Origin of the sequence: Sinorhizobium sp. 8-89 (genome assembly GCF_030124325.1) — a bacterium.
GTDB lineage: Bacteria > Pseudomonadota > Alphaproteobacteria > Rhizobiales > Rhizobiaceae > Sinorhizobium.
In genome coordinates this window covers 57,672-112,263 of record NZ_JASKLR010000003.1, presented here as the reverse complement: position 1 = coordinate 112,263, position 54,592 = coordinate 57,672, and the positions used below count along the sequence as shown (strand labels likewise).

The 54,592-nt window shown below is 61.7% G+C and carries 57 protein-coding genes and 1 pseudogene (2 of these 58 only partly in view); 23 read left to right on the top strand and 35 right to left on the bottom strand.

Translation table 11 applies throughout. The features are described 5' to 3' along the window. Positions 1-184: the 5' portion of a hypothetical protein gene (locus QN219_RS07860; protein ID WP_283999046.1), read on the bottom strand. 254 nt of this gene lie to the left of the window's left edge; only the first 184 of its 438 coding nucleotides appear in the window; the start codon lies at positions 182-184; its stop codon lies beyond the left edge, outside the window. A 98-nt stretch (positions 185-282) separates the two neighbouring features. Here QN219_RS07860 and hemP point away from each other — a divergent pair, with 98 nt between their 5' ends. The 7 genes from hemP (at position 283) to QN219_RS07825 (ending at position 5,554) form a co-directional block, all read left to right on the top strand. Then, positions 283-549 carry a hemin uptake protein HemP gene (gene hemP / locus QN219_RS07855; RefSeq protein WP_405052106.1) on the top strand — a complete coding sequence of 89 codons (267 nt, stop codon included), beginning with the start codon at positions 283-285 and terminating at the stop codon, positions 547-549. 10 nt (positions 550-559) lie between these two features. Then, positions 560-1,621, top strand: coding sequence for a hemin-degrading factor (locus QN219_RS07850; protein ID WP_283999045.1), 1,062 nt, complete (start codon positions 560-562; stop codon positions 1,619-1,621). A gap of 9 nt (positions 1,622-1,630) precedes the next feature. Continuing rightward, a complete protein-coding gene (locus tag QN219_RS07845; RefSeq protein WP_283999043.1) occupies positions 1,631-2,581 on the top strand; it encodes a hemin ABC transporter substrate-binding protein in 951 nt (316 codons plus the stop codon). Next, complete coding sequence (locus QN219_RS07840; protein WP_283999042.1) at positions 2,568-3,692, top strand: iron ABC transporter permease; 1,125 nt, start codon at positions 2,568-2,570, stop codon at positions 3,690-3,692. The genes QN219_RS07845 and QN219_RS07840 overlap by 14 nt, the downstream gene beginning before the upstream one ends. 9 nt (positions 3,693-3,701) lie before the next feature. Next, positions 3,702-4,493, top strand: a complete 792-nt coding sequence (locus QN219_RS07835; protein ID WP_283999041.1) for a heme ABC transporter ATP-binding protein — start codon at positions 3,702-3,704, stop codon at positions 4,491-4,493. 186 nt (positions 4,494-4,679) lie between these two features. After that, positions 4,680-5,042, top strand: a complete 363-nt coding sequence (locus QN219_RS07830) for a hypothetical protein (RefSeq protein WP_283999040.1) — start codon at positions 4,680-4,682, stop codon at positions 5,040-5,042. Between the two features lie 80 nt (positions 5,043-5,122). Then, entirely contained in the window at positions 5,123-5,554 is a 432-nt protein-coding gene (locus tag QN219_RS07825; RefSeq protein WP_283999039.1) for a hypothetical protein, read from the top strand. Between the two features lie 133 nt (positions 5,555-5,687). On the opposite strand, the gene QN219_RS07820 is transcribed toward QN219_RS07825, so the two are convergent. From QN219_RS07820 to QN219_RS07810, 3 genes are all read right to left on the bottom strand, one after another. Beyond that, the gene (locus QN219_RS07820; RefSeq protein WP_283999038.1) at positions 5,688-7,190 is read right to left on the bottom strand and encodes a sensor histidine kinase; all 1,503 of its coding nucleotides are present in this window, start codon (positions 7,188-7,190) and stop codon (positions 5,688-5,690) included. Between the two features lie 254 nt (positions 7,191-7,444). Further along, a complete protein-coding gene (locus QN219_RS07815; RefSeq protein ID WP_283999037.1) occupies positions 7,445-7,999 on the bottom strand; it encodes an RNA polymerase sigma factor in 555 nt (184 codons plus the stop codon). An 8-nt stretch (positions 8,000-8,007) separates the two neighbouring features. Next, entirely contained in the window at positions 8,008-8,220 is a 213-nt protein-coding gene (locus QN219_RS07810; RefSeq protein ID WP_283999036.1) for a NepR family anti-sigma factor, read from the bottom strand. A 137-nt stretch (positions 8,221-8,357) separates the two neighbouring features. On the opposite strand from QN219_RS07810, the gene QN219_RS07805 reads away from it, so the two are divergent. After that, the gene (locus tag QN219_RS07805; protein WP_283999035.1) at positions 8,358-9,152 is read left to right on the top strand and encodes a response regulator; all 795 of its coding nucleotides are present in this window, start codon (positions 8,358-8,360) and stop codon (positions 9,150-9,152) included. Between the two features lie 246 nt (positions 9,153-9,398). Here QN219_RS07805 and QN219_RS07800 read toward each other — a convergent pair whose 3' ends face one another. From QN219_RS07800 to QN219_RS07760, 9 genes are all read right to left on the bottom strand, one after another. After that, positions 9,399-10,982 carry an FGGY-family carbohydrate kinase gene (locus QN219_RS07800; RefSeq protein ID WP_283999034.1) on the bottom strand — a complete coding sequence of 528 codons (1,584 nt, stop codon included), beginning with the start codon at positions 10,980-10,982 and terminating at the stop codon, positions 9,399-9,401. A 97-nt stretch (positions 10,983-11,079) separates the two neighbouring features. Beyond that, positions 11,080-11,745, bottom strand: a complete 666-nt coding sequence (locus tag QN219_RS07795) for an HAD family hydrolase (protein WP_283999033.1) — start codon at positions 11,743-11,745, stop codon at positions 11,080-11,082. A gap of 5 nt (positions 11,746-11,750) precedes the next feature. Beyond that, positions 11,751-13,235, bottom strand: coding sequence for a mannitol dehydrogenase family protein (locus QN219_RS07790; RefSeq protein WP_283999032.1), 1,485 nt, complete (start codon positions 13,233-13,235; stop codon positions 11,751-11,753). Between the two features lie 39 nt (positions 13,236-13,274). Continuing rightward, positions 13,275-14,048 (bottom strand): L-iditol 2-dehydrogenase, encoded by a 774-nt coding sequence (locus QN219_RS07785; protein ID WP_283999031.1) that lies wholly within the window; start codon positions 14,046-14,048, stop codon positions 13,275-13,277. Next, a complete protein-coding gene (locus tag QN219_RS07780; protein WP_283999030.1) occupies positions 14,045-15,046 on the bottom strand; it encodes an ABC transporter ATP-binding protein in 1,002 nt (333 codons plus the stop codon). The genes QN219_RS07785 and QN219_RS07780 overlap by 4 nt, the downstream gene beginning before the upstream one ends. Before the next feature lie 10 nt (positions 15,047-15,056). Next, entirely contained in the window at positions 15,057-15,887 is an 831-nt protein-coding gene (locus QN219_RS07775; RefSeq protein ID WP_283999029.1) for a carbohydrate ABC transporter permease, read from the bottom strand. Between the two features lie 3 nt (positions 15,888-15,890). Next, positions 15,891-16,763, bottom strand: a complete 873-nt coding sequence (locus QN219_RS07770) for a sugar ABC transporter permease (protein WP_283999028.1) — start codon at positions 16,761-16,763, stop codon at positions 15,891-15,893. A gap of 197 nt (positions 16,764-16,960) precedes the next feature. Then, complete coding sequence (locus tag QN219_RS07765) at positions 16,961-18,271, bottom strand: sugar ABC transporter substrate-binding protein (RefSeq protein WP_283999027.1); 1,311 nt, start codon at positions 18,269-18,271, stop codon at positions 16,961-16,963. Between the two features lie 239 nt (positions 18,272-18,510). Then, entirely contained in the window at positions 18,511-19,464 is a 954-nt protein-coding gene (locus QN219_RS07760; protein WP_283999026.1) for a sugar-binding transcriptional regulator, read from the bottom strand. 296 nt (positions 19,465-19,760) lie between these two features. On the opposite strand from QN219_RS07760, the gene QN219_RS07755 reads away from it, so the two are divergent. The 3 genes from QN219_RS07755 (at position 19,761) to QN219_RS07745 (ending at position 24,582) form a co-directional block, all read left to right on the top strand. Further along, the gene (locus QN219_RS07755) at positions 19,761-21,122 is read left to right on the top strand and encodes an NAD(P)-dependent oxidoreductase (RefSeq protein WP_283999025.1); all 1,362 of its coding nucleotides are present in this window, start codon (positions 19,761-19,763) and stop codon (positions 21,120-21,122) included. 30 nt (positions 21,123-21,152) lie between these two features. Continuing rightward, a complete protein-coding gene (gene preA / locus QN219_RS07750; protein ID WP_283999023.1) occupies positions 21,153-22,466 on the top strand; it encodes an NAD-dependent dihydropyrimidine dehydrogenase subunit PreA in 1,314 nt (437 codons plus the stop codon). Positions 22,467-22,905: 439 nt separating this feature from the next. Then, a complete protein-coding gene (locus QN219_RS07745) occupies positions 22,906-24,582 on the top strand; it encodes an adenylate/guanylate cyclase domain-containing protein (RefSeq protein ID WP_283999022.1) in 1,677 nt (558 codons plus the stop codon). Between the two features lie 82 nt (positions 24,583-24,664). Here QN219_RS07745 and QN219_RS07740 read toward each other — a convergent pair whose 3' ends face one another. Beyond that, positions 24,665-25,336 (bottom strand): TetR family transcriptional regulator C-terminal domain-containing protein, encoded by a 672-nt coding sequence (locus QN219_RS07740; protein WP_283999021.1) that lies wholly within the window; start codon positions 25,334-25,336, stop codon positions 24,665-24,667. A gap of 375 nt (positions 25,337-25,711) precedes the next feature. Between QN219_RS07740 and QN219_RS07735 the strand changes: the two genes are divergently transcribed. Next, complete coding sequence (locus tag QN219_RS07735) at positions 25,712-26,962, top strand: Zn-dependent hydrolase (RefSeq protein ID WP_283999020.1); 1,251 nt, start codon at positions 25,712-25,714, stop codon at positions 26,960-26,962. Between the two features lie 81 nt (positions 26,963-27,043). Continuing rightward, entirely contained in the window at positions 27,044-28,498 is a 1,455-nt protein-coding gene (gene hydA, locus QN219_RS07730) for a dihydropyrimidinase (RefSeq protein WP_283999019.1), read from the top strand. Positions 28,499-28,556: 58 nt separating this feature from the next. On the opposite strand, the gene QN219_RS07725 is transcribed toward hydA, so the two are convergent. Then, the gene (locus QN219_RS07725) at positions 28,557-28,970 is read right to left on the bottom strand and encodes a cupin domain-containing protein (protein WP_283999018.1); all 414 of its coding nucleotides are present in this window, start codon (positions 28,968-28,970) and stop codon (positions 28,557-28,559) included. A 121-nt stretch (positions 28,971-29,091) separates the two neighbouring features. Between QN219_RS07725 and QN219_RS07720 the strand changes: the two genes are divergently transcribed. The 9 genes from QN219_RS07720 (at position 29,092) to QN219_RS07680 (ending at position 39,447) form a co-directional block, all read left to right on the top strand. Further along, complete coding sequence (locus QN219_RS07720; protein ID WP_283999017.1) at positions 29,092-29,883, top strand: ABC transporter ATP-binding protein; 792 nt, start codon at positions 29,092-29,094, stop codon at positions 29,881-29,883. After that, on the top strand, positions 29,873-30,352 hold the full coding sequence (locus QN219_RS07715) for a GNAT family N-acetyltransferase (protein ID WP_405052099.1): 480 nt from the start codon (positions 29,873-29,875) through the stop codon (positions 30,350-30,352). Before QN219_RS07720 ends, QN219_RS07715 begins: the two co-directional genes overlap by 11 nt. Then, entirely contained in the window at positions 30,349-30,684 is a 336-nt protein-coding gene (locus QN219_RS07710) for a hypothetical protein (RefSeq protein WP_173509422.1), read from the top strand. Before QN219_RS07715 ends, QN219_RS07710 begins: the two co-directional genes overlap by 4 nt. Positions 30,685-30,686: 2 nt before the next feature. Beyond that, positions 30,687-31,571, top strand: a complete 885-nt coding sequence (locus QN219_RS07705; RefSeq protein ID WP_283999015.1) for an ABC transporter permease — start codon at positions 30,687-30,689, stop codon at positions 31,569-31,571. After that, on the top strand, positions 31,568-32,437 hold the full coding sequence (locus tag QN219_RS07700; protein ID WP_283999014.1) for an ABC transporter permease: 870 nt from the start codon (positions 31,568-31,570) through the stop codon (positions 32,435-32,437). The genes QN219_RS07705 and QN219_RS07700 overlap by 4 nt, the downstream gene beginning before the upstream one ends. Before the next feature lie 149 nt (positions 32,438-32,586). Next, on the top strand, positions 32,587-33,579 hold the full coding sequence (locus QN219_RS07695; protein WP_283999013.1) for an ABC transporter substrate-binding protein: 993 nt from the start codon (positions 32,587-32,589) through the stop codon (positions 33,577-33,579). A 534-nt stretch (positions 33,580-34,113) separates the two neighbouring features. After that, on the top strand, positions 34,114-35,301 hold the full coding sequence (locus QN219_RS07690; RefSeq protein ID WP_283999012.1) for an efflux RND transporter periplasmic adaptor subunit: 1,188 nt from the start codon (positions 34,114-34,116) through the stop codon (positions 35,299-35,301). A 14-nt stretch (positions 35,302-35,315) separates the two neighbouring features. Continuing rightward, positions 35,316-38,621, top strand: a complete 3,306-nt coding sequence (locus QN219_RS07685) for an efflux RND transporter permease subunit (protein WP_283999011.1) — start codon at positions 35,316-35,318, stop codon at positions 38,619-38,621. 145 nt (positions 38,622-38,766) lie between these two features. Beyond that, positions 38,767-39,447 carry a Crp/Fnr family transcriptional regulator gene (locus tag QN219_RS07680; RefSeq protein ID WP_283999010.1) on the top strand — a complete coding sequence of 227 codons (681 nt, stop codon included), beginning with the start codon at positions 38,767-38,769 and terminating at the stop codon, positions 39,445-39,447. A gap of 28 nt (positions 39,448-39,475) precedes the next feature. Here the strand turns inward: QN219_RS07680 and ureG are convergent, their stop codons facing one another. The 15 genes and pseudogenes from ureG to QN219_RS07605 all read right to left on the bottom strand — a co-directional run bounded on the left by ureG (position 39,476) and on the right by QN219_RS07605 (position 50,017). Next, on the bottom strand, positions 39,476-40,087 hold the full coding sequence (gene ureG / locus QN219_RS07675; protein ID WP_283999009.1) for an urease accessory protein UreG: 612 nt from the start codon (positions 40,085-40,087) through the stop codon (positions 39,476-39,478). A 32-nt stretch (positions 40,088-40,119) separates the two neighbouring features. Next, entirely contained in the window at positions 40,120-40,791 is a 672-nt protein-coding gene (locus tag QN219_RS07670; RefSeq protein ID WP_283999486.1) for an urease accessory protein UreF, read from the bottom strand. Next, positions 40,784-41,272 carry an urease accessory protein UreE gene (ureE, locus tag QN219_RS07665; RefSeq protein ID WP_283999008.1) on the bottom strand — a complete coding sequence of 163 codons (489 nt, stop codon included), beginning with the start codon at positions 41,270-41,272 and terminating at the stop codon, positions 40,784-40,786. Before ureE ends, QN219_RS07670 begins: the two co-directional genes overlap by 8 nt. A 1-nt stretch (position 41,273) precedes the next feature. Beyond that, positions 41,274-41,569: pseudogene (locus tag QN219_RS07660) on the bottom strand (putative quinol monooxygenase). A gap of 266 nt (positions 41,570-41,835) precedes the next feature. Further along, positions 41,836-42,375 carry a peroxiredoxin gene (locus QN219_RS07655; protein ID WP_283999006.1) on the bottom strand — a complete coding sequence of 180 codons (540 nt, stop codon included), beginning with the start codon at positions 42,373-42,375 and terminating at the stop codon, positions 41,836-41,838. A gap of 187 nt (positions 42,376-42,562) precedes the next feature. Then, a complete protein-coding gene (locus QN219_RS07650) occupies positions 42,563-43,234 on the bottom strand; it encodes a TIGR02117 family protein (RefSeq protein WP_283999005.1) in 672 nt (223 codons plus the stop codon). Between the two features lie 26 nt (positions 43,235-43,260). Then, complete coding sequence (gene ureC, locus QN219_RS07645; RefSeq protein ID WP_283999004.1) at positions 43,261-44,973, bottom strand: urease subunit alpha; 1,713 nt, start codon at positions 44,971-44,973, stop codon at positions 43,261-43,263. 4 nt (positions 44,974-44,977) lie between these two features. Continuing rightward, positions 44,978-45,625 carry a Urease operon accessory protein gene (locus QN219_RS07640; protein WP_283999003.1) on the bottom strand — a complete coding sequence of 216 codons (648 nt, stop codon included), beginning with the start codon at positions 45,623-45,625 and terminating at the stop codon, positions 44,978-44,980. Between the two features lie 3 nt (positions 45,626-45,628). Further along, positions 45,629-46,051 carry a lysozyme inhibitor LprI family protein gene (locus tag QN219_RS07635; RefSeq protein ID WP_283999002.1) on the bottom strand — a complete coding sequence of 141 codons (423 nt, stop codon included), beginning with the start codon at positions 46,049-46,051 and terminating at the stop codon, positions 45,629-45,631. Continuing rightward, positions 46,048-46,353: an urease subunit beta gene (locus tag QN219_RS07630; RefSeq protein WP_283999001.1), complete on the bottom strand. Its 306-nt coding sequence runs from the start codon at positions 46,351-46,353 to the stop codon at positions 46,048-46,050. Before QN219_RS07630 ends, QN219_RS07635 begins: the two co-directional genes overlap by 4 nt. A 13-nt stretch (positions 46,354-46,366) precedes the next feature. Then, on the bottom strand, positions 46,367-46,621 hold the full coding sequence (locus tag QN219_RS07625) for a DUF1272 domain-containing protein (RefSeq protein WP_173509406.1): 255 nt from the start codon (positions 46,619-46,621) through the stop codon (positions 46,367-46,369). A 65-nt stretch (positions 46,622-46,686) separates the two neighbouring features. Then, positions 46,687-46,989, bottom strand: a complete 303-nt coding sequence (locus QN219_RS07620; protein WP_283998999.1) for an urease subunit gamma — start codon at positions 46,987-46,989, stop codon at positions 46,687-46,689. A 26-nt stretch (positions 46,990-47,015) separates the two neighbouring features. Beyond that, entirely contained in the window at positions 47,016-47,849 is an 834-nt protein-coding gene (locus QN219_RS07615) for an urease accessory protein UreD (RefSeq protein ID WP_283998998.1), read from the bottom strand. A gap of 140 nt (positions 47,850-47,989) precedes the next feature. Continuing rightward, positions 47,990-48,964 carry a D-glycerate dehydrogenase gene (locus QN219_RS07610; protein WP_283998997.1) on the bottom strand — a complete coding sequence of 325 codons (975 nt, stop codon included), beginning with the start codon at positions 48,962-48,964 and terminating at the stop codon, positions 47,990-47,992. 219 nt (positions 48,965-49,183) lie between these two features. After that, positions 49,184-50,017, bottom strand: coding sequence for an alpha/beta fold hydrolase (locus QN219_RS07605; protein ID WP_405052095.1), 834 nt, complete (start codon positions 50,015-50,017; stop codon positions 49,184-49,186). 360 nt (positions 50,018-50,377) lie between these two features. Between QN219_RS07605 and QN219_RS07600 the strand changes: the two genes are divergently transcribed. Then, positions 50,378-50,830, top strand: coding sequence for a MarR family transcriptional regulator (locus tag QN219_RS07600; RefSeq protein ID WP_283998995.1), 453 nt, complete (start codon positions 50,378-50,380; stop codon positions 50,828-50,830). Between the two features lie 210 nt (positions 50,831-51,040). On the opposite strand, the gene QN219_RS07595 is transcribed toward QN219_RS07600, so the two are convergent. The 5 genes from QN219_RS07595 to livM all read right to left on the bottom strand — a co-directional run. After that, positions 51,041-52,159, bottom strand: a complete 1,119-nt coding sequence (locus QN219_RS07595; protein WP_283998994.1) for a branched-chain amino acid ABC transporter substrate-binding protein — start codon at positions 52,157-52,159, stop codon at positions 51,041-51,043. 114 nt (positions 52,160-52,273) lie between these two features. Then, positions 52,274-52,618 (bottom strand): DUF6867 family protein, encoded by a 345-nt coding sequence (locus QN219_RS07590; protein WP_283998993.1) that lies wholly within the window; start codon positions 52,616-52,618, stop codon positions 52,274-52,276. 24 nt (positions 52,619-52,642) lie between these two features. Further along, positions 52,643-53,368, bottom strand: a complete 726-nt coding sequence (locus tag QN219_RS07585) for an ABC transporter ATP-binding protein (protein WP_283998992.1) — start codon at positions 53,366-53,368, stop codon at positions 52,643-52,645. Continuing rightward, entirely contained in the window at positions 53,365-54,258 is an 894-nt protein-coding gene (locus tag QN219_RS07580; RefSeq protein ID WP_283998991.1) for an ABC transporter ATP-binding protein, read from the bottom strand. The genes QN219_RS07585 and QN219_RS07580 overlap by 4 nt, the downstream gene beginning before the upstream one ends. Next, positions 54,258-54,592 carry the end of a high-affinity branched-chain amino acid ABC transporter permease LivM gene (gene livM / locus QN219_RS07575; protein WP_283998990.1) on the bottom strand. It continues 1,051 nt past the right edge of the window, so the window shows 335 of its 1,386 coding nt (coding positions 1,052-1,386); the start codon falls outside the window, past its right edge; its stop codon occupies positions 54,258-54,260. The genes QN219_RS07580 and livM overlap by 1 nt, the downstream gene beginning before the upstream one ends.

Below are 54,592 nucleotides of genomic sequence, written 5' to 3'. Positions count from 1 at the left end.
AGAGCGACTGCGCCAGCGCGTTGCCGGCAACGAACGTCAGTTTGCAGCCCTTCTCCGAAGGAGCGACGTCGTTCAGCTCGATAGCGAGCCCCCCGGAAGCCGCAGCCTCCTGCGCGATAGCAGGTGCGACAGCGGGAAGGAGCAAGAATGCGGCCGAAAAGGCGAAACGGAAAAGACGCGTCATCATAACACCACTCGACATCTGCGCGCCTTGCCCGGAATTCCCGAAGGCTCACGCTCTAACTTGACTGTAATAATCCGGTATTGCGTCCTTAAATAAATATGAGTAATGAAGTCAAGATACTAATAGGAATACGCGGGAGGAATTCGGGAAACAGCCGGTACGTCCCTCGCGAACTGGCCGAGACCGTGACACCTAACGATAAAGATAACGCGCGCCCCTCGCAGCCGACCCTTGCCGGTCGAACCCAGCGAATCGTGGAAAGCCGCGACCTTTTCCGCGGCGAAAGCGAGATCCTCATTTCGCACGACGGTACGATCTACCGGATGAAGATCACCCGTCAGGGCAAATTGATCCTGAATAAATAGGCAGAAGACAATGATCGACAGCATTCGCCCAACCCCTTCCGAAATCCGCGCCTACCGCGCAGCGAACCCGAAGCTGCGCGAGCGCGATATCGCTGCGCAGCTCGGCGCGTCGGAAGCCGCGTTCGTCGCGGCAGAATGCGGCATCACCACGGTCCGCATCGATGGCGACGCCAACCGCTTTCTGGAGCGGGTCGAGGAGCTGGGCGAAGTGCTGGCGCTCACCCGCAACGAAAGTGCGGTCCACGAGAAGATCGGCGTCTACGAAAACATCAAGGCAGGAAAGGCCGCCGCCCTGGTGCTGGGTTCCGAAATCGACCTGCGCATCTTTCCCAGCTCCTGGGCCCACGGCTTTGCCGTCAGCAAGACAGACTCCAACGGTGATATCCGCCGCAGCTTGCAATTCTTCGACAAGTGGGGCAACGCCGTCCACAAGGTTCACCTGCGCCCCGCCTCGAACCTCGCCGCCTACGAAAGGATCGTCGAGGACTTCCGTCTCCCTGACCAGTCACAGGATTTCGTCGCCGACACGAGCGCACCGACGAGCGACGACGGGCACAATGTCGCGGTCGACGCCACGGAACTCAGGGAGCGCTGGACGAAGCTGACCGATACTCATCAGTTCCACGGAATGTTGCGCCACCTGAAGATCGGCCGGCGCCAAGCCTTGCATGTCGTCGGCGAGGACCTGGCGTGGCGCCTCGATCCGACCGGCGTCGAGGCGATGATGCGCGGCGGCGCGGAAATCGAACTGCCGATCATGTGCTTCGTCGGCAACCACGGCGTGATCCAGATCCATTCCGGTCCGGTTGCCCGCATCGGAGTGATGGGCCCGTGGCTCAACGTCATGGATCCGAGCTTCCATCTCCATCTGCGCACGGACCATATCGCCGAATTGTGGGCCGTGCGCAAACCGACAACGGACGGGCATGTGACCTCGCTTGAGGCGCTCGACGCCAAGGGCGAGATGGTCATTCAGTTCTTTGGCAAGCGTAAGGAAGGTCTGGCCGAACGGCCCGAGTGGCGCAGCCTCGTGGAAGGCCTGCCCCGGCTGAACACGACCGTCGCAGCCTGAGGAACGATCATGATTACCGGTCTCGATTTCCGCCGCCTTCGCCGTTGGGAGCTGGCGCTTGCCGCCTTCGCGCTTTCCGCGCCGCTGCTGCTGCCGACGCTGGCCCCCGGAGGCCCCTCCTTCCTGCGCCCGGCAATGGCCGAGGACATGCAGCGACCGGACGTTTCCCGCGTTGTGTCGGTCGGCGGTGCGGTTACCGAGATCATCTACGCGCTCGGCGAGGAAAACCGCCTCGTCGGTCGCGATTCCACCAGCACCTATCCGGAAGCGGCAACGAAGCTTCCCGATGTCGGCTACATGCGGCAATTGGCGCCGGAAGGGATCATCGCTGTCAATCCGACGGCGATCGTGGCAGTCGACGGTAGCGGACCGCCGGAGGCGCTCGCGGTGCTGAAGGAGGCGAACATTCCCTTCACCAGCGTTCCCGAGACATTCGACAGGAACGGTATCGTCGCGAAGATCCGCGCGGTCGGGGCCTTTCTCGGCGTTGAGGAAAAGGCGGAGGCGCTCGCAAAATCCGTGGAGCAGGATCTCGATGCCGCGCTCGCGGAGACGTCCAAGCGCCCCGAGAGCGAACGCAAACGCGTCCTCTTCATTCTCAGCACCCAGGGCGGCAAGATACTGGCTTCCGGCACGGGCACGGCGGCAAACGGCATTATCGAGCTTTCAGGCGCGGTCAATGCCGCTGGCGCATTTCCGGGCTACAAGGCGCTGACCGACGAGGCGATCATCGAAGCCAAGCCGGATGTGATCCTGATGATGACCCGGGGCGGCGATCATTCGGCCGGCGTCGACGAGCTGTTCGCCATGCCCGCCCTGAGCTTGACGCCGGCCGCGAAGAACAAGGTGCTGATCCGCATGGACGGGTTGCACATGCTCGGCTTCGGCCCCCGCACCGCCGGTGCGATACGTGAACTGAACGCCGCAATCTACGGAAAGAAGACCAATGCCCCGCAGTGAGGCGATGGAAGGCAGCATGCGCGCGCCTGCCTTCGCCGCCAATATCGTCAGCGAATGGCGCGCGGGGAACCGTTCGGGGCTTGCGCGCCTGCTGATTGTCGTGCTCGCGGTTCTTGCGGCGGCAACATTCGTCACGTCGATCATGACCGGCGCCGCCGACGCCTCGCTATACAATGTCTTCGATTGGCTTGCCGGCGCAGAGGGAGCTGACCAGGCGCTGAGTGCCCGCGACCGCATCATCATCCTCGACATCCGCCTGCCGCGGGCCGTGCTTGGCCTGCTGGTCGGCGCGTCCCTCGCCGTCTCCGGCGTGGTCATGCAGGGCCTGTTCCGCAATCCGCTCGCCGATCCCGGTCTCGTCGGCGTTTCGTCCGGCGCGAGTCTTGGCGCCGTTCTGCTGATCGTACTCGGCGCCAGCCTGTTCGGCCCGCTCTTTGCGCTCGTGGGTTTCTACGCGCTTCCAATCGCTGCTTTCTTCGGCGGCCTCGCCACGACCCTCCTCCTCTACCGCATTGCGACGCGCGGCGGCCAGACGTCGGTGGCGACAATGCTGCTTGCGGGCATTGCGCTCGGCGCGCTCACCGGTGCGGTCACGGGCGTCCTCGTCTTTATTGCCGATGACAAGCAACTGCGAGACCTGACCTTCTGGGGGCTCGGTTCGCTTGCCGGCGCCAACTGGACGAAAATTCTCGCCGCCGCCCCAATCATGCTCATGTCGCTTGCCGTGGTCCCCTTTCTGGCACGCGGCTTGAACGCGATCACGCTCGGCGAAGCGGCGGCATTCCACATGGGCGTTCCCGTCCAGCGCCTGAAGAACGTCGCGATCCTGAGCGTTGCGGCCGCGACCGGTGCCTCCGTTGCGGTCAGCGGCGGCATCGGTTTCGTCGGCATCGTCGTGCCGCATCTTCTGCGCCTCGTCATCGGTCCGGACCACCGCTACCTGCTGCCCGCCTCGGCCCTCCTCGGCGGGACGATGCTGATCTTTGCCGACATGCTGGCCCGAACGATTGTTGCCCCCGCCGAATTGCCGATCGGCATCATCACCGCCTTCGTCGGCGCGCCCTTCTTTCTCTGGATCCTGCTGCGCGGCCGATCGAACATGGGACTTTGAGAGCGCGTCATGATCACCGTTTCCGATATCTCCGTTCGGCTTGGGGGCAGGCAGGTCCTCCACGGCGTCTCGTTCGCTGCCGCTGCCGGTACGATGACCGCGATCGTCGGACCGAACGGATCGGGCAAGACAACCACCTTGAAGGCGGTTTCGGGCGAACTGTCGCCCGAAACCGGCAGGGTGACCATCAATGGGCATGATCTCACCGGCCTCAGGCCATGGGAGCTTGCGCTGAAACGCGGCGTCCTGCCGCAATCGACGGTTATTTCCTTCCCCTTCACGGTACGCGAAATCGTCCGTCTCGGCCTTTCGGCCGGCGGCACGGGCAGCCATGCCGCCAACGCCCGCATCGCCGACGATGCGCTCGAAGCCGTCGACCTGGCAGGCTTTGCCGGACGCTTCTATCAAGAGCTCTCGGGTGGCGAGCAGCAGCGCGTCCAGCTTGCGCGTGTCCTTTGCCAGATCTCGGCGCCGGTCAGCGATGGCGAGCCCCGCTATCTCCTGCTCGACGAGCCTGTATCGAGCCTCGACATCCGCCACCAGCTGACGATCATGCAGCTGGCACGCCAATTCTGCGAACGCGGAGGCGGCGTGGTCGCAGTCATGCATGATCTTAATCTGACCGCCATGTTCGCGGACCAGATGGTGATGATGAAGGCCGGCCGTGTCCGCGCAAGCGGGCCGCCAAGGAAGGTCTTGACCGACGAAACCATGGAAGCCGTGTTCGGATGCCGGATGCAGGTCAATGTCACCCCGGCACAAGACGTTCCCTTTGTACTGCCGCAATCGGTGGCGATCTGATCGGCCGCCTGCGCGCCTTTTTCCAAGCTGCCGGAAGCTGTTTGCGATAAGGGCAGGATTTATCGAAACAAAACTCGCCTTCGTGCGTTGTTCCGCTGAATGTCGGCCGAGGCGTGCCTCGCCGATGGGGGTTGAACACGCGCCGGCTGTCTTGGCCGGCGTTGCAGCGAAAGGGAGCTTCATATCATGGCAACGGGCCTCTTCTCGAGTTCGAGCACCAGGAAACGCAACGGCGGACACGGCGAATCCCCTATCGAAGATCAACTCCACGAAATTCGCGAGGACATAGCGGCGCTGGTCGGACTGCTCAGCGAGCGCGGGGCGGCCGTTTCCCACGACGCGAAAGCCAAGGCGAAGGGCGCGCGCGATCGGGCCGAAGCCGATCTTGAAAATCTGCTGACCAGCGGCGAGCAACTGCTCTCGGATTTGCGCGACCGCTATTCCGGAACGGAAAGAGAGATCCGCAGGGCGGTGCGCGAGCATCCGATCGCAACGCTCGGCGCTGCGGCGGCGATAGGCCTTATCGCGGCTGCGCTTCTGCGCCGATAACATTTCCATAGGGGTGAACGACCAGCCGCAGGAAAGCCCGCGCTTCCTGTACCGCTTGACGGGTGATCGGAGTAGCTTGCATGGGAACCCTCGGGGCCGCCTTGTCCGCCTTGCTCGCAGTCGACGTGACCGCCACCGCCTCACGCTACAGGCGCAACGTTGTTCTATGGGCGGTCATCGCGATCTTGCTCGGCACCGCTTACGTCTTCGCGCTGGCAGCGGTCGCGTTGTTTCTCGCGGCACGCTATTCGCCCGTGGCAGCCGCTACCACGATGGCGGTCATTCTGTTCGTGACGGCGTTGATCCTTCTCGGCGTCATGGCAGCGCTTCGTGCCCGCGATCGACGGCTCGCCGAAGCGCGCAGGCGCCGCGCGGCGCTTCAGGCGAATCTGGCGCTTGTTGCCGCCGGAAGCATCGTGCGAAAGCAGCCGCTGCTCGCCGCCGCGACAGCCATCGCGGTCGGAGCCCTGCTTGGTCTCGGCAAGGGCCGCCGTCGCAGCGAAGAGCGCTGATTTCGCGCCGAGGCGGCATGATCTGGCGCGGTAAACGCCCCTCAATCGGGCCTGCGGGTCACCTTCTCCCCGGCAAACCACAGTCTCTCAACCCCCCGCTCCCGCCTGCCAAGAGAGGTTAGGGCAATCACAACTATAGTGGCAGCCGGATCAGCGCGGTCACGCCGGCCGGCAGGTATTCCACCTTGACGGAACTGCCGATGACCTTGTCGAGGCTGCGTTCGATCAGGATCGAGCCGAAGCCCCGTCGTCTGGGTTCGCGAACCGGGGGACCGCCCACCTCCGTCCAGGTCAGGTGCAAGACGGCACCACCGTCTTCGACGACGCTGCGCGCCGTCAGCACGACCTTGCCCTTCGGCACCGAAAGCGAGCCGTACTTCACGGCGTTCGTCGCCAGCTCGTGCAGCACCAGCCCAAGGCCAACCGCCTGGTCCGGCCCCAGCAGGATTTCGTCCTTGTGGATCTCGACCTGTTCGGCATAGTCGCTGACATAGGGGCGCAACTGCTTCGATATCAGCTCGGAAAGGTGGATCGTGCCCCATTCGTAGTCGGACAGCAGCCCGTGTGCGTCCGAGATGGCCTGGAGCCGGCCCGCAAATGCCGCCATGAATTCCACCGGATCGCTCGTCTGTCGAAGCGTCTGACGCGCCAGCGACTGCAGCATTGCCAAGGTATTCTTGACCCGGTGATTCAGTTCCTTGAGCAGAAGTCGCGTCCGCTGCACCGACTCCTGCTGATCTGTGACGTCAATGGTCATGCCCAGGAAGGTCAGCGGAGCACCCTTGCCGTCGCGGTCGAGCACCCTGCCGCGACCAAGCAGCCAGCGCCCGCTGTCGCGGATGCGAAACATGCCGTCATATTCCTCGTTCGCCGCCATAGCCTCCCTGAGCTTGGAGAATGTCGCGATGCGATCGTCGGGATGAATGGCGGCGAAAATCGTCTTGGCACCTACGGAACGCTCGGCCGGGAGCCTGAACATGCGCATCATCGCGCTGTTGCCCGCAACCACGCCGGCACGGATGTCCCAGAGCCAACTGCCGACATTTGCCGCGTCAAGCGCCATGGCGAGGCGTTGCTCCTCGCGCGAAAGTGCCGCTTCCTTGAGTGCACGTCGGCGCGCCTCATCCTTCAGCTTGAGCAGCGAGGCCGCAACATCGGCGACCCGGCGAAGGTCATCGACCAGTTTCGGCGCGATCTCCTGGCGCGGTGCCACATCGAAGACGCAGACGGTACCGACCGCCTGGCCGTCCAGAAGAATGCAGGCGCCTGCATAGAACCGCAGGAACGGCGCATCGGTTACCCTTGGCCGATGACGAAATAGCGGATGCCGGGAAGCATCGAGCACCACGAGGACGCTGTCGGGGTCCGCAATTGTGTGGAGACAGAAGGTTTCGTCGCAACGTTGTCGCGTTTCCGTCGTTCCGACGGCCGCCTTGAACCATTGCCACTCAATGTCAACAAGGCTGACGATCGCGATCGGCGCGCTGAACAGGCTTGCCGCGAGCTTCGCAAGACCGTCGAAGTCGCCGTCCGGCACCGCCATGTCGGGTACGACCGCATGCAGCACGCCAAGTCTTTCGGGGGTGTCGAGCACCTGCGCTACCGCTGGAAGCATCGCCTCGGTCTTCTCGCGCATCCGGTCCAACTCCAAGTCGCGCACCCGCAGCAGAACCGATCAGGGTCCACTGCATGTTTCCTTAAATCGTACCCGATCTAAGGTTAAGAACATGCAGCAGTTCAAAGTGCTACAGCGTCCTTTGCGCGTCTGAAAAGACGCGCAAAGGACGCTGTAGCAGGTTCCGGCCGTCACACCAGTGATCGGTGCTCGCAGCAAAAAAGCAGGACCGCCTTCGCCTTGCAACGGTCTGACGTCGAGAGCGCGCGAGAATATCATGAAACGAAGGCGCGCGAGGTGATGGGCGCCGACGTCTCATCAGGGCCGTAATCGTTCTCGCCCTTCACCTGGAGAATTTCCTGCAGACGCTGGCGGGCGCGATTGACCCGGCTCTTGATGGTGCCCAGTGCGCAGCCGCAGATCGTGGCGGCTTCTTCGTAGGAAAAACCGGACGCGCCGACCAGAATGATGGCTTCACGCTGGTCCGGTGGCAGCTGATCCAAAGCCCGCCGGAAATCCTGAAGATCGAGCGAACCATATTGCTCGGGGTGGTGGGCAAGGGTTTCGGTGAAATGGCCGTCGCTGTCCTGGATCTCCCGGCCGCGCTTGCGCATCTGGCTGTAAAGCTCGTTGCGCAGGATCGTAAAGAGCCAAGCCTTCATGTTGGTACCGATCTCGAAATGGTCCTGTTTCGCCCAGGCTTTCATGATCGTGTCTTGCACGAGATCGTCCGCGCGGTCGTGGCGACCGATCAGCGACATGGCAAAAGCGCGCAGGCTTGGCAGTGCAGCAAGCATCTCACGCTTGAATTCTTGGTTTTCGGACGACATTCCGGCGGTTACTCCCTGCCTTGCAGAGCCGATCGGCCTTGCAGAGTCGAGTGCTGTTCCGCTGCGTCCAGCTTTTCCAGCAGATCGAGAAAGCGGGTTGGAATCGCCTCCTCCTGTACTGATTGATAGAGCGCTTTCAGCTTCGCCGCGATCTGTGCATTCGGATCGTCGGTCGACGAGCTTGTGCCAATCGGCCGCCCTGCCCCTGAATTATACCTCATTTTACAATCGTCACCTTCGAGAGTTCGCCTGCACCATAACGCAGAGGAAAAATGAAATGTTCCGGCGCGGAACCTTTTTTTCGGCGGGGCGTTTCCGCGTGGTGACAGAAATAAAAAACTGACCGAGGGAGTCCTGCATGGCACTGTCGAACCGGATCGCTCCACTTCTGCCTTATTTGCGCCGTTACTCACGCGCGCTGACCGGCTCACAAACTTCGGGCGATGCTTATGTAGCCGCGGTTCTTGAAGCTCTTATCGCCGATACCACGATCTTTCCAGAAGCAAGCAGCGACAGGGTCGCCTTGTTTCGCCTCTACACTTCATTGTTTGGTTCATCCTCGGTCCTGATCCCGGAGCCGGTTTCGCCCTTCGCCTGGGAACAACGGGCGTCGGTCAACCTTGCGGCGGTGTCACCGCTTGCTCGCCAGGCCTTTCTGCTCGTGTCGGTCGAGGGCTTCAGCCCATCCGAGGCTGCAGAGGTGCTTAACGTCGATTCAGCCAGATTAAGCGATCTTCTCGAGCGGGCCTCGCAGGAAATCTCCCGCCAGGTTGCCACCGATATCATGATTATAGAGGATGAACCGCTGATCGCGATCGACATCGAACAGATGGTCAAGAGCCTCGGCCATCACGTCACCGGTATTGCACGCACCCGGGACGAGGCAATCGCTCTTTACAAGGAAACCAAGCCGGGAATGGTGCTCGCCGACATCCAGTTGGCCGACGGCAGTTCCGGCATAGATGCCGTCAACGAGATCCTTAAAACCAGCGCCATCCCGGTGATTTTCATCACCGCATTCCCCGAAAGGCTGCTTACCGGCGAACGGCCCGAGCCGACATTCCTTGTTACAAAGCCCTTCAACCCTGACATGGTCAAGGCGCTTATCAGCCAGGCACTCTTCTTCAACGAGTCGACGAAAGCGGCGGCCTGAGCCGCAAACCAACCGCGATATTCCTGAGATCTTTCTGAAAAGCTCACGGTGCCAAACGCAAAACAGCCAGTGCCGAGGGAAGGGCACTGGCTGAGCTGAATCAACTCACAGAGGGGATGTGAGTTGGCAACCGGCGGTATGCCTCCGGCGTCACATTGGGGGCGATGTGCGCCACCGTCCGGTTGTACGCAAAAACGCGCGAAGGAAAAAAAGGTTCCAATAAAAAATGACATCGACGCGGCACCGTTATCGCATCGCCTCCAGCTCGGCGCGATGCCGGTAAAGCGTGAGAAACCGCCGATAGTCGCGGTCGTAGAAGTCGCGCGAGGCAGCATCGGGAAGACGGACCTCGCCGCCGCACGCCATTGCCGATCCGGCCTTTGCGAGACCGGAATAGAGACCGCCGGCGACAGCAGCCGCCATCGCGGTGCCGAGCAGCACTGCATCGGGCGTCTCGGGCGCAACGACGCGGCAGCCGGTGGCGTCGCAATAGAGCTCCATCAGCAACGGATTGCGCACATGGCCGCCGGTCACGTGCAGCGTGTCGAGGTTATATCCCGCCCCTTTCATCATCTCGAGGATGTGCCGTATTCCGAGCGCAATCGCAACACAGGTGCGCCAGTAGAGACGGCAAAGCGCATCAAAGGATGAATCGAGCGCGAGGCCGCTGATGACGCCGAGCGCATGCGGATCGGCCAGCGGCGACCGGTTGCCGTGAAAATCAGGTAGGACGTGCAGTCGTCCGGCGAAGCTCGGGCCGTGCAGCGCACGCAGTTCCTGCACGCGCTCGATGATCTTCATGTGCGTCTCCGCGGTCGGCTCCCGCCCGGCACCATGCATGCGGACGATATGGTCGAGGAGCGCGCCTGTCGCCGATTGCCCGCCCTCGACCAACCAGCAGCCCGGAAACACCGCTTCGAAATACGGCCCCCACATGCCGAAGCCGGGCTTCATATCGCGCGAAAAGGCGACGATGCAGCTTGACGTGCCGCCGATGAGGGCCAGCTGCCGTTCGAGATTTGCGGGCTCGGCGGCAAATCCACCGAGCACGCCGAGCGCGCCGGCATAGGCGTCGATCAGCCCCGGTGCAACGCGGCATTCCGTATCGAGCCCAAGCTCCGCCGCCGCCGCCGCGCTCAAGCGCCCGACGGCACTTCCGACGGGCAGGGTTTCGTCAGGCAATCTTCCCCGGTCGAGAAGGTCCCCGAGACCGATCTGTTCGAGATAGTCCTGCTGCCAGCCACTCCCCTTGTGCGCCAGATAATTCCATTTTGCCGTCAGGGTGCACCGCGAGCGAGCCGCGCTGCCTGTCGCGCGCCACGACATGTAATCCGCAAGATCGAAAAAATAGCCCGCCCTCTCCCATTGCCGCGGCAGGTTCCGCTTCAGCCACATCAGCTTCGGCATTTCCATCTCCGGCGACATCACGCGGCCGGAATGATGAAGAACGGGATGCTCCGTCGACGTACAGAAATCGGCCTCCGCCAGCGCCCGGTGATCCAGCCAGACTATCGTGTCCCAGCGCGCTTCACCGCCGCGATTGACCGAAAGCGGTGCGCCATCGCGGTCGCGCACGACAAGCGAGCAGGTCGCGTCGAAACCGATGGCCGCAACGCTCTCGGGCCGGACACCGGCGTTGTCTCGTGCCGCCTTGACCGCCCCGCACACGGCCGCCCAGATATCCTCGGAGTCATGCTCGGCGTGGTTTTCTTCCGGCCGGTTCATGGCAATCGGCCTGTCGGCCCGCGCGAGAAGCTTGCCTTTCCGGTCGAAAAAGCCGGCACGGGCGCTACCGGTTCCGATATCGACCGCAACGACCAATTCGCGCATCAATGGAAGTCCCCGTCCCGAGATCATGGTGATTTTAGAGAGCTCAGAGTCGGACACGGACAGAAAACCGCTGCACGATCCGCGATCCTGTTCTGAATTACTGCCGGACAAACTGTATCAATTCGCCCATGTCGTCAAACAGCACATCGGGATCCAGTCTGGCCAGCGCCTGCCGGTGCAGGTCGTTTCGCGCGTGGCTTGCACCGGCGAAGGCGAAGACGCGCATGCCGGCGGCTTTCGCCGCTTCGATACCGGCCGGGCTATCCTCCACGACGATGCAGTCGGCGGGGATGTAGCCCATTTGCGCGCTCGCATGAAGGAAGAGATCGGGTGCCGGTTTGCCGTGCGCCACCATGCTTGCGCTGAAGATGTGTGGCTCGAAAAGGTCGATCAGTCCGGTCACTGTCAAGGAAAGACGAATGCGCTCGGGCTGGCTCGACGAAGCAACGCAGCAAGCACCATCGAGCTGCTCGACCGCCCGGCGAATGCCGTCAACGGGCCTCAGTTCCTCGCGGAAGCGTGCATAGAGACGCGTGCGCATCCCTTCCAGAAAGGCGTCGTCGGTCGCAAGGCCGTGTTCGTCGCGAAGGATAGCGGACATGGTCTTCAGACTGCGGCCCAGAAAGCGTTCGCTCGCCTCCGCCGTCGTCATCGATACGCCGGCCGCATCCAGCGCCTCGACCAGAACGGCGAGCGAGATCGGCTCGCTGTCGACCAGGACACCGTCACAGTCGAAAATGATCAGCCCAGGGCCGTCCGCCATCGGCTCTATTCCCCGAGTTTGCCATCCAGATAGAGCTGGAGCGTTGCGCGTGTGCCCTTTTCCCAGAGTGTTTTCAATGCATGTCCGAAGCGCCGCCGGAAAAGGTCGGATCGGGCGACATCGCCGAAGATGTCGGAGAGCCCAAGAAAGGCCATCGGATCGTCCTTGGCCGCAAGGGCGGCGGCCTGCAGCCGGTCGGCGCTCTCATCGTTGAAGACGATATCCTTGCCGCTGTCTGATTTGCCGGCGAAGTAGCGGCACCAGAAGGCGGACACGAGCGAAAGACCCACGACGTCCTCGCCGCGGCGGAGCCGGTCGGCCGTCGAAGGCAGGATGAATTTCGGCTGGCGGTTCGAACCGTCCTGAGCCAGTCGCGGGATCGTGTCGCCGATCTTCGGATTGGCGAAGCGGGTTTCGATCAGCTTGTAGTAATCCTTGAGATCCGTGTCCGGAACCGGCGGAATGACCGGGATGATCTCGTCGTGCTCGAGTTTTGAGAGAAAGGCGCGGATCAGCGGCTCCTCCATCGCCTCGTGGACGAAATGGATGTCGAGCAGCGCGGCCGGATAGGCGATCGCCGCATGGCCGCCGTTCAGAATGCGGATCTTCATATGCTCATAAGGCGCGACGTCCGGCACGAACTGCACGCCCACCTTTTCCAATGCGGGGCGGCCTTGCGGGAAACGATCCTCCAGCACCCATTGCTTGAATTCTTCGCAAAAGACCGGCCATGCATCGTCGATGCCGTAGTCCGAAGCGACGATACCGATTTCCCGGGAACCAGTCGCCGGCGTGATGCGGTCGACCATGCCATTCGGAAATGCGACATTGGAGTCGATCCAATCCGCGAATGCGGGATCCGAAAGGCGCGCGAGGCCGGAAACGGCAGCATGCGTCACCTCGCCATTGCCTGGGATATTGTCGCAGGACATGACGGTGAAGGGCGGTATGCCCCTGGCTCTACGCTCGGCGAGGCCTGCCAGAATGAAACCGAAGACCGTTTTCGGCGAGGTTGGATTGCGCGCGTCCTCGACGATGGCCGGGTGGGCCGGATTGAAAACGCCCGACGCCGGATCGATGAAATAGCCGCCTTCGGTGATCGTCAGCGACACGATGCGAATGAACGGGCTTGCAAGTTGCGCCACGATGGCCGGCGTATCACCGGGCTTCAGATAGGCGATCATCGCGCCGGTGACATGCGCGCCGGTGCGGTTGTTGTCCTGTTCCACCACCGTCGTCAGGAAATCCTGCGCTTCGAGCTTGGCCCGCATCACCTCGTCCGACGGCAACACCCCTGCCCCGATGATCGCCCAGTCATGGTCGAGCCCCAGGTTGAAGAGATCGTCGAGATAAACGGCCTGGTGCGCGCGGTGAAAGTTGCCGACACCGAAATGGACGATGCCGGCCCGGAGATCGTGCCGATCATACTTCGGAACGCCAGCCTTGGCCTTGACGGCATCGAGTGTGGCGAGGGAGAGTTTGGTCGTCATCCTATCGTTCCTTTCGAGAACCCGTCCTGCGACGAAGCCTCAGCTCATCCAGTTGCCGCCATCGACGTTGTAGGTCTGTGCGACGATGTAGTCGGCTTCCGGCGAGGCGAGGAAAATCGCCATGCCGGTGAGATCTTCGGCTGTGCCCATCCGTCCGTAAGGGACGTCTTCGCCGACCAGCCGCTTTTTTTCGCCGAGCGGACGGTTCTCGTACTTGGCAAAGAGCGCGTCGACGCCCTCCCAGTGCTCGCCGTCGACGACGCCCGGGGCAATGGCGTTCACATTGATGCGGTGCTTGATGAGATCGAGTCCGGCCGATTGCGTGAGACTGATGATGGCAGCCTTGGTCGCGCAATAGACCGCCACCAGCGCCTCGCCGCGGCGGCCCGCCTGGCTCGCCATGTTGATGATCTTACCGCCGCGCCCCTGCGCAATCATCTGCCTGGCGGCCGCCTGCAGCGTGAAGAGCGTGCCGGCAACATTGATGGAGAATAGCTTTTCGTAACTTTCTCTGGTGATCTCGACGACCGGCGCCAGATCGAAGAGGGCGGCATTGTTGATCAGGATATCGAGACCGCCGGCGCGCTCGACAACCGCGGCGATCGCTGCATCGATCGACTCCTGTCGGGTCACATCCATTTCGACGGCGTAGGCTGCCGGTCCGATTTCCGCGGCCGTCTGCTTCGCCCGGTCGATATTGATGTCGGCAATCGCGACCGTCGCGCCCTCACGCACATAGGCCTCTGCGAAGGCGCGGCCGATTCCCCGCGCGGACCCGGTGATCAGCGCGCTTTTCCCTTCGAGACGTTTCATCGAATTGCCAATCCCTTTTCGTCAAACTTGTGCAGGCGCTGGACGTCCGGCGTCAGGAAGACCTGGTCGCCATGTGTCACGGCGAAATCGCCGCTGACGCGCGCCGTCAATGTGCCGATGCTGTCGGCGTTCACGTGCAGGAAGGTGTCGGAGCCGAGATGTTCGGCCACACCAACCGTTCCCCTCCACGTTCCCTGGTCCTTCGAAAGCACCAGATGTTCTGGGCGGATGCCGATCGTATGGGCCTGATAGGTGGCCGCCGGCGCCCCCGAAATAAAATTCATCTTCGGCGAGCCGATAAAGCCCGCGACGAAGAGATTGTCCGGCTTGTGATAAAGGTCGAGCGGCGAGCCCACCTGCTCGATCCGTCCGCGGTTGAGCACGACGATCTTGTCGGCCATTGTCATGGCTTCCACCTGATCGTGGGTGACATAGACCATCGTCGTCTTCAGCTGCTGGTGAAGCTGACTGATCTCGAGCCGCATGTTGACACGCAGCGCCGCATCGAGGTTCGAAAGCGGCTCGTCGAACAGGAAGGCTTCCGGCTGACGGACAATGGCGCGGCCGATCGCGACGCGCTGGCGCTGGCCGCCGGAAAGCTGGCGGGGTTTGCGGTCGAGATAGTCGGTGAGGTTCAGCACCCGGGCGGCGTCAGCCACCTTCTTGTCGATGACGGCCTTGTCCTCGCCCGCCATCTTCAAGGGAAAGGCGATGTTGGAGCGCACGCTCATATGCGGATAAAGCGCATAGGACTGGAACACCATCGAGAGGCCGCGCCTTGCCGGCGGCAGGTCGGTCGCCTTCTTGCCGTCGATGACGATCTCGCCGTCGCTGACATCTTCCAGCCCCGCGATCAATCGCAGCAGCGTGGACTTGCCGCAGCCGGACGGCCCGACGAAGACGACGAATTCGCCGTCATTGATGTCGAGGTCGATCGAAGGAATGACGGCGTGGGCGCCGAAGACTTTCGATACGTTCTTGAGTGTGATGCTTCCCATGGTCGTATCCTTATTTGACCGCGCCGAAGGTCAGGCCGCGTACAAGCTGCTTCTGCGAGAACCAGCCGAGAATGAGGATGGGGGCGATCGCCATCGTGGAGGCGGCCGAGAGCTTCGCGTAGAAAAGGCCTTCCGGGCTCGAATAGGAGGCGATGAAGGCGGTCAGCGGTGCCGCTTTCGCCGCGCTCAGGTTCAGGGTCCAGAACGCCTCGTTCCAGGCGAGAATGATGTTGAGGAGCAGCGTCGAGGCAATGCCGGGGATCGCCATCGGCGTCAGCACGTAGATGATCTCCTTGGAGAGCGAGGCGCCATCCATGCGTGCCGCTTCGAGAATCTCGCCGGGGATTTCCTTGAAATAGGTGTAGAGCATCCAGATGATGATCGGCAGGTTGATCAGCGTCAGGACGATCACCAGGCCGGTGCGCGTGTCGAGAAGCCCCGTGTTGCGGAACATCAGATACATCGGCACCAGCACGCCGACGGGCGGCATCATCTTGGTGGAAAGCATCCACATCAGCACGTCCTTGGTCCGCTTCGTCGGCGCGAAGGCCATGGCCCAGGCCGACGGAATGGCGATGACGAGGCCGAGCAGCGTCGAGCCGAAAGACACGACGACCGAATTCATGAAGTGCTTGAAATAGTCCGAGCGGCTTTGCACCTCATGGTAGTTTTCCGTCGTCCAATCGAAGAAGAGGAGCGACGGAGGCGAGGCGATCGCCTGCGCTTCGGTCTTGAAGCTCGTCAGGAACGTCCAGAGGATCGGGAAGAAGATCAGGATGCCGACCGTCCAGGCGACGACCGTGACAACCAGCTTGCGTCGGGTCGAAACATTGCGTGCCATGGCTCAAGCCTCCAATGTCTTGCCGATCATGCGCATCAGGAAGAATGCGACGATATTGGCGAGGATGACCGCGATTATGCCGCCGGCGGAAGCGCCGCCCACGTCGAACTGCAGGAGAGCCTGCGCATAGACGAGGAAGGTGAGATTCGTGCTTTGCGTACCGGGGCCGCCATTGGTGGTGACGAGGATCTCGGCGAAGACCGAGAGCAGGAAGATCGTCTGGATCAGGATCACAACGGTGATCGCACGAGAAAGATGCGGCAGCACCAGATAGAAGAAGCGGCTCCAGGCGCCTGCGCCATCCATCTGCGCGGCCTCCTTCTGCTCCTCGTCGAGCGACTGCAACGCCGTCAGAAGAATGAGAGTCGCGAAGGGCAGCCATTGCCAGGCGACGATGATGATGATCGAGACAAGCGGCGCATTTGCGAGAAAGTCATAGGGCTGAAGGCCCACGAGCTTGGCGACCCAGGCAAAGAGCCCGTTCACCGGATTCATGAACATGTTTTTCCAGACCAGCGCCGCAACGGTCGGCATGATCAGGAAGGGCGCGATCACCAGGATGCGCACGATCCCCTGCCCGAACATCGGCTGGTCGAGAAGAAGCGCGAGGGCGATGCCGCCGACCACCGTGATGAACAACACGCCGAGGACGATGGCGAGCGTATTGAAGATCGCCTGGAAGAAGGCCGGGTCGGTCAGGAAATAAGTGTAGTTGGAGAGGCCGGCGAACTCTTCCATTCCCGGCATCAGCAGATTGTAGCGCAGAAGCGAGAAATAGATGGTCATGGCCAACGGAACGATCATCCAGGCCAAAAGCAAAAGCACCGAAGGCGCGATCATCAGCCGCGCGGCGGAGCGGGTGTGCAAGGTCGCCATGGCGTTCCCCTGTGATTGTCAACGCTGTTCCATGAAAGGGCTTGCGCGGTTTGCCGCGCATGCCGGACGCGCCCGCTGTCGATCCAAAAAGACAGAGCGGGAAGCGGGCGGACGAACCGCCTGACGCTTTCCCCTCCCGCCCTGGGAGTTGCCGGGACACCAGCCGTTTCCGGCCAGCGCCCCGGCCCTTGGGAGCCCTACTTGATGTAGCCTGCCTTGGTCATTTCGCGGGTCGTCAGTTGCTGCGCGCTCGCAAGCGCCTGATCGACGCTCATCTGACCGGCAAGTGCGGCCGAGAACTGCTGGCCGACAGCCGTACCCAGTCCTTGGAATTCCGGAATCGCCACGAACTGCACGCCGACATAAGGCACCGGCTTGACCGCCGGGTTCTTCGGGTCGGCCGCGTTGATCGAGTCGAGCGTCATCTTCGCAAACGGCGCCGCCTTCTGGTATTCCGGGTTCTCATAGAGAGAGGTGCGGGTGCCGGGAGGCACGTTTGCCCAGCCTTCCTTCTCGGCAACGAGCTTCAGATAGTCCTTGCCGGTCGCCCAAGCGATGAACTTCTGCGCCGCGTCCGCCTTTTGCGTGCCCGCCGGCACAGCGAGGTTCCAGGCCCAGAGCCAGTTGCCGCGCTTGCCGAGCCCGGTGTCGGGCGCAAGCGCGAAGCCGACCTTGTCGGCAACCGTCGATTCCTTCGGGTTGGTCACGAAGGAAGCGGCAACCGTCGCGTCGATCCACATGCCGCACTTGCCGGTCTGGAAGAGCGACAGGTTTTCGTTGAAGCCGTTCGAGGAGGCACCGGGCGGGCCTGCGTCATTCATCAGCTTGACGTAGAAGTCGAGTGCGTTCTTCCATTCCGGCTGGTCGAACTGCGGCGTCCATTTCTCGTCGAACCAGCGCGCACCGAAGGCATTCGCGGTCGCCGTCAGGAAGGCCATGTTCTCGCCCCAGCCTGCCTTTCCGCGCAGGCAGATGCCGTAGATTTCATTGTCCTTGTCGGTGATCTTGCGGGCCGCTTCGGCAATGAAATCCCAGGTCGGTGCGTCCGGCATAGTTAGGCCGGCCTTCTCGAACAGGTCCTTGCGGTACATCACCATCGAGCTTTCGCCGTAGAAGGGCGCGGCATAGAGCTTGCCGTCGATCGTCAGTCCGCTGCGGATCGCCGGCAGCAGGTCATCGACGTCGTAGTCGGCGCCAAGATTGTCGAGCGGCAGCAGCCAGCCCTGCTTGGCCCAGATCGGCACTTCATACGTGCCGATCGTCATGATGTCGTACTGCCCGCCCTTCGTGGCGATATCCGTCGTCACGCGCTGGCGCAGCACGTTTTCCTCGAGCGTTACCCACTCGAGCTGAATATCCGGATTTTTAGAGGTGAAATCATCCGTCAGCTTCTGCATCCGGATCATGTCGCCGTTGTTCACGGTCGCGATGGTCAGGGTTTCTGCTTGGGCCAGACCCGCCAAAGCGACTGCCGAGCATGTGCCCAGCAGGAAAGTTCTCAAGTTCATCGACTTCCTCCCAGAAGAAAATGAGCATTTGCCTTGCTCATGGGCAATTACTCACCCGTTGACGCAAAATGTCAATGCGCATTCGTTGCTGCGACGCACGCGAAATTCTAATGAGCTGTTTTAGCTATGGATTTTTTATCGAGCGGGTGTCCGAACGCCAGCCGCGACGGCGCCGCCGCGCCGTTCTAAAAACGTCGAGCGCGCCCGGGCAGGTTTCGAACGAGTCGATCTCGACCGATTCAAGCGCCGAGCAGAAAGTCGGCAGTGGTTTCGTCGGTGATAAGGCCATTGATGATGCGGCCCTTGAGCGCCGCGCGGAGCGCCTGGTATTTGCGCTTGCCTTTGGCAATACCGATGACCGACGCGCGCTCGCGCGGCGGCAGCGGAATGGAGGCGACGCGCTCGTTGATGCTGCCGGCGAGCAGTTCGCCCTGGTGGTCGAACATCCAGCCGCAGATCTCGCCTGCGGCACCGGCTGCCATCAGCCGCGCCATTTCCTCGCGCGCCAGAAAGCCGTCCTCGCAGAGCGGTGCGTCCGGCCCGAGTTCGCCTACGCCGACGAAGGCGGCATTGGCCTCCGCGCCGAGCTTGAGTGCGAGTTTCACCAGGCTCTGCTTGTGAAGAACCTCCCGCTCCTCGGCCGACGAGACGAGAACCGGCAGGGGCATGGGAAAATGGCGCGCCTTGATGGTATCCGCCATGCTGAAGATGACGTTGTAATAGGCGGCGGAGCCATCGAGCCTGATATTGCCGGTCAGCGAGACAATGCGATGCTGCGGGCACTCCATCGAGGGCAGCTGGTCGATGGTTGCCTTCAGCGTCCGCCCCGTCCCGATCGCCAGAACCACCGGGTCCGTCGATTTCAGCCAGCGCTCGATCTCCACCGCGCCGGCCTCGGCGATGCCGACGGTCATCGAGTTCGAGCCCGGATCGCTCGGTACTACATCGACGTGCTTCAGCTCGTATTTTTCCTTGAGCCGGGCGGCCGCCTCCAGACAGGCGGCAATCGGATGATCGAGCCGCACCTTGATTAGCCGCTCGGCCATGGCGAGGGAGACGAGGCGCTGCGCCGATTGCCGCGAAATGCCCATGATCGACGCGATCTCGTCCTGCGTCCGACCGGCGACATAGTATAGCCAGCCAGCCCGGGCAGCATCGTCCAGCCTGTTATTGGTCTCCGGCCTGCGCGCCATGCGGTTGACTCCTTCCCCTTCGATTTGCTGCCACTATTTGCCCTACCCTGTCAAACAAACGTGGAGGTCGACTGCAGCGCCGTGCATTTTTCAGACGCACAAAGGTCGCTGTAGCGCTTTGAATTGCTGCGTATTTCGCCGATCGACTCAGATTTAGGGCAACACGCAGCAAGATGCGCGAAGACAAAGCCTCAATTCTCAAGGCGTTCGGAATTCCCGAACTAAACTTTTACCGTTTGATAAAAAAATAAAGCGTGTTACCGTTCTCTCATCCTGAGAAACATTGGGAGCAAAAAATGGGAACGACGCAATCTGGGATCCTTGGCGGCCGACTGCCGCTTAAGGAATACGAAGACAATTTCTCCGACCTTCATCCACCGCTCGACAAACACGAGGCTCTGGTCGCTTCCGACCGCTGCTACTTCTGTCATGATGCGCCGTGCATGACGGCCTGTCCCACCTCGATCGACATCCCGATGTTCATCCGGCAGATTGCAACAGGGAATCCGATCGGCTCGGCGAAAACGATTTTCGACCAGAACATTCTCGGCGGCATGTGCGCCCGCGTCTGTCCCACCGAAACGCTCTGCGAGCAGGCCTGCGTGCGCAACACGGCCGAGGAGCGGCCGGTCGAGATCGGCAGGCTGCAGCGTTACGCGACCGACATCGCGATGAAGGAGAACAAGCAATTCTATGCCCGCTCCGCCTCGACCGGTCGCAAGGTCGCCGTGGTCGGTGCCGGCCCCGCGGGGCTTGCCTGCGCACATCGGCTTGCGGTCAAAGGCCATGACGTCGTCATCTATGATGCCCGCGAGAAATCCGGCGGCCTCAATGAATATGGTATCGCCGCCTATAAGTCGGTGGACGACTTCGCCCAGAAGGAGGTCGATTACGTCCTTTCGATCGGCGGCATCGAGGTGCGTCACGGACAGGCGCTCGGCCGCGACTTCTCGCTGACTGACCTGACGGAGCAATATGATGCCGTCTTCCTCGGCCTCGGGCTCACCGGTGTCAATGCGCTCAGGATCGAAGGCGAGAATGCCGAGGGCGTCGAAGACGCCGTCGACTTCATTGCAGCCTTGCGCCAGTCGAAGACCAAGGCCGACATCCCGGTCGGCCGCCGGGTCGTGGTGCTCGGCGGCGGCATGACCGCCATCGATGCGGCCGTCCAGGCAAAGCTGCTCGGGGCCGAAGAAGTGACGATCTGCTATCGCCGCGGAAAGGAGCAGATGAATGCTTCCGAGTTCGAGCAGGATCTCGCGTCGTCCAAGGGCGTCACCATCCGCCACTGGCTGCAGCCGAAGCGCATCGCGCTGAAGGACGGCAGGGTCGCCGGCATCGAGCTCGAGTACACCACGCTCGACAACGGCAAGCTGACGACAACAGGGGAAACGGGTATCATCGCAGCCGACCAGATTTTCAAGGCCATCGGCCAGACGTTCGAAGCCTCTGGCCTCGGCGCACTTCAGCTGGAGGGCGGACGCATCATCATCGATGCGGAAGGCCGCACGTCGCTCGCCAGTGTCTGGGCGGGCGGCGACTGCGTGCTTGGCGGGGAGGACCTCACCGTTTCCGCCGTCGCCATGGGGCGTGATGCCGCCGAATCGATCGACAAGGCTTTCGCCGCGGCTCAGCCGCTGGCGAGTGCCGTCGCGTGAAGAGCGGAACAGGATCGAGAGGACGAAACAATGGCTGATCTTCGCAACAATTTTGTCGGCATCAAATCCCCGAACCCGTTCTGGCTCGCTTCGGCGCCGCCGACGGACAAGGCCTATAACGTCGAACGCGCCTTCAAGGCCGGCTGGGGCGGCGTCGTCTGGAAGACACTCGGAGAGGAAGGACCGCCGGTCGTCAACGTCAACGGACCGCGCTACGGCGCAATCTGGGGCGCAGACCGGCGCCTGCTCGGATTGAACAATATCGAGCTCATCACCGACCGCGACCTTTATGTGAACCTGCGCGAGATGAAGCAGGTGAAGATGAACTGGCCGGACCGGGCGCTCATCGCCTCGATAATGGTGCCGTGCGAGGAAAATGCCTGGAAGGCGATCCTGCCGCTCGTCGAGGAAACCGGCGCCGACGGCATCGAACTCAACTTCGGCTGTCCGCACGGCATGTCCGAACGCGGCATGGGATCGGCAGTCGGCCAGGTGCCGGAATATATCGAGATGGTCGTGCGCTGGTGCAAACAGTACACGCGCATGCCGGTGATCACCAAGCTGACGCCGAACATCACCGACATCCGCAAGCCTGCCCGCGCCGCCAACGCGGGCGGGACCGACGCCGTCTCGCTGATCAACACGATCAACTCGATCACCTCGGTCAATCTCGACACGTTCTCACCGGAGCCCTCGATCGACGGCCGGGGCAGCCACGGCGGCTATTGCGGCCCGGCGGTCAAGCCGATTGCGCTCAACATGGTGGCCGAGATTGCCCGCGATCCGGAAACCCGCGGGCTCCCGATCTCCGGCATCGGCGGCATCACCACCTGGCGCGACGCGGCCGAATTCCTGGCGCTCGGCGCCGGCAATGTGCAGGTCTGCACGGCGGCGATGACCTACGGCTTCAAGATCGTCCAGGAAATGATCTCCGGCCTTTCCGACTGGATGGACGCCAAAGGCCACCGCACGCTCGACGATATCTGCGGCCGCGCCGTGCCCAACGTCACGGACTGGCAGTATCTCAACCTCAACTACGTCGCCAAGGCGAAGATCGACCAGGACGCCTGCATCAAATGCGGCCGCTGTCACATCGCCTGCGAGGACACCTCGCACCAGGCGATCACCCAGTTCGTCAACGGCGTGCGTCATTTCGAGGTGATCGAGGAGGAATGCGTCGGCTGCAATCTCTGCGTCAACGTCTGTCCGGTCGACAACTGCATCACCATGGAACCGCTCGCAGCGGGCACGCTTGACAAGCGTACCGGCAAGCCGGTCGACCCGAACTACGCCAACTGGACGACGCATCCGAACAATCCGATGGCCCGCCAGGCCGCCGAGTGACGGAACGCCGATAAACCGGAAGGCCGCCGGGAGAGACCCCGGCGGCCTTCGCATTTGCGTGCGCTGGAACTCGATCAATACCGTTGTCGATCTCGCCATCTGCAACGGTTCAGCGGACAGCGATCCAGACCTCATAGCGCGCACGGTCGCCGACCGACGCATGACGGTCTACGCGGCACCCGCCTATCGCGCATGCGCGGTCTGGCCGTAAACAAAACTTATACCGACAAAGCTCCGGGTGGTGATCGACAAACGCGCCGAGCGGTTGCCGCCCATCGCGGAATCCGGACGCGGTCGAGTAATGGCCCAACCACGGGCACGAGTCACGAAAACGAAACGGTTTGTGTCGAAAACGCAAGTTGTCGGCACTGGCGATCTGGTTAATAAGGGACGTAATCAGCAATAGCCGGCCGCAGCCGGCAGACATCGGGCAGAGTGCTTGACGATCTTTTCCACCAGTGCACGCAAGAAGACACACCTGATCTCCGGGGCCGTGCTCGGCACATTCATCCTCTGCCATTTCTTCAATCATTCGCTCGGCCTCATCTCCATCAACGCCATGGAAGCTGGAAGGCGGACGTTCAACCTCCTTTGGCACAGCGTGCCCGGAACGATACTGCTCTACGGCGCGCTGCTCCTGCATTTCATGATGGCGCTCGACAGCCTCTACCGGCGCCAGACGCTCAGAATGCCCGCCCGTGAAGCGTTGAAGATTGTCTTCGGCCTCAGTCTGCCCTTCGTGCTGATGGCGCATGTGGTCGCCACCCGTGTGGAACCCATCTTCTCCGGGGTAGAAGCCACTTATCCCGAAATCCTTCGAACGCTTTGGTCGAGTTCCATCAACACCACCCGGCAAACGGCGGCGCTTCTCCTTGCCTGGGGCCACGGATGTCTCGGCGCCTGGTTCTGGATGCGCGGCCGCCCCTGGTTTCCCCGTTATGAAATCCTGCTCTATACGATTGCCCTGCTCGTCCCGATCTTTGCGCTGCTCGGCTTCATCAACGGTGCGCGGTCGCTTGAGCGCGACTATGCCGAACATGGCGGTTATGGTGACAAGGCTTATGTGAGCGAGGCGAAACTGCGGGTCGATCCGGCCCTGATGGAAAACATCCGCCTGGCGCTCTACGCCGGTTTCGGCGGTTTGATCGCCGGCACATTCGCCCTTCGCGCCCTGCCCGCGCGCGGTCGCATTCGCGTCCGCTATCCCGACGGCCGTGTCGCGGCAGTCAGTCTTGGTTTCAGCGTTCTCGAGGCGAGCCGTGCTGCGGGAATTCCCCATGTCTCCGTCTGCGGTGGACGTGGCCGCTGCTCGACGTGCAGGGTTCGCGTCATCCAGGGCCTGGATGGCCAGCCGGCACCGGAGGCCGCGGAACTGGCGACGTTGACCCGGATCGGCGCGCCCGACAATGTGCGGCTCGCTTGCCAGTTCCGCCCGGTTCACAGCGTGACCGTCGTCCCCATTCTCGACACCGACAGCCTGGGAATAAAGAAGCAGCTCGCCCAGCAGAACGGCGAGGGCCGCGAGCGCCGGATCGCCGTACTCTTCTGCGATCTGCGTGACTTTACCCGCATCGCCGAGCACAGGCTGCCTTTCGATACGGTGTTCCTGCTCAACCGCTACTTCGAAATGGTCGGCGAGGCCGTCGAAAGCTCCGGCGGCGTGATCGACAAGTTCATCGGCGACGGCGCGTTTGCGATCTTTGGGTTGAAGAGCCCATTCCAGGAAGCATGCCTTCAATCGCTTGCGGCCGCAGTGCGATTGTCCAACGGGGTTCGAGCGCTCAATCAGACATTCCAAGGTGAGCTCGAGCAACCGCTGCGACTGGCGATCGGCCTGCACGCCGGCGCGGCAATCATCGGCGAGATGGGCTATGGCCGGGCGACCTCGCTGACGGCGGTCGGCGATACGATCAACACCGCAAGCCGGCTCGAGGGTCTGGCGAAAGAGCATGATGCCGAACTCGCGGTTTCGGTGGAACTCGTCCGTCGCGCCGGCCTCGATCTCGAGGGCAACATGCGGCTCGATATCGGCCTACGCGGCCGTCAGGCGAAGCTCGAAACCTGGATCATTGGCGATGCAGCGCAGATTTCCGAAGTGCTGCCGGCGCCGGGTTGAGCGGCGAGGAGCTACCGCATCTGATTGACCCCGCTCCCGCGCGGGGAGAGCGTGCGGCATGCGGAAGAGGTCATCCAGCGACCTATCCTCCTTCGTCGTGCTCCGACGAGGGTTGCTCGCTTACCTGCAGTCCGTCGACGAACAACCGCTCAAGGAATCGCGCGGCATCCTCGAAGCGCCCGTCGCCGGCGTTCTCCTGTCCTAGCACGGCGCGAACCTGCACATCGAAGTCGGCATAGTGCTGCGTCGTGGACCATATTGCGAAGATCAGGTGATAGGGATCGCATTTGGCGATCTTGCCGGCCTTTGCCCATGCGCGGATCACCTCGGCCTTCTCGTCGACGAGTGCTTTCAACGGGCCCTTCAGCTCGTCCTCGATATGAGGCGCCCCCTGTAGCACTTCGTTGGCAAACAGCCGGCTTTCGCGCGGGAACTCGCGCGCCATCTCCAGTTTTCGGCGGATGTAGCTACGGATCTCGGCAACCGGGTTTCCGTCGGCATTGAACTCGCGCAGCGGATCGAGCCAGGTATCGAGCACGCGGTCGATCAGCGCACGGTGCATCGCCTCCTTGGTGCGGAAATAATAAAGCAGGTTCGGCTTCGACATGCCCGCCACTTCCGCGATCTGATCAATGGTCGAGCCGCGAAAGCCGTGGGCCGAAAAAACCTCCAGCGCCGCCTCGAGGATCTGCTCCTCCTTCTCCTCCTGTATGCGTGTACGCCTCTGGGTTCTGGCCGCTCTCGGAAGTACCATATTGCCCCCCTGCCCGCTGCTTGCGCACAACAACAATGGCGCCGTGCGTCTTCTGCGGACGCACAAAGCTGTAGCGCCTTGAATTGCTGCATGTTTTTGTCCTTGAATCGAATATGATCCAATGAACATGCAGCAGCCCGACTTGCCCAAAATTCGGACGCGCCATCTTTTTGGGCAGCAACTCCGATTTTTTGTTTTTCCGGCTTGAGTGCCGCCACGGAAGTTGTAATGTTTACCAACCGGTCAAATTATCAGCCAGTTTGTCGACAAAGGCAACGACTGATCGAAAGGCACCAACAACAAAGCCTGGATTTGACCGGCGGGAACATGAGGGCTGCACCGCAAGGGGCAAACCAAAAAAATGAGGAGAACGCCATGGCAGCACCTGGCGAGAACATGCGCGTCAATGCTGACCGCCTGTGGGATTCGTTGATGGAAATGGCAAAGATTGGCCCCGGCGTCGCCGGCGGCAACAACCGCCAGACATTGACGGACGAGGACGGCGAGGCTCGCCGGCTTTTCCAGTCCTGGTGCGAGGCGGCCGGGCTTAGCATGGGTGTCGACAAGATGGGCACCATGTTTTTCACCCGCCCCGGCACCGATCCGGACGCACTGCCGGTGCACATCGGCTCCCATCTGGACACACAGCCGACGGGCGGCAAGTTCGACGGTGTGCTCGGGGTGTTGAGCGGTCTTGAGGTCGTGCGCACGATGAACGATCTCGGCATTCGCACCAAGCACCCCATCGTGGTGACGAACTGGACAAATGAAGAGGGCGCGCGTTTTGCGCCCGCGATGGTCGCGTCCGGCGTGTTTGCCGGGGCTCTTACGCTTGACTACGCCTACGCCCGCAAGGACCCGGAAGGGAAGTCGTTCGGCGACGAACTGAAACGCATCGGCTGGCTTGGCAACGAAGAAGTGGGTGCGCGCAAGATGCACGCCTATTTCGAATACCACATCGAACAGGGGCCGATCCTGGAGGCCGAGAACAAGCAGATCGGCGTCGTCACGCACTGTCAGGGCCTGTGGTGGCTGGAAGTTACACTCACCGGCCGCGAAGCCCACACCGGCTCGACGCCGATGGACATGCGCCTCAACGCCGGTCTCGCCATGTCACGCATCTTCGAAATGGTTCAGAAGGTTGCCATGGAGAACCAGCCGGGCGCTGTCGGCGGTGTCGGCCAGGTGTTCTTTTCACCCAACTCGCGCAACGTGCTGCCCGGCAAGGTCGTCTTCACCATCGACATTCGCTCGCCCGACCAGGCCAAGCTCGACGGCATGCGCGCGCGCATCGAGGCCGAGGCGCCGAAGATCGCCGAGGCGCTGGGCGTCGGTTGTTCGATCGAGGCGGTCGGCCATTTCGATCCCGTGACCTTTGATCCGAAACTGGTCGCAACCGTTCGCGGCGCCGCCGAGAAGCTCGGCTACAGCCACATGAATCTCATCTCGGGCGCCGGCCACGATGCCTGCTGGGCCGCGAAGGTCGCCCCGACGACGATGATCATGTGCCCCTGCGTCGGCGGGCTCAGCCACAACGAGGCGGAAGACATCTCCAAGGAGTGGGCCTCCGCGGGGGCCGATGTCCTCTTCCACGCCGTGGTCGAAACGGCCGAAATCGTGAAGTGACATCATGGGCGGGACGATGGTTCCGCCCTTTTTCTTGGCCCCTCCGGCGGCCGAAAACACAATCGCAAGGGAACATAGCCAATGAGCACTGTGATCAAGGGTGGAACCATCGTCACGGCCGACCTCACCTACAAGGCTGATATCAAGGTCGAGGGCGGCAGGATCGTCGAGATTGGCCCGAACCTCTCCGGCACTGAAACGCTGGATGCGAGCGGCTGCTATGTCATGCCCGGCGGCATCGACCCGCATACCCATCTCGAAATGCCCTTCATGGGCACCTATTCCTCGGACGATTTCGAAAGCGGCACGCGCGCGGCACTCGCCGGCGGCACGACCATGGTCGTCGATTTCGCGCTCCCCTCGCCCGGCCAGTCGCTGCTCGAAGCGCTCACCATGTGGGACAACAAGTCGACGCGCGCCAATTGCGACTATTCCTTCCACATGGCGATCACCTGGTGGGGCGAGCAGGTCTTCAACGAGATGGAGACCATCGTCAAGGAAAAGGGCATCAACACCTTCAAGCACTTCATGGCCTATAAGGGCGCGCTGATGGTTGATGACGACGAGATGTTTTCCTCGTTCCAGCGCTGCGCCGGGCTCGGCGCCCTGCCGCTCGTCCATGCCGAAAACGGCGACGTTGTCGCCCAATTGCAGGCGAAGCTGCTCGCCGAGGGCAACAATGGCCCCGAGGCGCACGCCTATTCGCGGCCGGCCGAAGTCGAAGGCGAGGCCACCAACCGTGCGATCATGATCGCCGACATGGCCGGCTGTCCGGTGTATATCGTCCATACCTCCTGCGAGCAGGCGCATGAAGCGATCCGCCGCGCCCGCGCCAAGGGCATGCGCGTCTTCGGCGAACCTTTGATCCAGCATCTGACGCTCGATGAAAGCGAATATTTCAACAAGGATTGGGATCACGCCGCCCGCCGCGTGATGTCACCGCCCTTCCGCAACAAGCTGCATCAGGACAGCCTCTGGGCTGGGCTTGCCTCCGGTTCGCTGCAGGTGGTGGCGACCGACCATTGCGCCTTCACCACCGACCAGAAACGCTTCGGCGTCGGGGACTTCACCAAGATCCCGAACGGCACCGGGGGGCTGGAAGACCGGATGCCGATGCTGTGGACCTATGGCGTCGCCACCGGCCGCATCACCATGAACGAATTCGTCGCGGTGACCTCGACCAACATCGCCAAGATCCTCAACATCTATCCAAAGAAGGGCGCGATCCTGGTGGGTAGCGATGCCGACCTCGTCGTCTGGGATCCGAAGCGCTCGAAGACGATCTCGGCGAAAACCCAGCAATCGGCGATCGACTATAACGTCTTCGAGGGTAAAACGGTGACGGGCCTGCCTCGCTTCACGCTCACCCGCGGTGTCGTTTCGATCGAGGAAGGCATGGTCAAGACGCAGGAAGGCCACGGAGAGTTCGTCAGGCGCGAGCCCTTCCCCGCCGTCAGCACGGCTCTTTCTACATGGAAGGAAGTGACGGCGCCGCGCGCCGTTCAGCGCACCGGCATTCCGGCAAGCGGGGTTTGACGCACACCAGATGCCGCATCTGTCACCCACGTCATCGACAACATCGCTTTCCGGAGCGTTAGGCCGGCACCAGCGCATCCAGTTCGGGCAGCAGCACGACGCTTTCCTGTTCCTTCGGATCTGTCCGGGCAATCACCGCCGAGCACGGCTTGTCGGAGAGATTGGCGGGCAAATGCGGCACGCCGGCCGGGATGTAGAACATCTCGCCGGCCTTGACGATCACATGCTCCTCGAGCCGATCGCCGAACCAGGTATGCGCCTCGCCGGCAAGAATGTAGATCGCGGTCTCGTGGCTCTCGTGCAGATGCGCCTTGGCGCGCGCCCCGGGCGGCATGGTCAAGAGATGCATGCAAATACCGGTCGAGCCGACCGTTTCCTGGGCTATGCCCTCGAAATAATTAAGCCCCTGCTTGCCGGCATAGGCATCGCCCGGACGAACCACGCGACAGCCAGAATTGGATGATCGAGACATGACCGCTCTCCAGAATTCGCTGAAAAACCCTCAACAGACGGCATCGGCGGCAAATCCACGATTGCATGTTGCAGGTTCGGATAGCAGTCTGCCACAGGCAAGCCAGAATGAGAATCCGCCCATGACATCCAATTCTGCCTCCGTGGTCTCGGCTCGGGATCTCGGCCTCACGTTCCAGACCAGCGACGGGCCGGTCAATGCGCTGACGGGCGTAAACCTCGACGTGGCCAAGGGTGATTTCGTTTCCTTTATCGGCCCGTCCGGGTGCGGCAAGACGACGTTCCTGCGCGTCATTGCCGACCTCGAGAGACCGACCTCCGGCGCTATCACGGTCAACGGCATGACGCCCGAAGAAGCCCGGCGGCACCGCGCCTACGGCTATGTTTTCCAGGCCGCCGCGCTCTATCCCTGGCGCACGATCGAGAAGAACATCGCCTTGCCGCTCGAAATCATGGGCTATTCGAAGGACGAGCGGAAGGCACGGATCGAGCGTACGCTCGAACTCGTCAATCTCTCGGGTTTCGGCAAGAAGTATCCCTGGCAGCTTTCCGGCGGCATGCAGCAGCGAGCCTCGATCGCCCGCGCGCTCGCTTTCGACGCCGATCTTCTTCTGATGGACGAACCTTTCGGCGCACTCGACGAGATCGTCCGAGACCACCTCAATGAGCAGCTTCTGAAACTCTGGGCACACACCAACAAAACCATCTGTTTCGTCACCCACTCGATTCCCGAGGCGGTGTACCTTTCGACCAAGATCGTCGTCATGAGCCCGCGCCCGGGCCGCGTGACCGATATCATCGAATCCACTCTGCCCCGGGAGCGGCCGCTCGGCATTCGCGAGACGCCGGAATTCCTGGAAATCGCCCATCGCGTCCGAGAGGGCTTGAGAGCGGGGCATAGCTATGATGAGTAGCGGTTCCGCCAACATCACGTGCCGGGACGCCGTCATCGCGGATATGACGGCATGTGCCGGTATTCTCAACCGCTGGATCGATGCTACGCCCTGGATGCCGAGAGTGCATGCTGCAACCGACGTGGAGCGGTATTACCGGGAAACTGTCTTCGCGGACCGCGCGATCATCGTTGCCGACCGCGAGGGTGAAGTTGTTGGCTTTGTCGCCCTGTCATCGGAGGCCTTCGTCACGGCGCTCTACGTTGATGAACGCCACCGAAGGGGCGGTGTCGGCGCCCGGTTGCTGCGCGAGGCAAAGAAACGCGCCCCGGACGCGCTCAATCTGTGGACTTTCGAGCGTAACGCGGACGCACATCGCTTCTATGAGCGCGAAGGCTTCGTCGCGGTTGGGAGAACGGACGGCGAGAACGAGGAAGGTTTGCCCGACAGACTCTACAGCTGGCATGCCGCAGGAGGTCAGCGAGCATGAACCCCGCCTATGTTCTGTGGCTTCTCCTTGCCACTTTCATATTTCTTGGCGGCGCGACCGCATCGCGCGCTTACGTCTCCAGCAACAGTGTTCCCGTGCTGCTGCTCGCTCTGGGGCTCTATGTGATCGGCAACCTGATCATGGTGAAGCTGATGCGCGAGGGAGGCCTGGGGCTCGCGATTTCCCTGTCGGCCGTGGTGCAGCTGGTGCTCGTCAACCTCATTGCCTTCACGCTCTTCGGTGAGAAACTGAGCACGACGCAGATGGCGGGCGTGCTGCTCGGAATCGCCGCGATGGGGTTGATGCTGCTGCCGACCAGCGGAAGGGCCTGATCATGCGCGAACAAAGCTTTCTCAAGGACAAGCTGTTGCCGATCAGCACCGTCGTCTTGCTATTGATCGCCGTCTGGTATGTGGCGGCCGCTTTCCTCAACGCGCCCTTCGAGCGCGATACGGCGGCGCGTGCCGGCACCGAAATCGGCTTCTCCGAGATCGTCCGGAACACGATGGCACAGGAGCGGCCCGTGCTGCCCGCCCCCCACCAGGTCGTCGCCGAAATCTGGGATACGACCGCCAACAAGGCGATCACGTCGAAGCGCAGCCTCATCTATCACGCCTGGATCACGCTTTCCGCGACGCTGCTCGGCTTCGGCATCGGTGCCGCTCTCGGCGTCCTGCTCGCCGTCGGCATCGTCCACAACCGTGCGATGGACAGGTCCTTGATGCCGTGGGTGATCGCCAGCCAGACGATCCCGATCCTCGCCATCGCGCCGATGATCATCGTCGTTCTGAACGCCATCGGCATCGCAGGGTTGCTGCCGAAGGCGCTGATCTCGACCTACCTTTCGTTCTTCCCGGTCGTCGTCGGCATGGTCAAGGGATTGCGCAGCCCGGAAACGATCCAGCTCGACCTCATGCACACCTATAATGCCTCACCGGCGCAGACCTTCTGGAAGCTGCGCTGGCCATCCTCCATGCCCTACCTCTTCACCTCGCTGAAGGTCGCGGTCGCCATCTCGCTTGTCGGCGCCATCGTCGGCGAGTTGCCGACCGGTGCGGTGGCCGGGCTTGGCGCCCGCCTGCTAGCCGGATCCTATTACGGCCAGACCGTGCAGATCTGGGCGGCCCTGTTCATGGCGGCAGCGCTCGCGGCCGTCCTCGTCATGATTGTCGGCTTCGCCCATTCGGCCGTTCTCAAGCGCATGGGGGCCAAGCCATGAATATTCCCGTTTTCGCCGGAGCCGTGCTCTTCTGGCTCGCTGCCTGGGCTTTCAACGAATGGCTCGTGCGCCAGCACTTTGCGCACCGCACAGCCGCCAGCGCCGCGCGCTTTGCCGTTCCCCTCCTCTTCGGCATCACCATTCTCGTGCTTTGGGAGGGTATCGTCCGCGGCTTCGGCATTCCGTCGGTGCTGCTCCCAGCGCCGTCGATGATCTGGCAGCGCCTAGTCAACTCCCTGCCGACGCTGGCGGCCGACTTCCGGCAGACTTTTCTTAAGGCCGTACTGACCGGCTATGCGCTCGGCTGCGGCCTCGGCTTCGTCGTGGCGATCCTGATCGACCGCTCTCCCTTCCTGCAGAAGGGTCTGCTGCCGCTTGGCAACTTCGTCTCCGCCCTGCCCGTCATAGGCGTGGCGCCCATCATGGTCATGTGGTTCGGCTTCGACTGGCAGTCGAAGGTCGCCGTCGTCGTCATCATGACCTTCTTCCCGATGCTGGTGAACACGGTTTCGGGTCTTGCCGCCGCAAGCCACATGGAACGCGACCTGATGCGAACCTACGCGGCGACATGGTGGCAGACACTCGTCAAGCTGCGATTGCCCGCCGCCTGGCCTTTCATTTTCAACGCGCTCAAGATTAACTCCACGCTGGCGCTGATCGGCGCGATCGTGGCCGAATTTTTCGGAACGCCCATTGTCGGAATGGGCTTCCGGATCTCCACGGAAGTGGGCCGTATGAACGTCGACATGGTCTGGGCCGAGATCGCCGTGGCGGCGGTGGCTGGCTCCGCCTTCTACGGGGTGGTCGCGCTCGCCGAGCGGGCCGTCACGTTCTGGCATCCGTCCGTCCGCAGTGGACGGGCCTAACGCATGTCGCCCGAAAGTGTGCAGCGGTTTCGGGACAACGACATGCATGCAAACAAAGACTTAAAGCGCGTCGCCGGGCTCCTATTGAATGCGGCGCGCTTTAAAATGAAGCGACAATGGGAATAAACCAACAATAAAAGGGAACAGACATGAACAAGAAACTTGCATCTCTGCTTGCAGCCGGCGTCTTTTCGCTTGCCGCCTTCCATGCCAATGCCGCCGACAAGGTTACGCTGCAATTGAAGTGGGTCACCCAGGCCCAGTTTGCCGGCTACTACGTCGCCAAGGACAAGGGCTTCTACGAGGAAGAGGGCCTTGAAGTCGATATCAAGCCGGGCGGTCCGGATATCGCCCCGGCGCAGGTGATTGCCGGCGGCGGAGCCGACGTCATCGTCGACTGGATGCCTTCCGCCCTCGCCACGCGCGAAAAGGGCGTGCCGCTCGTCAACATCGCCCAACCGTTCAAGAAGTCCGGCATGATGCTGACCTGTCTCAAGGAATCCGGCGTGACGAGCCCCGACAACTTCAAGGGCAAGACGCTCGGCGTCTGGTTCTTCGGCAACGAATATCCGTTCCTCTCCTGGATGTCGCAGTTGAAGATCCCGACGGATGGCGGTCCGGAAGGTGTGACCGTGCTCAAGCAGGGCTTCAATGTCGACCCCCTGATCCAGAAGCAGGCGGCCTGCATCTCCACCATGACCTACAACGAGTATTGGCAGGTGATCGACGCCGGCATCAAGGCGGAAGACCTCGTCACCTTCAAATACGAGGACCAGGGTGTAGCCACTCTCGAGGACGGGCTTTACGTGCTCGAGGACAAGCTCAAGGACCCCGCCTTCAAGGAAAGAATGGTGAAGTTCGTCCGCGCCTCCATGAAGGGCTGGAAATATGCCGAGGAGAACCCGGACGAGGCTGCCGATATCGTTCTCGAGAACGATTCCACCGGTGCCCAGACGGAAAAGCACCAGAAGCGCATGATGGGCGAAATCGCCAAGCTGACGGCCGGCTCGAACGGCGCTCTCGATGAGGCCGACTTCAAGCGCACGGTCCAGTCGCTGCTCGCCGGCGGCTCTGATCCGGTCATCTCCAAGGAGCCGGAAGGCGCCTGGACGCACGAAGTGACTGACGAAGCGCTTAAGTAAAAAGCGGTAACCAATGGAAAGCGGAGCGCGCGGCCCTTGCCGCGCGCTCTTTTCCTTGATGCCTGCCGCCTGCTGCAGCATTCAAAGTGCTGCGGCTACCTTTGTGCATCGGAAGGGGCGGGCGCTGCAGGATCAAGCCGAGGCCACAGACAAAAGGTCGCGCCTAAGTTGAACCCTTTGCCGCACTACCAGTATTGCATCGCGAGACACACAAGAATAGAAATAATGAGGCACCATCGCTTCAGCAACCTTGTAAGCATTTCGCGCGACGATTACATAGGCCAAAGCGTTTGGGTGGGCAGGCGCAGGGAGGAAATCGTTTTCTTAAGCAATACGGTTTAGGGAACTTTTTCCTGGACTCGATGTATTCGGTTTGAAACCGCCTGCGTTGGGGCAGAGATTTTTAAGCTTGTGGGCCACGACTGCCAACTGGCGATCCGCCGCCGGCACTGGGACACAAAAATAGCGTGAATTAAGCCAGACCTTCGCCATCCAGGGCGATGTCCGGCATTTCATTTTTTGGGAAATTGGCCGATGGCTCAGAGACTCCTACCCCTTTTCAGCGCCTGTGCCGCAATGACGCTGGGCGCATTTTCCAGCGCCTTTGCCGAAGAAGCCGTCAAGCCGCAACAATCGCAGCCGCTGCCCTCTATCGTCGTTACCGAGGCGGTGCAGCAATCGATCAGTGACCGCGTCATCGCGACGGGCTCCATCGAGGCGGTCGAGGAAACCTATGTTTCGCCGCTGGTCGACGGTCTCTCCATCCGATCGCTGAATGTCGATGTCGGCGACAAGGTAGAAGAAGGCAGCACTCTGGTCGTGCTCAACGACGATGCGCTTCTCTTGCAGAAGAGCCAGCTCGAAGCCAATCTCGCCAAAGCGGAAGCCGCTCTCGCTCAATTGCGCGCCCAGCTCGCCGAGGTCACGGCGAATTCCGAGGAAGCAACGCGGGTCGCCGACCGTGCAGCGCGGCTGTCTGAAAACGGCACCGTACCGACGGCAGAGGCCGATCGCGTGAGGGCACTTGCGGTCGCCGCACGCGCCCGCGTCCGCTCCGCCGAGCAATCCGTCGGCGTTGCCACCGCTGACATCAAGGTGGTCCAGGCCCAGATCGATGATATCGACCTCCGCCTCGCCCGCACCGCGGTGAAAGCGCCCGTCAGCGGCGTCATCTCCGTCAAGAACGCCAAGGTCGGCGCCATCGCCAGCGGCAACGGCGAGCCGCTGTTCGCGATCATCCGCGATGGCGTCATCGAGATGAAGGCGGATGTGGCCGAAGCAGACATCATTAAACTTGCGGTCGGCCAGCCGGCGACCGTCAGGCTTGCCGGCAGCAGCACGACGATCGAAGGCAAGATTCGCCTGATTGCACCGATCGTGGACCCGCAGACGCGGCTTGGAAAAGTGCATATTACTCTCAGCGACACCTCCAAGGCCCGCTCCGGCATGTATGCCGCCGCGACCATCATCGTTCAGCAGAAGCAAACGGTTGTTTTGCCGCAAACGGCTGTTACAGCAGAAGACGGTAAGGCGATCGTCCGTAAGGTCGAGGACGGCGTGGTCCGGCTGGTTCCGGTCGTAACCGGTATCCAGGACGGACAGTACGTCGAAATCCTTTCCGGCCTCAAGGCAGGTGAACAGGCAGTGGCAAAGGCCGGCGCCTATGTACGCGATGGTGACCGCATCAAGCCGGTCAAATCCGCGCAACCGGCAACCAACTGACGGGAACAGCGACCATGAACTTCTCCGCCTGGTCTATCCGCAATCCGGTCGCGCCCATCCTGGCCTTTTTTGTACTGGTCGTGCTCGGCTGGCAGTCGTTCAATTCCTTGCCGATCACCCGCTTCCCGAACATCGACGTGCCGATCGTTCAGATCAGCGTCACGCAGAGCGGTGCCGCCCCCGCCGAACTCGAGACCCAGGTTACCAAGGAGATCGAGGATGCGGTCGCGGGTGTTTCGGGCGTAGACCACATCCAGTCGACGATCACCGACGGCAGTTCCACCACCGCTGTCATCTTCCGCATGGAAGTGCCGACGACTCAAGCCGTGCAGGACGTCAAGGATGCGATCGACCGCATCCGCAGCGACCTGCCGACCTCGATCGAGGAGCCGATCGTCTCCAAGGTCGACGTCGAAGGCCAGGCGATCCAGACGTTCGCCGTGTCCTCCCCCGGCATGACGCTCGAGGAACTCTCCTGGTTCGTCGACGACACGATCAAGCGCGCGATCCAGGGTAAAAGCGGCATCGGCCGTGTCGACCGTTACGGCGGCTCCGACCGCGAAGTCCGCATCGAACTCAATGAAGACCGGCTGAACTCCTTCGGCATCACGGCCGCCGATGTCAACGGCCAGCTTCGCCGGATGAACATGGATCTCGGTTCCGGCCGCGGCCAGGTCGGCGGCAGCGAACAGGCGATCCGTACCCTTGGCGACACGCGCGACGTAGCCGAGCTTTCCAATACGATGATTTCGCTCCCGAACGGTCGCTTCGTTCGCCTGTCGCAACTCGGCACGGTGACCGACACCTATGAGGAGCCGAAGTCGTTTTCCCGCTTTAACGGCAACCCCGGCGTCACCTTCGCGGTATTCCGCGCCAAGGGCGCCAGCGAAGTGACGGTCGCCGAAACGGTCGCCAAGACGCTCGACGAAATCCGGGCGAAACATCCGGATGTCGCGATCGAGATGGTGGACGATTCGGTCTACTTCACCTACGGCAACTACGAGGCCGCTATTCACACGCTGATCGAAGGCGCCCTGCTCGCCGTCCTCGTCGTAATGCTGTTCCTGCGCAACTGGCGCGCGACATTGATTTCGGCGGTGGCGCTGCCGCTCTCGGCCATTCCAACCTTCTGGGTGATGGAGCTTCTCGGTTTCTCGCTCAACCTCGTGAGCTTCCTGGCGATGACGCTCGCGACCGGTATCCTCGTCGATGACGCAATCGTGGAGATCGAGAATATCGAGCGGCATATCCGCATGGGCAAGTCGCCTTACAAGGCCGCGATCGAAGCGGCGGACGAGATCGGTCTTGCGGTGATCGCCACCACGTTCACCATTATCGCGGTCTTTGTCCCGGTCTCGTTCATGCCCGGTATTCCGGGCCAATACTTCATCCAGTTCGGCCTTACGGTCGCTGTCTCCGTGTTCTTCTCGCTGCTGGTCGCCCGCCTGATCACGCCGGTGATGGCAGCCTACTTGATGAAGCCCACCGACGTCGGCGGCGGCCACCACGGTGACGACGACAGCGCGATCATGAAGCTCTATACGGGCCTCATCCGCGTGACGACGCGCTGGCGCTATACGACGCTTCTCGCCGCCATCGCCTGCCTCGTCGTTTCCGTCTACTTCCTGTTCCAGGTTCCGGGCAGCTTCCTGCCGCCCGAGGACGCATCGCGCGTCAGCCTGTCGATCGAGCTTCCGCCGGACGCGATGCTCGAGGACACGGATCGGACGACAGCGGAAATCTACAACCGCGTCAAGGACATCGAAGGCGTCGAAAACGTCTTCGTGCTTGGCGGCGCATCGCCCAAGGGCGACCTGGAGCTGCGTCGCGCTGCCGTGACCGTGCTTCTCAAGAAGCTAGACCATTCGCTGATCAACAAGATCGTCAACGATGTCATCGGCCGCACGCCGCTGATCGGCGAATACCTGCCGAAGTTGCCACCCGCCGGGCGCACCAAGCCGCAGTCGCAGATCGAAAAGGAGATCTTTGCGCGGCTGCAATCGATCCCGGACGTTCGGGTCATCAAGCTGAACGACCGCGGCGAACGCGACCTGTCCTTCAACTTGCTCTCGAACAACGAGGCGGATCTGGACGCGGCCGTGGCGACCCTCGAGGCGAAGCTGCGCAGCGATCCGCTGCTCGCCAATGTCAGCCCCGACGGCGCGCTGCCGCGGCCGGAGCTGCAGATCCGTCCACGCGCTGACCAGATGTCCCGCCTTGGCATCACGACCGCCCAGATCTCCGAGGTGATCCGTGTCGCTACGATTGGCGACATCGACGCCGCGCTCACGAAGATCGCGCTCGACGGCCGGCTGATTCCGATCCGGGTTCAGCTCAACCGCGATTTCCGCACCGATATCGCGGCGATCCGCAACCTGAAGATCCAGACCGCATCGGGCGCTACGGTTCCGCTTTCAAGCGTCGCGGACATCAACTATTCGGAAGGCCCGAGCTCGATCAAGCGCTACGACCGCAACCGCGTCGTGGCACTCGGCGCGGACCTGCCGATCGGCGTTGCGCTCAACACCGCGTCCGATCGCTTCAAGCAGATCGCGGCCGAAGCCAAGTTGCCGGGCACCGTCGAGTTCCTCGAAAGCGGCGATGCCGAAGTGCAGGCCGAGATGCAGCAGAGCTTCGGCAACGCCATGCTGCTCGGTCTGATGATGGTGCTGGTGGTGCTTATCCTGCTGTTCAAGGATGTCATCCAGCCCTTCACAATCCTGTTCTCGCTGCCGCTCGCGATCGGCGGCGTGGCGGCCGGGCTGATCCTCACTCAGAACGCGCTCTCGATGCCCGTCCTGATCGGTATCCTGATGCTGATGGGCATCGTCACCAAGAACGCGATCCTGCTCGTCGATTTCGGAATCGAGATGATGCATCACGGCATGGACCGGGGATTGGCGATGATCGAGGCCGGCCGCAAGCGCGCGCGCCCGATTGTCATGACGTCGATCGCCATGTCCGCGGGCATGCTGCCGTCGGCGCTCGGCGTCGGCGAAGGCGGCTCCTTCCGCGCACCAATGGCGATCGCGGTGATCGGCGGCATCATCGTCTCGACCGTGCTGAGCCTCGTTGTCGTTCCTTCCTTCTTCCTGATCATGGACGACCTGTCGCGGCTGCTCGCCCGCATCTTCGGTCGGTTCGTCGGCAAGAAGGACGAGGAAAACCTGCCGCTCGACAGCGCAGCGCTCACCGAACGGGTGGCCGAGCACGGCGATACGATCGAGGAACTGCAGGAGCGCATCAAGACGCTGGAAGCGCAGCGTGACGGCAAGTCCGACCGCAAAGTCATCAACCATCCCGCGCTTGCTGCAGAATAGAGGCGTCTGCGTCAGCAGACGCGAACCGTTACCTGAAGCCCGCGCACCCACGCGCGGGTCATATTTGTGAAAATTATTTGATTAGGGTCAATCCGCATGTCTCGATGACCGATTAGGGTCGGTTCGATCCATTCGGGATGGCACGATGAAGACCCTGCGACTGACCTCTAACGATAGAGCCGTTCTTCTCGCTTCACGTTTCTTCGCGAGACTACCGCGGGCGACGGCAGAGGCGATCCTCGACGGGACAATCGTTTCCACCCACGAGGAACACGACATCCTGTTTCGTCAGGACGAGCCGGTCGACCACGTCTTCTTCGTGCTCTCGGGACTTATTCGTCTCTATCGATTGGGCAAGGACGGCCGCGAAGCCGACATCGCCGTTTTTCCCAAGGGCGAGATCTTCGGCGAAAACGCCATGTTTCTGGACCATCGCGCCACTGCCAACGCACAGGCGGCCGAGCCTCTGATCGTCGCGCGGCTTGAAAGCCGCAAGCTCCGCCAGCTTGCTGCGGAGAACACCGACGTCGCCCAGGCGCTCATCGAACTTCTCTGCCATCATGGCAAGATGACGGAAGACTGCCTTGCCGAGGATCGTCTGCTCACCGCGCCTCAGCGGGTCGCGAGCTATATCCTCAGCCATTGTCCGGATGGGCTGAGCAGTTTCTCCTTCCGCCTGCCGTTCCAGAAGAACGTCCTTGCGGGCAAGCTCGGCCTTGCGCCGGAGGCTTTGTCGCGCGCCTTTTCGATGCTCCGCCAGTCGGGCGTCACCGTAAAGGGCCGTGTGATTGAAATCCGCGATCGGCAGGCGCTCGAGAGGTTCTGACCCGTCCGCGTCGCGCGGTCTAGACTGACTAAAGCCCTCCCTCCACCGTCAGGAATTCGACGATCCGGTCGACACCGTCGCCGCGCTTCATGTCCGAAAACACGAAGGGCTTTGCCGCGCGCATCCGCGTCGCATCCCGCTCCATCACGTCGAGATCGGCCCCGACATAGGGTGCGAGGTCCTTCTTGTTGATCACAAGGAGATCGGATCTGGTGATCCCCGGTCCGCCCTTGCGCGGAATTTCCTCACCCTGGCAGACCGAGATGACGTAGATCGTCAGGTCGGCGAGGTCGGGAGAAAAGGTCGCCGCCAGATTGTCGCCACCGGATTCGATGAAGACCACGTCGAGATCGGGAATCCGGCGATTGAGATCGGCAATCGCCTGGAGATTGATCGATGCGTCCTCGCGGATCGCCGTATGCGGACAGCCACCGGTTTCGACGCCGACGATCCGCTCCGACGGCAGCGCCTGCATGCGCACCAGCGCCTCGGCGTCTTCCTTGGTGTAGATGTCGTTGGTGACGACGGCGACGGAATATTTCTCGCGCATCGCCTTGCACAGCTTGTCGGTTAGCGCCGTCTTGCCGGAACCGACCGGGCCGCCGATACCGACGCGAAGGGGACCGTTTTTTGATGGCATCTTTGCGTGTCCTTTCAGAATGCGGCCGCCCGTCAGGAGCGGAACAGGCGGGTGTGCAGGGTCTCGTGTCTCAGCGACGAAATATCGGCCATGATCGTCGCCGCGCCAAGCTCGTCCAGCGAGGCTTGCGCAGCACGATCGGCGACAGTGGCAATCGTGCTTTCGAGAGCGGCCAATACACCGACGCCATTGCGCTGGCCGATGACGCCGGAACGGATGGCGGCAGAAACGGCATTCGATGTCGCGGCGCCGAGATAGGCAGCAAGTGCAGCTCGCAATCCCGTTCGATGCGCGCCCGCCACTGCACCGGCCGCCACCGGATAGGCTGCTACAGGCCCAAGCAGGTCGAATACGGCGCCCGGCCAGTTGCGAGCGGCGGCAAGAAACGCTTCGCCCTGCAGCATGGTTTCCATGTGACGCTCGTACGAACCGGCCATCGCTTCGGCCAACTCGCTCGCCGCCTTCAGTCGTTGTGGGTCGTCATGCGCCTGGTAGCACTCGGCCAGCAGAAGGGCGTCGTTCCAGATGGCACCATGCATCAGAAGCGTTTCGAGCCAAAGCCGCAGCTCTTCGGCACTGGTCACGAGGCCATCGTGGACCGCCTGCTCCAGCCCCCCGGAATAGGAAAACGAACCAACCGGAAAAGCAGGCGATAGCCAGGTAACGAGACGCAGGAGCGCCCGTATGTCGGCCTGGTCAGCCATGATTGTGGTGGTGACCGCCATGCCCGTGATTGTCGTGGCTGTGCCCGCCACCATGATAGGCGCCGCGCAGCGGTTGGAAGGGTTGCGTCACTTCGCTGACGGCGGCACCGAGGCCTTCGAGCATCACGCGGATGACGGGATCGCGGCCGATCAGGATCCGCCCCTCCTCGACCGCTGCCGGAAGATGCCGATTGCCGAGATGCCAGGCGAGTTCGATGAGATGCAGAATGTCTCGCGCACGAACCTCATAAAGCGCCTCGTCGGCGGCCTTTATCCGGATATAGCCGCCCCCTTCCAGCACGAGCAGATCGCCATCGGCGAGCATCACTGGCTGCTTGAGATCGAGCATCACCACGTCGTCGTTTTCGAGATGCAACAGCTTGCGCCGCAGATGGCGCTCGTCATGCGCCAGGGTCACGCTGTGGAGCGGCACCTTGTCTGCGGGGCCCGGCGAGAGAACTTCGGTCGAGCGATAAGGCACGTCAGATCACCTCTATCCTTTCCGGGTGCACGACATCGATACGAGCGTCCGCCAGAAGGTCCGCCACGCCGCCTGAAAGGCTTTCAGATGCGGCTCGGCAAAATGCGCGTCCACGGCGGCCCGATCTTTCCAGTTCTCGACGAAGACCACGGTGTCCGGTTCTGTGGGCTTCCGGTAGAGATCGTAGTTGACGCAGCCCGCTTCCCTGCGTGCGGCCCCGATCAGCTGTGCCGCCAAAGCGAGAACGTCATCGCCCTTCCCCGCATGTGCCTTCAGATATGCGGTGACGTAAACCATCGATCCTCGCTGCGTTCTACCGCATGTTTCCCCAATCCTAAGCGATTCAAGGGCAAAAACATGCAGAAATTCAAAGTGTTAGGGCGTCCTTTGCGCGGCTGATAGGGCGCGCGGCGCTGTCGGCACCAATGTAGCAAGAAAAGACCCCGGCGCCAGCAGGAAGACGGAAATCCAAACGGTTTCGCGCAATCCGTCTGATTAGCCTGGGCCTTCCCTCGGTCCCTGCACCTGCGCGTCTTTCCGGACGCGCAGGCGGCGGAGCCCGATCAGGCAGCGATCTTCTGCGACCGCAGAGCCGCCAGAATGTTCTGCGGCGAGGAAACGCCATATGGATCGCTGTCGCAATTGTCGGAATAGCCTTCCTCTTCGAACCACTGCTCGACGACACCGTTGTTGACGACGGCAGCATAACGCCAGGAGCGCATGCCGAAACCGAGGTTGTCCTTCGCGACCAGCATGCCCATCTTGCGGGTGAATTCACCGGAGCCGTCCGGGATCAGCTTGACATCTTCGAGGTTCTGCGACTTGCCCCAGGCGTTCATCACGAAGGCGTCGTTGACCGAGATACAGTAGATCTCGTCGACGCCTTCGGCGCGGAACTCGGCAACGAGCTTTTCGAAGTCCGGAAGCTGGTAGGTCGAGCAGGTCGGCGTGAAGGCACCCGGGAGCGAAAACAGCACGACGCGCTTGCCGGCGAAATACTCGTCCGACGAAACGTCCTGCCAGCGGAACGGATTGGAGCCCCCGACGGCTTCGTCGCGGACGCGGGTGCGGAAGGTTACAGCGGGAACTTTTCTGCCGAGCATCATCATCTCCTTCAGGGCAAGCTGCCGGCCGCGATCAGTCTTGGGAGGAAAGCGCGAGCCGGCCGGAAAGTGAGAACACTTTCCTATCGGAGATTGCGCTGCGGTGCAGCATCAAAGCGGCGATTTCGGTGGCTGCGCATGGCAGCCATGCGGTGACCGCATGGCTTTCTGCGCCGCTTCGCGGTTGCTAATTGTAAAGGCCGAGCGAGACGCCAAGCGTCGCAGGAAAAGGATTCCAGAATCCGGTCCGAATGCCGGCTGATCTCAATGCACTTGCAGTCCATGTGTTGCAGCCGAACAGGGCGTTGAAATAGCCCCTCGCCTCGAAAAACCTATCGTCCGGACCGTAGGAGAAGTTACGAATGGAGACGGCTTGGCCAGCTTCTCTCCGGAAGCTGTCGGATATGAAGGTTACAAGCCGCTCGAACCCCGCATCGTCGACTTCAAATCCGGCAACTGATGCCTGCGATTCGACGATGCGTGCTGCTATATCGACGTGCATCACGGAACGATCGAGGCTCAGTGCCCGCAAAACCGGTAGCGGTTTAAGATCGCCCCGGGTCGGCGTTTCCAGGTAAAACGCGCGCCCTCCCCACCCGAAAATCAGCCATTGCACATCAGGCTGGCGAAGAGGCACGCCAGCGCTTTCAACAAAATCGAACCTTGCGCGCAACTCGTCGTCCAGGGGAATTGCGATATCGGTGTGAATCGGCCCGGACAGCAGTAAGATTCGTCGCGATCCCGCGATTTCGGACGAGGCGTGGACAGGCATGAAGGGACGCGGAATCAAAGCCCCGCACGCGACGGCGAGCAGCAGGAGCACAACGGCCGCGAAGACCCGCTTGACCGTTCGCTTCATTCACAAATGCCCCAGAGCAGCCCGGTCTAGAACAGAAAATAACGCTGCGCCATCGGCAGCACCGTCGCCGGCTCGCAGGTCAGCAACTCGCCGTCGGCACGCACCTCGTAGGTTTCCGGGTCGACCTCCACATGCGGCGTGAGGCTGTTGTGAATCATCGACGCCTTACCGATACCGCCGCGGGTGTTCTGGACGGCAACGAGTTGCTTGGCAACGCCGAGCCTTCCCGCGAGCCCCGCATCGAGCGATGCCTGCGAAACGAAGGTGACGGAGGAATTGGTGCGGTTCCGCCCATAGGCTCCGAACATCGGCCGGTAATGAACCGGCTGCGGCGTCGGGATCGAGGCATTCGGATCGCCCATCGGTGCCGCGGCGATCGAGCCGCCGAGCAGCACCATATCTGGCTTCACGCCGAAAAAGGCCGGGTTCCAGATGACGAGATCGGCGCGCTTGCCGACTTCGAGCGAGCCGATCTCATGGCTGAGACCGTGCGCGATCGCGGGGTTGATCGTATATTTGGCAATGTAGCGCTTGACGCGGAAATTGTCGTTGTCGCCGGTCTCTTGCTTGAGCCGCCCGCGCTGGCGCTTCATCTTGTCGGCCGTCTGCCAGGTGCGGATCGCCACTTCGCCGACGCGGCCCATCGCCTGGCTGTCGGACGAGATGATCGAGAAAGCGCCGATGTCGTGCAGGATATCCTCTGCCGCGATGGTTTCCTTGCGGATGCGGCTTTCGGCAAAGGCGATGTCCTCCGGGATGGAGGGCGACAGGTGGTGGCAGACCATCAGCATGTCGAGATGTTCCGCCAGCGTGTTGAGCGTGTAGGGCCGCGTCGGGTTGGTCGAAGACGGAATGACGTTCGGCTGGCCGCAGATCTTGATGATGTCCGGCGCATGGCCGCCGCCCGCGCCTTCCGTGTGGAAAGCGTGGATCGTTCGGCCCTTGATCGCGGCGATCGTATCCTCGACAAAGCCGCTCTCGTTCAGCGTATCGGTGTGGATCATCACCTGAACGTCATATTCGTCGGCGACCGACAGGCAGCAATCGATCGCCGCCGGCGTCGTCCCCCAATCCTCATGCAGCTTCAGCGACGTGGCCCCGCCCAGCACCATTTCCACAAGCGCCCCGGGCAGCGAGGCATTGCCCTTGCCGGCAAAGGCGAGATTCATCGGAAAGGCGTCCGCTGCCTCAATCATCCGGGCGATGTGCCAGGGGCCGGGCGTGCAGGTCGTAGCGAGCGTGCCGTGCGCCGGGCCGGTGCCGCCGCCGAGCATGCAGGTGAGGCCGCTCATCAGCGCCTCTTCGATCTGCTGCGGGCAAATGAAATGAATGTGGCTGTCCATGCCGCCGGCCGTGACGATCTTGCCCTCGCCGGCAATGACTTCCGTGCCCGGCCCGACGATTATCGTGACACCCGGCTGCGTGTCCGGATTGCCGGCCTTACCGATCGCCGCGATCCGCCCATCCTTGAGACCGATATCCGTCTTCACGATCCCCCAATGGTCGACGATCAGTGCATTGGTGATCACCGTATCAACCGCGCCGGCCTCGCGCGTTACCTGGCTTTGCCCCATGCCGTCGCGGATAACCTTGCCGCCGCCGAACTTCACCTCTTCGCCATAGATCGTGAAATCCTTCTCCACCTCGATGAAAAGCTCGGTATCGGCGAGGCGCACCTTGTCGCCCACGGTCGGACCGAACATGTTGGCATAGGCTGCGCGCGACATCTTGTAAGGCATGGGCTCAGGCTCCCTGGGAAAAGTCTGAAGATTGGGATTGGCCGAGACGGCGCAGGCGGCCTTCGGCGACGAGTGCGTCAACGTAGCGGCGCTCCGCCGCAAAGGGATGCCATTCCCAGCCGCTATGGCCGAAGCCGGCAAGCACGACGTCGTCTCCGTGCTGGACGAAATCGAACAAGATGTCGGCGATCACCACCAGACCGCTCGACGGTACGACATAAGGGGCCGGCTCGAAAAGAGCGAGATCGCGGTCGAGCCGCTCATGCGTTTCCATCGGGATCACCCGATGGCGCCGACCGGTCGCGCGGGCGAAAGCCTCGAAACCTGTCGTGTAATCGTCGCAGAGATCGTCAAGGTCGGGATGCGTCCTCGCCATATCCGCGCGCAGGGCGGCGAACTTCGCACCGGAACGAACGCTCCATATCTCCCTCGCCTGGCGTACTGCCTCGCTGGTCTTCCATCGACCGCCGCCGAGCATCGAAAGCGCAGGACGGCCGGTATTGCAGACTGCGACGATATCGGTCCTGAAGCCGCCCTTGCCGATTGAGCGGCAATCGTTGAAGCGGATCACGAGGTCGGCGGCATCGATCACGGCCGCCCCCCCTTCCGGCACGTCGCCATTACCCACGATCGTGATGGTGCGGCAGCTCAACGATCAGTTTCCGCTCGATTCCAGGAGTTGCTTCAATTCGGTGGTTCGCTTGCGGGTCAGTTCCGCCAGGCAGCCCGAAACCAGCATCGGCTCCATCGAGCCCCCGCGCGCCTCGAACCCGGCGAGTTCGCACTGGCCGTCGCGATAGCCGATCCAGGCCCGTTGCGCCTTCTTCAACGCCTCGTTGGCCCCGACATAGGCGGCATCGATTTCGCCAAGCTCCTTGTCCATTGCCTGCGTGGCAGCGACCGCTTGCCTGTAGACCTTGTTCAGTTCCGCGTCGGCTCTGTCATAGTCCTGGCCAGCGCAGATGTTCATGTCCATCTGCGTCACGGCATTCGGGCAATCGACCGTTGGCTGCTCCTGTGCGACTGCGGAGACCGCTGACAGCAGAAGCAAGCCGACGAGAGGCGCGAAAATCCTCATAGCTTGCCCATCACCGCCTGACGGAAGCCGAACACCTCGCGCTTGCCTGAAAGCGGGATCAACGTCACCTGCCTCGTCTGGCCGGGTTCGAAGCGCACCGCCGTGCCGGCCGGAATGTCGAGCCGCTTACCGCGGGCGGCATCGCGATCGAAGATCAGGCCCGGGTTGGTTTCGGCAAAATGATAGTGGCTCCCGACCTGCACGGGACGATCGCCGGAATTGGAAACCTCGATGGTGACGGTCTCGAAACCGGCGTTCAGTTCAATTTCCCCGTCGGCCGTGATGACTTCGCCTGGGATCATATTCCTCTCCTTCTCACGCCGCTTCGCCGCCTGCGCAACCCTGTGGCTTCAGGACGCGCTCCGTCGACGCCGGATATTTCACGAGCATCGCCGCTGGTCGGACGGGACGGCGGACCAGTTCTCCGCTGCAATTCGGGCAGACGCCGCCAAGTCTATTTTCGGCGCAGTCGGCACAGAATGTGCACTCGAAGGTGCAGATCATCGCGTCCCGGTTCGCGGGCGGCAGGTCTCGATCGCAGCATTCGCAGTTCGGACGCAGGCTCAGCATGGTTGCCCCTCTTCAATGTTCATGTCGGTCCAGTCGGAAAGCTGCTCCTCGCCGCCCGTCATGTCCTAACGGATCGGTTCGTGGACCGTGACGAGCTTCGTTCCGTCGGGAAAAGTCGCCTCAACCTGAATGTCATGGATCATTTCCGGAATTCCTTCCATGACCTGATCGCGGGTCAGCACATGCGCGCCGGCTTCCATCAGCTCAGCCACGGATCGCCCGTCGCGCGCGCCTTCGACGACGAAATCGGTGATGAGGGCGATCGCCTCCGGATGATTGAGCTTCACGCCCCGCTCCAGCCTCCGGCGAGCGACCATCGCCACCATGGAAATCAACAGCTTGTCTTTTTCGCGCGGAGTGAGATTCATGCGTCGCCGTCCAGTGGATTGTGGGATCAAAGAGTCCAGACTTTCGGCACAGACGCATCGTTACGCAAGTGCGAAATAAGCGGGACGAGAATTTTTCTGAGTGCGAAGCCGTCGGTCGCCGCGATGCGTGCAATCAGCTTGTCGCGACCGGCGACCTGAAAATGGCTGACACCGGCGCTCGCGTAGCCGCCAAGCGTGCCTCGCAGCTTGGATAGCATCGCTTCGCAATCCGGTGCGACATAAAGCAATGTCGCAAAAGCTGCTGCGCCACGGAGCACCGCCGAGCGCCCGACAAGTGCTGCGATATCGTCGGCGAGTGTCAGGTTCTCAGCATGCAGCAGCCGGCCGCCGCTTCTCACCCGCCAGCGGTCACGAAAGAGACCAGCCTGCACCATCTCGCCCATGGCCTTCCGGCCGAGAAGAACCGCCTCGACCGCCAGAAAGGTTGCGTCTTCGGCAAGCTCGACCTCCAGCGATCGCGACAAGGATGCGCGGTCGAAGAGGATGGTTTCCTGCGGCAGCCAATCGACCCGGCTTCCACTGGCAACAGAAATCCGCGTCGAAATATCCGCCGTTCCCGCACATGCCTTGTAGATCTTTTCGCAGGCCTGCGTCGTCAACGTCAGCGCCGTGCCTTCTCCCGCTTCGAAAGCCCAGGTTATCCGGTCGCCGCCAGTGACCCCGCCGGACGAATTGATCAGCACCGCTTCGATCGACGCATCAAAGGTCTTTGGGAGACGGATCTTGGCGCAGCCTTCCTGATAGAGTTCGGCAATAGCCGTACGGCCGCTCCGGCATTTGGCAACGAGCCGCCCTTTTCCCCACGCCCGCTGCGGAGCGATGATCACTGCATCATTCATGAATGGCCATCGTATATCCTTGCGACACGGCATGCACCGATGGCGGCATCGTCCGTGCGTCAATCCCCAAAGTCAAGACGTTGTTTCGCAAAGAGAATTCCCGCGTCCTTGCGGGACTCGCGCTGTGAAGGCGGGACAACTCAAGCCACCCTTTCCGGCGGTTCACGACCGGCGAAGAATGCCGTGACGTTGTCGACGACCTTCATGCCCATTGCGGTTCGCGTTTCTTCCGTAGCGCTGCCGAGATGCGGCAGGACCACGACGTTCTCGAGCGCCCGCAGCCGCGCGGGCACCTGCGGTTCCGCCTCGTAGACGTCGAGGCCGGCCCCACGGATAACACCGCTTTCAAGCGCCTCGATCAACGCCTCCTCATCGACCACGTCCCCGCGGGCGGTATTGATGAGATAGCCGCCCCGCTTCATGACCGCGAGGCGCGCCGCATCGATCAGATGCCGGTTTTCGCCGCCGCCGGGGATGTGCAGGGAGACGAAGTCGGATTCCCTCAGGACATCCTCGATCGTGTCGAGTTGGCGGGCACCGAAGCGTTGCGCTTCCTCTTCCGCGATCTTCGATCGGTTGTAGAAGACCACGTCCATGTCGAAGCCGAAGTGGCAGCGCTTGGCCATAGCCTTGCCTATGCGGCCGAAACCGACAATGCCGAGCGTCTTGCCGGTGACTTTCGTTCCGATCATATGCGTGGGGCGCCAGCCTTCCCATTCGCCTGCCCTCACCTGCCGCTCGCCCTCGCCGGCACGCCGCGCGACGGTCAGCAGCAGCGAAACGGCGAGATCCGCCGTGCAATCGGTAAGGACCCCCGGCGTATTCGTCACCACGACGCCCGACGCCTTCGCTGCTTCGACGTCAATGTGGTTGTAGCCCACCCCGAAGTTGCCGAGAATCCTGCAGCGAAGGTCACCGTCCTTGAAGAGTGGCGCAGGCAGGCGATCGGATACTGTCGGCAGCAAGGCATCGAAGTTGCGAAGCCCCTCTGCAAGCTGGGCGGCATCGAGGGGCACATCGCGTTCGTTGAAGACTGTCTCGAAGCGTTGGGCAAGAACCTCTTCCACGGCTCGTGGCCAGCGGCGGGTGAGAAGAATGCGCGGCTTTGCGGTCATGGATTACCCTCCGAGAATGAAGAATCGGCTCCGGATAGTGCACAAAATCGCGCCTGCGGACAGCCTGTTCCCATGAAAAGCAAGAGGGCGCCGCTACTGCATGTTTCCTTAAGTCCTAACCGATTTAAGAATAGAAACATGCAGCAATTCAAAGTGCTGCAGCATCTTTTGAGCGTCTTGTAAGACGCGCCGCGGGCGCCCTCTTCTCTTTCGCGCGAATTACGACCTCGCGAATTCAAGCAGGTCTTGGTTAAGCTGATCCTTGTGGGTGTCGGTGATGCCGTGCGGAGCGCCCGGATAGACCTTCAGCGTCGCGTGCGGCACCAGCTTCTTCGAGGCCCGCGCCGCCGCGTCGATCGGCACGATCTGGTCGTCGTCGCCATGGATGATCAAGGTCGGCACATCGAACTTCTTCAGATCCTCGGTGAAGTCGGTCTGCGAGAAGGCGACGATCGAGTCATAGGTGTTCTTGTGGCCGCCCATCATGCCCTGCAGCCAGAAGCTGTCGATCATGCCCTGAGAAGCCTTGGCGCCCGGTCGGTTGAAGCCGAAGAACGGGCCGGAGGCGATGTCCTTGTAGAGCTGCGAGCGGTCGGCGACGCTTGCCGCCTGCAGATTGTCGAACACCTCCTTCGGCAGGCCGCCGGGGTTGGTCTCAGTCTTGACCATCAGCGGCGGCACCGCCGAGATGAGCCCGGCCTTGGCGACGCGTTTGGTGCCGTGGCGGCCGATATAGCGCGAGATCTCGCCGCCACCGGTGGAGAAGCCGGCGAGAAAGATTTCGGTGAGATCCAGCTGTTCGATCAACTCCGCGAGATCGTCGGCATAGTGGTCCATGTCGTTGCCGTCCCAAGGCTGGCTGGAGCGGCCGTGACCGCGGCGGTCATGGGTGATGACGCGGAAGCCATTGTTGGCGAGATGGAAAGCCTGGGCCTCCCAGCTGTCGGATGACAGCGGCCAGCCGTGGCTGAGCACGACCACCGGTCCGTCTTTCGGACCCCAGTCCTTGTAATAGATTTCGACGCCGTCGCGGGTGATGATCCTGCTGCCCATGGTCCTTGCTCCTTCGCTGTTGCTGGTTGTTGTCTTCGCTGGCGTTTGCGCCCTAGCCGGGCCGACGGCAGATACTGCCGCAGCGGCGCCCAGAGTGCCAGCCAGCATGCCTCTTCGAGAGATGCCGTTCGCGATTGCACTTGCCTTTGCCTTTGTCATGGGAGTGCTCCTTGTTTCCCGTTGAGCCTAGTCCAAATCCGCAACTAAATCGCGCGCGAGTTAAATTTCTAGGTTCCCGCTTTAATCGCTGTCGATTAAATCGTGCACGATAATTATCGGGCCGAATTTCGCGTGTCAATACCTTGCGATTAGATCGTGAACGATTTATTTTTATCGCATGACGAAATCTGGGTTAGAACAATGACCAAGGCAGAAAATCCTTCTCACGAAGACCTTATGAAGCTCGACAATTTCCTGTGCTTCGCAATCTATTCCGCGAACCATGCGTTCACGCGCGTCTATAAGCCACTGCTTGACGAGTTGGATCTCACCTATCCGCAATATCTCGTAATGGTGGTCCTTTGGGAAAAGGACGACCAGACCGTCGGCAATTTGGGTGAAAAGCTTTTTCTGGAATCGAGCACGCTCACCCCCATGCTGAAACGCCTCGAAGGCATGGGCTACATTTCGCGGGTCCGCGACAGGGCCGATGAACGGCAGGTGCGCGTGAAATTGACCGAAACCGGCCGCGACTTGCGGAAAAAGGCCGACAACGTACCGTATGGCATTGCCAATGCCACCGGGATGGAGCCTGCGGAGCTCGTCCGGCTCAAGCAGGAGATCGCGACGCTGCGCACATCACTGCTGAAATAACGCTGCTTCCAATCACGTAGACATGCGCATCGAACGGCGTGGATGCCGCCCTACCGCATGACTCCTTAGATCGGAATCGATTTAAGGACAAAATCATGCAGAAATTCAAAGTCTACAGTGATCTTTGCGCGTCCGATTGGACGCGCGGCGCTGTAGAACAAAAAGACCCGGCGCTCGCACGCCGGGTCCTCCAAAGCGGATCGAACGATACTATTCGTTCTGGAAGTAGCTGTACTTGCCGTCGTCACCCTTCTTCCAGGTGTACATGACGTAGTCCGGGCGGGTGATGTCGCCCTTTTCGTCGTAGCCGAGCTCGCCGATCGTGGTCTTGAACGGACCCTTGGCCTTGATCGCTTCGGCGACAGCCTGGGGATCATTGCCGCCGGCAGCCTTGGCGCCTTCGGCGATGACCTGGAGGGCAGCATAGGCGTAGAGCGTGTAGGCTTCCGGTTCGAAGCCGGCAGCGCGGAACTTTTCGACGAGTTCCTTGGCTTCAGGGTTCTTGCGCGGATCCGGCGCGAAAGTCATCAGCGTGCCGTCGACGGCGTCACCGGCGATTGAGGCCAGTTCGTTCGAGACGATGCCATCGCCCGACATCATCGTTGCCTTCAGGCCCTGGTCCTTCATCTGGCGCATGATCAGGCCGGCTTCCGTGTGCAGGCCACCGTAATAGACGATCGAAACACCGGCTTCCTTCATCTTTGCGATGAGCGCGGAGAAGTCCTTGTCGCCGGTGTTGATGCCTTCGTAGAGGGCTTCGGTCAGACCGGCTTCGTTCATCGCCTTCTTGGTTTCATCGGCAAGGCCCTGACCATAGGGGGTCTTGTCATGAACGACGGCGATCTTCGCGTCCTTGAAGTTGGCGGCGAGGTAGGCACCGGCAACCGCGCCCTGCTGGTCGTCGCGACCGCAAGTACGGAACGTGTTCCACAGGCCGCGCTCGGTGAACTGCGGGTTGGTGGAGGCCGGCGTGATCTGCAGAATGCCGTTTTCGGCGTAGATTTCCGAAGCCGGAATGGACACGCCCGAGTTGAAGTGGCCGACGACGAACTTCACGCCATCAGCAACGAACTTGTTGGCGACCGAAACGCCCTGCTTGGCGTCGGACACGTCGTCGCCGAGCACAACCCTGATCTGTTCCCCGTTGATGCCGCCTGCAGCATTGAGGTCGGCCGCCGCCTGTTCCGCACCTTTCTGAAGCTGCGCACCGAAGGCAGCATTCGGGCCGGTCAGCGGGCCGGCAACGCCGACCAGAATGTCAGCCCATGCAGAGCCGCTAAAGGCGACCATTGCCGTCAGCGCAACGGCCGACAGAAGAGACTTTTTCATCTTGTTACTCCCAAATATTCGAGCGGGTCTTGTTTCCAAGCCTGCGCAATGCCCACCTTAATTGCGCCGGTGTTCTTTCGCACCGGCCGCGGCGGACCGGCACGCGCTGTTCCCTTATTTGGTTTTCCATGAGAAGGGCGACGCCTTCTCATAGAGCCAGTAGTAGCTCTTGGTCATCTGCCTGGTCCGGTAGTATCGGAAACCGGCGGTAGCAAACAACAAAAGCACGATCGTGTCCACGATATAGTACTGCAGGCTGAACATGGTTCCGCCGAAAAGAGCGTGGTGGATGAAGCGGATAGCCCAGCCTAGCAGCGCCACGTAGAGCAGCAGCCGCGGAAAGTTATGCCAAGTGTCGGCGACGCTCTTGCCCGTCCGCCAGGCAGTCCATCCGCCCAGCACACACGTGATGAAGAGAAACTGCCAGATCGACGCTTCTTCGTAGAGAATTCCCTGCATGTCACATACTCCAGGTGCGGCGCATCAATGACGGCCGCCTTCGAGATAGGCCGAACGGACTTCCGGATTGGCGAGAAGATCCTTGCCTGTCCCGCTCATGGTCACCCTGCCGTTCACCATGACATAACCGCGGTCCGACAGCTTGAGCGCACCGAAGGCGTTCTGTTCTACGAGGAACACCGTCAGGCCCTCTTGCTTGTTGAGTTTCTTGATCGCGTCGAAGATGCCTTTCACGATCAGCGGAGCAAGACCGAGCGACGGCTCGTCGAGCAACAGGAGCTTCGGTCGCGCCATCAGCGCACGCCCGATCGACAGCATCTGCTGTTCGCCGCCCGACAGCGTACCGCCGCGCTGCGCCTGCCGTTCCTTGAGGCGCGGGAACAGCGTGAAGATCTTTTCGACGTCCTCGTTGAAATGCTTCAGGTTATCGAGGCTCGCCCCCATCTGCAGGTTTTCCAGAACCGTCATGCGCGGGAAGATGCGTCGCCCTTCCGGCGACTGCGCAATCCTGAGACGGGCAATCTCGTGCGTCGGCAGACGCGTGATGTCCTGACCGTCGAAGTAGACGGAGCCGGTGCGCGCCTGCGGGCTGCCGCAGATCGTCATCATCAGTGTCGACTTCCCGGCACCATTGGCGCCGATAAGACTGACGATTTCTCCGCGGTGGACCTCCACATCGACGCCATTCAGCGCCCGGATATTGCCGTAATAGGTTTCGACGGCTCTTACATGCAGCAGCGGCGCACTCATTGCTTGGTGCCTCCCTGCCCGCCTTCGATTTCCTCGATCTGTTCGATCACCTCTTCAACCTCTTTATCCTCGACACCCAGATAGGCCGCAATGACCCTTGGATCGTTCTTCACGAAATCCGGGTTGCCGTCGGAAATCTTCTGACCGTATTCAAGCACGACCACATGGTCGGAAATCTCCATGACCACGGACATATCGTGCTCGATCAACAGGATGGATGTGCCCGTTTCAGCGCGAATGCTCTGCAGCAATTCATTGAGCGCATGCGATTCGCGTGGGTTGAGGCCGGCCGCAGGCTCGTCAAGGCAGAGCAGTTCCGGCTCGGTGCACATCGCCCGGGCGATCTCGAGCCGCCGCTGCGCACCATAGGGGAGGTCCCCGGCCGCGTCGTCGGCGCGATCGATCAGCGACGCCTTCTCGAGCCAATGCCTCGCAAGTTCCTTCGCGTCCTTGGCGGCCTGCCGATAGGCCGGAAATCCGAGCAGTCCGAGCACCGTATAGCCCGACGCCTGCATCAGCTTGTTGTGCTGCGCGACCAGCAGGTTCTCGAGCACCGTCATGCCTGAGAACATCCGGATGTTCTGGAACGTGCGCGCCACCTTCGCATGCTTGGTGATCTCGAAGTCCGGCAGACGCTCAAGCAGGTATTCCTTTCCGGATCTCTGCTTCATCGTGATCATGCCCATCGTCGGCTTGTAGAAGCCGGTGATGCAGTTGAACACTGTCGTCTTGCCCGCTCCGTTCGGGCCGATCAGCGCGGTGATGTCGCCGCGAGAGGCCTCGAAGGAGAAGTCGTTGATCGCCATGAGACCGCCGAAGCGCATCGACAGGTGCTCAACCTTGAGAATGGGGTCTTTTGTCATTGTCGTAGTCATTGTCTCGATGGCCATCAGCCGTGACCTTCCTTGGTAAAGCTGCCGGAGACGGCCTTACGCTCGCGGAGGAACGCGGTCGGTTCGCGCGATCCGACGAAGCCGCGCGGCTTCCAGACCATGACGACGACCATGGCTAGGCCAAAGATCAGCATGCGGTAAAGTTCGGGCGTGAAGTTCGGTCCGAAGACCAGCTTCAGGAAGGTGAGCTCACGCAGGATTTCGGTGCCGCCGATCATGACAATCGCTGCGATTGCTATGCCGGTCAGTGATCCCATGCCACCAAGAACGACAATTGCAAGGATCACCGCAGATTCGAGGAACACGAACGATTCCGGCGACACGAAGCCCT

What these genes read in the sequence shown, in the direction of transcription:
- QN219_RS07825 (WP_283999039.1), top strand. Translation starts at nt 5,123, where the DNA reads ATGGGAACCCTCGGGGCCGCCTTGTCCGCCTTGCTCGCAGTCGACGTG.
- QN219_RS07740 (WP_283999021.1), bottom strand. Translation starts at nt 25,336, where the DNA reads ATGGTACTTCCGAGAGCGGCCAGAACCCAGAGGCGTACACGCATACAG.
- QN219_RS07610 (WP_283998997.1), bottom strand. Translation starts at nt 48,964, where the DNA reads ATGACCGCAAAGCCGCGCATTCTTCTCACCCGCCGCTGGCCACGAGCC.
- QN219_RS07775 (WP_283999029.1), bottom strand. Translation starts at nt 15,887, where the DNA reads ATGGCACGCAATGTTTCGACCCGACGCAAGCTGGTTGTCACGGTCGTC.
- QN219_RS07630 (WP_283999001.1), bottom strand. Translation starts at nt 46,353, where the DNA reads ATGATCCCAGGCGAAGTCATCACGGCCGACGGGGAAATTGAACTGAAC.
- QN219_RS07595 (WP_283998994.1), bottom strand. Translation starts at nt 52,159, where the DNA reads ATGAAAAAGTCTCTTCTGTCGGCCGTTGCGCTGACGGCAATGGTCGCC.
- QN219_RS07815 (WP_283999037.1), bottom strand. Translation starts at nt 7,999, where the DNA reads ATGTCGTCCGAAAACCAAGAATTCAAGCGTGAGATGCTTGCTGCACTG.
- QN219_RS07810 (WP_283999036.1), bottom strand. Translation starts at nt 8,220, where the DNA reads ATGAGGTATAATTCAGGGGCAGGGCGGCCGATTGGCACAAGCTCGTCG.
- QN219_RS07670 (WP_283999486.1), bottom strand. Translation starts at nt 40,791, where the DNA reads ATGGCTGACCAGGCCGACATACGGGCGCTCCTGCGTCTCGTTACCTGG.
- QN219_RS07820 (WP_283999038.1), bottom strand. Translation starts at nt 7,190, where the DNA reads ATGCGCGAGAAGACCGAGGCGATGCTTCCAGCGGTAGCGCAGGTGCTC.
- preA (WP_283999023.1), top strand. Translation starts at nt 21,153, where the DNA reads ATGGCTGATCTTCGCAACAATTTTGTCGGCATCAAATCCCCGAACCCG.
- QN219_RS07785 (WP_283999031.1), bottom strand. Translation starts at nt 14,048, where the DNA reads ATGAAACGTCTCGAAGGGAAAAGCGCGCTGATCACCGGGTCCGCGCGG.
- QN219_RS07795 (WP_283999033.1), bottom strand. Translation starts at nt 11,745, where the DNA reads ATGGCGGACGGCCCTGGGCTGATCATTTTCGACTGTGACGGTGTCCTG.
- QN219_RS07770 (WP_283999028.1), bottom strand. Translation starts at nt 16,763, where the DNA reads ATGGCGACCTTGCACACCCGCTCCGCCGCGCGGCTGATGATCGCGCCT.
- QN219_RS07685 (WP_283999011.1), top strand. Translation starts at nt 35,316, where the DNA reads ATGAACTTCTCCGCCTGGTCTATCCGCAATCCGGTCGCGCCCATCCTG.
- QN219_RS07655 (WP_283999006.1), bottom strand. Translation starts at nt 42,375, where the DNA reads ATGCTCGGCAGAAAAGTTCCCGCTGTAACCTTCCGCACCCGCGTCCGC.
- QN219_RS07705 (WP_283999015.1), top strand. Translation starts at nt 30,687, where the DNA reads ATGCGCGAACAAAGCTTTCTCAAGGACAAGCTGTTGCCGATCAGCACC.
- hydA (WP_283999019.1), top strand. Translation starts at nt 27,044, where the DNA reads ATGAGCACTGTGATCAAGGGTGGAACCATCGTCACGGCCGACCTCACC.
- QN219_RS07615 (WP_283998998.1), bottom strand. Translation starts at nt 47,849, where the DNA reads ATGAATGATGCAGTGATCATCGCTCCGCAGCGGGCGTGGGGAAAAGGG.
- QN219_RS07850 (WP_283999045.1), top strand. Translation starts at nt 560, where the DNA reads ATGATCGACAGCATTCGCCCAACCCCTTCCGAAATCCGCGCCTACCGC.
- QN219_RS07845 (WP_283999043.1), top strand. Translation starts at nt 1,631, where the DNA reads ATGATTACCGGTCTCGATTTCCGCCGCCTTCGCCGTTGGGAGCTGGCG.
- QN219_RS07710 (WP_173509422.1), top strand. Translation starts at nt 30,349, where the DNA reads ATGAACCCCGCCTATGTTCTGTGGCTTCTCCTTGCCACTTTCATATTT.
- QN219_RS07690 (WP_283999012.1), top strand. Translation starts at nt 34,114, where the DNA reads ATGGCTCAGAGACTCCTACCCCTTTTCAGCGCCTGTGCCGCAATGACG.
- QN219_RS07835 (WP_283999041.1), top strand. Translation starts at nt 3,702, where the DNA reads ATGATCACCGTTTCCGATATCTCCGTTCGGCTTGGGGGCAGGCAGGTC.
- QN219_RS07800 (WP_283999034.1), bottom strand. Translation starts at nt 10,982, where the DNA reads ATGCGCGAATTGGTCGTTGCGGTCGATATCGGAACCGGTAGCGCCCGT.
- ureG (WP_283999009.1), bottom strand. Translation starts at nt 40,087, where the DNA reads ATGCCATCAAAAAACGGTCCCCTTCGCGTCGGTATCGGCGGCCCGGTC.
- QN219_RS07620 (WP_283998999.1), bottom strand. Translation starts at nt 46,989, where the DNA reads ATGAATCTCACTCCGCGCGAAAAAGACAAGCTGTTGATTTCCATGGTG.
- QN219_RS07765 (WP_283999027.1), bottom strand. Translation starts at nt 18,271, where the DNA reads ATGAACTTGAGAACTTTCCTGCTGGGCACATGCTCGGCAGTCGCTTTG.
- QN219_RS07805 (WP_283999035.1), top strand. Translation starts at nt 8,358, where the DNA reads ATGGCACTGTCGAACCGGATCGCTCCACTTCTGCCTTATTTGCGCCGT.
- QN219_RS07780 (WP_283999030.1), bottom strand. Translation starts at nt 15,046, where the DNA reads ATGGGAAGCATCACACTCAAGAACGTATCGAAAGTCTTCGGCGCCCAC.
- QN219_RS07720 (WP_283999017.1), top strand. Translation starts at nt 29,092, where the DNA reads ATGACATCCAATTCTGCCTCCGTGGTCTCGGCTCGGGATCTCGGCCTC.
- QN219_RS07590 (WP_283998993.1), bottom strand. Translation starts at nt 52,618, where the DNA reads ATGCAGGGAATTCTCTACGAAGAAGCGTCGATCTGGCAGTTTCTCTTC.
- QN219_RS07755 (WP_283999025.1), top strand. Translation starts at nt 19,761, where the DNA reads ATGGGAACGACGCAATCTGGGATCCTTGGCGGCCGACTGCCGCTTAAG.
- QN219_RS07715 (WP_405052099.1), top strand. Translation starts at nt 29,873, where the DNA reads ATGATGAGTAGCGGTTCCGCCAACATCACGTGCCGGGACGCCGTCATC.
- QN219_RS07650 (WP_283999005.1), bottom strand. Translation starts at nt 43,234, where the DNA reads ATGAAGCGAACGGTCAAGCGGGTCTTCGCGGCCGTTGTGCTCCTGCTG.
- QN219_RS07635 (WP_283999002.1), bottom strand. Translation starts at nt 46,051, where the DNA reads ATGAGGATTTTCGCGCCTCTCGTCGGCTTGCTTCTGCTGTCAGCGGTC.
- QN219_RS07605 (WP_405052095.1), bottom strand. Translation starts at nt 50,017, where the DNA reads ATGGGCAGCAGGATCATCACCCGCGACGGCGTCGAAATCTATTACAAG.
- QN219_RS07680 (WP_283999010.1), top strand. Translation starts at nt 38,767, where the DNA reads ATGAAGACCCTGCGACTGACCTCTAACGATAGAGCCGTTCTTCTCGCT.
- QN219_RS07760 (WP_283999026.1), bottom strand. Translation starts at nt 19,464, where the DNA reads ATGGCGCGCAGGCCGGAGACCAATAACAGGCTGGACGATGCTGCCCGG.
- QN219_RS07580 (WP_283998991.1), bottom strand. Translation starts at nt 54,258, where the DNA reads ATGGCCATCGAGACAATGACTACGACAATGACAAAAGACCCCATTCTC.
- QN219_RS07625 (WP_173509406.1), bottom strand. Translation starts at nt 46,621, where the DNA reads ATGCTGAGCCTGCGTCCGAACTGCGAATGCTGCGATCGAGACCTGCCG.
- QN219_RS07725 (WP_283999018.1), bottom strand. Translation starts at nt 28,970, where the DNA reads ATGTCTCGATCATCCAATTCTGGCTGTCGCGTGGTTCGTCCGGGCGAT.
- QN219_RS07735 (WP_283999020.1), top strand. Translation starts at nt 25,712, where the DNA reads ATGGCAGCACCTGGCGAGAACATGCGCGTCAATGCTGACCGCCTGTGG.
- QN219_RS07600 (WP_283998995.1), top strand. Translation starts at nt 50,378, where the DNA reads ATGACCAAGGCAGAAAATCCTTCTCACGAAGACCTTATGAAGCTCGAC.
- QN219_RS07695 (WP_283999013.1), top strand. Translation starts at nt 32,587, where the DNA reads ATGAACAAGAAACTTGCATCTCTGCTTGCAGCCGGCGTCTTTTCGCTT.
- QN219_RS07840 (WP_283999042.1), top strand. Translation starts at nt 2,568, where the DNA reads ATGCCCCGCAGTGAGGCGATGGAAGGCAGCATGCGCGCGCCTGCCTTC.
- QN219_RS07700 (WP_283999014.1), top strand. Translation starts at nt 31,568, where the DNA reads ATGAATATTCCCGTTTTCGCCGGAGCCGTGCTCTTCTGGCTCGCTGCC.
- ureC (WP_283999004.1), bottom strand. Translation starts at nt 44,973, where the DNA reads ATGCCTTACAAGATGTCGCGCGCAGCCTATGCCAACATGTTCGGTCCG.
- QN219_RS07830 (WP_283999040.1), top strand. Translation starts at nt 4,680, where the DNA reads ATGGCAACGGGCCTCTTCTCGAGTTCGAGCACCAGGAAACGCAACGGC.
- hemP (WP_405052106.1), top strand. Translation starts at nt 283, where the DNA reads ATGAGTAATGAAGTCAAGATACTAATAGGAATACGCGGGAGGAATTCG.
- QN219_RS07585 (WP_283998992.1), bottom strand. Translation starts at nt 53,368, where the DNA reads ATGAGTGCGCCGCTGCTGCATGTAAGAGCCGTCGAAACCTATTACGGC.
- QN219_RS07790 (WP_283999032.1), bottom strand. Translation starts at nt 13,235, where the DNA reads ATGACGACCAAACTCTCCCTCGCCACACTCGATGCCGTCAAGGCCAAG.